The organism is Curtobacterium flaccumfaciens, assembly GCF_051548005.1.
Classification (GTDB): Bacteria; Actinomycetota; Actinomycetes; order Actinomycetales; family Microbacteriaceae; genus Curtobacterium.
This window is the reverse complement of sequence record NZ_JBPUGH010000008.1, coordinates 1-46,466: the sequence shown is the minus strand read 5'-3', so window position 1 is coordinate 46,466 and position 46,466 is coordinate 1. Positions and strand designations below refer to the sequence as shown.

The following is a 46,466-nucleotide window of genomic DNA, read 5'->3' as shown; positions in this document are numbered from 1 at the left end:
CACACGGGAGGCCCGGGGCGGACTCGCCACGGGCCTCCCGTGTGTTCACTGGCCGACCGTCGCGGAACGACGGTCGCCGGGTCGGGTCGGTCAGCTGTTGTACTGCACGAAGACGGACTGCGCACCCTCGCCACCGAACGGGAGCGCGACCCAGGTGAGGCCGATCTGCCCGCGGACGTCGCCCGAGTACGTCGAGAACGTCCGGCCGACCGAGTAGGTGTTGCACCCGGCGTACGGGATGTCCTTCGTTCCGTGGTCCCGGTTGCCGTCCGGGTGGTAGCTCGTCACGGTGGGCGAGATGAAGTTCGGCGCACCACCCGGGAGCGTGCCGACGCAGACCCGGACCGAGTCGAGTCGGGCGGAGGACGACGAGACGGACGACCAGTTCGAGTACACGACGAGGCTGATGCTCGATCCGTCGACCTGCGGATAGCTCACCGACGATGTGTACTGCCCGGCAGCCGTGACCCGCGTCGTCGTCTCGGTCGCAGCCTGGGCAGGCGATGCGACGCCGACCGCGAGGACCGCCGCGGCCCCGGCAGCGACGATCCCGGATGCTCGCCGGGTCCGACGACGACGGCCCTTCGGTGCGACGTCGACGGTGCTGGAGGTGGTGCTGTTGGTGATCGACATGTGGTTCCCCTGTTCCTCTGTTTCGATCGGACACCGTCCACGGGACCAGGTCGGAGGGTCGCCTGCTCGGGATGTTCAGGGGATGCCCGAGAACTCCAGATGGTCGGTGACGCGTCAAGTGGACCCGCTGCAGCGACGGACGGGAGGCCCGTGGCGGATCCGCCCCGGGCCTCCCGTGTGTCAGCCGCGCGCGTCGACGACGCAGGTCGCTACGCGAACGCCTCCACCGGCGGGCAGGCGCAGACCAGGTTGCGGTCGCCGTACGCCTGGTCGATGCGGCGCACCGGCGGCCAGTACTTCCGCGTGCTGATGCCCGGCAGCGGGTACACGGCCTGCTCACGGGTGTAGGCGTGCGTCCACTCCCCCGCGATCACGGACGAGGCGGTGTGCGGCGCGTGCACGAGCGGGTTGTCGTCCGCGCTCCACTCCCCCCGCTCGACGGCGGCGGCCTCGGCTCGGATCGCGAGCATCGCGTCGACGAACCGGTCGAGCTCCGCGAGGTCCTCGCTCTCGGTCGGCTCGACCATGAGCGTCCCGGCGACCGGGAACGACATCGTCGGCGCGTGGAACCCGTAGTCGACGAGGCGCTTCGCCACGTCGTCCACGGTGATGCCCGTGCTGTCCCGGAGCGGCCGGAGGTCGAGGATGCACTCGTGCGCGACGAGCCCGTCCTGCCCCGTGTAGAGGACCGGGTAGGCGTCGCGGAGCCGCGCGGCGACGTAGTTCGCGCCGAGCACGGCGGCCTCGGTCGCGCGGGTGAGCCCCTCGAGTCCCATCATCCGGACGTAGGTCCACGTGATCGGCAGGATGCTCGGGCTGCCGTACGGCGCGCTCGACACCGGTCCACCGGCGTGCGCGAGGCGTCCGTCCGCGTCCGGAGCGGTGGCACCGGATCGACGGTCGGCCTGCTGCGCCATCGGGTGACCGGGCAGGTACGGCGCGAGGTGCGCCTTCGCCGCGACCGGCCCGACGCCCGGGCCGCCACCACCGTGCGGGATGCAGAACGTCTTGTGCAGGTTGAGGTGCGACACGTCGCCGCCGAAGTCACCGAAGCGGGCGTGCCCGAGCAGCGCGTTGAGGTTCGCGCCGTCGACGTACACCTGCCCACCGGCGTCGTGCACGGCTGCGGTGATGTCGGTGATGTCGTGCTCGTAGACGCCGTGCGTCGACGGGTACGTGATCATCAGCGCGGCGAGCTGGTCGCCGTGCTGCGCCGTCTTCGCCCGGAGGTCGTCGAGGTCGACGTTGCCGTCCTCGTCGCACGCCACGACGACGACCCGCATGCCGGCGAGGACCGCAGAGGCAGCGTTCGTGCCGTGCGCGCTCGACGGGATGAGGCAGACCGTGCGCTCGGTGTCGCCGTTCGCCAGGTGGTAGCCGCGGATCGCGAGGAGGCCGGCGAGCTCGCCCTGGCTGCCGGCGTTCGGCTGCAGCGACACCGTGTCGTACCCGGTGACCTCGGCGAGCCACGACTCGAGGTCGCCGATCATGTCCAGGTAGCCGGCGACGTCCTCGGCCGGGGCGAACGGGTGCACGTTCGCGAACTCCGGCCAGGTCACCGCAGCCATCTCGGTCGCTGCGTTGAGCTTCATCGTGCAGCTGCCGAGCGGGATCATGCCGCGGTCGAGCGCGTAGTCCTTGTCGGACAGGTGCTTGAGGTACCGCATCATCCGGGTCTCGCTGCGGTGCGCGCTGAAGACGGGGTGGGTGAGGTACTCGCTGCTGCGCAGCAGACCGGCCGGGAGGCCCGTGGCTGCGTCCCGCACAGTGGTCTCCGTCGCGGGGACGGTCGCGTCCACCGCACCGAACACGGCGGCGAGCGCCGTCACGTCGTCAGGAGTGATCGTCTCGTCGACGGACACCTGGAGGGTGTCGGCGTCGACGAGGTGCAGGAGGTAGTCCCGCTCGTGGGCGGACTCGACGAGGGCTGCGGCACGGCCCGGCGCGCGCAGCGTCAGGGTGTCGAACCACGCGTCGTGCACGACCTCGAGCCCCGCACCGCGCGCGGCGTCGGCCAGCGCGGACGTCGTCCTCGCCACCCGGTCCGCGATGAACCGCAGCCCCTCGGGGCCGTGGTAGACCGCGTACATCGACGCCATCACGGCGAGGAGCACCTGGGCGGTGCAGATGTTGCTCGTCGCCTTCTCGCGGCGGATGTGCTGCTCGCGGGTCTGCAGGCTGAGCCGGTAGGCCATCTGTCCGTCGGCGTCGAAGGAGACCCCGACGAGCCGACCGGGCAGCTGGCGCTCGAGCCCGGCGCGGACGGCGAGGTACCCGGCGTGCGGCCCGCCGAAGCCGAGGGGCACACCGAAGCGCTGGCTCGTCCCCACGGCGACGTCGGCGCCGAGGTCGCCCGGGCTGGCGAGGAGCGTCATCGCGAGGAGGTCCGCGGCGACGACCGCGATGCCCCCGCCCGCGTGGACGCGCTCGATGGTGCGGCTCGGGTCGACGATGCGTCCGGAGGCGCCCGGGTACTGCAGGACGACGCCGAACGCGCCGTCGAGCTGCTCGTCGGTCGGGCCGTCGGCGGCGTCGAACACGCGGAGCGTGATGCCCACGGCGTCGGCGCGGTGGTCGAGGAGCGCACGGGTCTGCGGCAGGAGGTCGGCGTCGACGAGGAACGCGTCGCCCTTGACCTTCGAGGCTCGTCGGGCGAGGAGCATTCCCTCGACCACGGCGGTGCCCTCGTCGAGCATGGACGCGCCGGCGGTGGCCATGCCGGTGAGGTCGGACACCATCGTCTGGAAGTTGATGAGCGCTTCGAGCCGGCCCTGCGAGATCTCGGGCTGGTACGGCGTGTAGGCCGTGTACCAGCTCGGGTTCTCGAGCACGTTCCGCTGGATCACCGCGGGCGTGTGGGTGCCGTGGTAGCCGAGGCCGATCATCGCGCGGCGGACGGTGTTGCGTCCGGCCTTCGCACGGAGCTCCGCCAGCGCTTCGGTCTCGCCGACGGCTGCCGGGATGACCGAGTCGGTGACCGGGGCCGCGTGGATCGACTCCGGGATGGCGGTGCGGACGAGGGCGTCGAGGGACGGCTGGCCGACGGCGTCGAGCATGACCTGCTGGTCGGCGCTCGTCGTGCCGATGTGGCGGTCGGCGAAGGACGTCTGGAGGTTCTGCTGCACGTCGCTCATGCGAGTGAGGCCCGGTACGCGTCGTGGTCCATGAGGTCCTCGGGGAACGAGGTCCCCTCCACCTTGATCTTGACGAGCCAGCCGGCGCCGAACGGGTCCTGGTTGACGGTGTCCGGCGCGTCGACGACGGCGTCGTTGACCTCGACGACCTCGCCCTCGATCGGGGCGAAGAGCTCGCCGACGCTCTTGGTCGACTCGATCTCCCCGATCTGCTCGCCCGCGGTGGTGGCGGTGCCGACGGCGGGGAGTTCGACGAAGACGACGTCACCGAGCTGTTCGGCGGCGTGGTCGGTGATGCCGACGGTGACGGTGTCGCCCTCGACGAGCAGCCACTCGTGGTCGGCGGTGTACTGGAGTGCGGTCTGGTCGGTCACGGGTTCAGCCTCTCGGGGAACGGCGGTAGAAGGGGAACGGGGTCACGGTGCTGGGGATGGCCGTGCCACGGACGTCGATGTGCAGGACTCGCTCGCCCGACGACACCGCTTCGAGCGCAGCCGGGTCGACGAAGGCCATCGCGACCGGGTGGCCCAGGGTCGGGGACAGCGCACCCGAGGTGACGGTGCCGACGACCTCGCCGTCGAGCACCACGTCGTAGCCGGCACGCGGTGCGCGACGGCCCTCGGTGACGAGGCCGACGAGCACGCGGGCGCCCTCGGCCGGCGAGACGCCGGCCGCACCGACGAAGTCGCCCTCGGTCGCGACGACCCGGCCGAGTCCGGCCTGCGCGGGTCGGACGTCGGTGCCGAGCTCGTGCCCGTAGAGGGGCATGCCGGCCTCGAGCCGCAGGGTGTCGCGGGCCGCGAGGCCGGCCGGGACGACCCCACGGTCGGCGCCGGTCTCGAGCAGGGCGTCCCAGATCGACGACGCGACCTCGGTGCCGCTGTAGATCTCGAAGCCGTCCTCGCCGGTGTAGCCGGTCCGGGCGACGAGCACCTCGGCGCCGTCGAACAGCGCGTGCAGCACGCGGTAGTAGCGGAGCTCGTCGAGCGGCGTCTCCGGCTGCAGGCGGTCGGCGACCACGAGGGCGTCGAGCGTGCCGGCGGCGGCCGGACCCTGGATCGCCACGAGGGCCGTCGTGTCGGAGTCGTCGGACACCTCGACGTCGAACCCGTCGGCCCGTGCGGTCAGGGCGTCGACGGCGACGGCACGGTTCGCGGCGTTGGCGACCACCAGGAACACGTGCTCCTCGGTGCGGTACACGACGAGGTCGTCGAGGATCCCGCCGTCCTCGCCGAGGAGCAGCGAGTACTTCGCCCGGCCGACGGTCATCGCACCGAAGGACCCGGCGAGCGCGTGGTCGAGGAACGCGACGGCGTCGGGGCCGGTCACGCCGACCTCGGCCATGTGGGACAGGTCGAAGACCCCGGCGGCGCTGCGGACCGCGTGGTGCTCGGCGAGGTCGGACGAGTAGCGGACCGGCATCCGGTACCCGGCGAAGTCGGTGAAGGTGGCGCCGGCGGCTTCGTGCGCGGCCTCGAGCGGTGATGAACGCATGGCGGAGTTCTCTCGTCCTCGACGACACCCGACGACCGTCGTCGGGTGGGAACTCCCCCTCTGTCATGGGCCTGAGAGTTTCACCGCGGCCCGTGAGGTCCGGCGGCTTTCACCGTGGGCGAGGAGCCGGACCGACCGGGGTCGGGGGCGCCTGCTTTTCAGAGTGGCCTGTCCGTCGCGGTGTTGGACCTGAGAGATTGGCGGGGACGTTGCTCCTTCGGTGCAGGACCCCGGCGAACCCGGGTCCGGCGTCTCCCGCGACGGGTGATCGGCCGTGCTTCAGTTGTCGCCGTCGAGCATACCGCCGCCGTGTTTCCGGCAGGTGTCGTGCTCCCGGTTCGACATCTCGTAGAAGGTCCGTCGTAGGATCCTCGGGTGGCAGGACAGCGATCACGCCCGCGCGGGCAGCTCGAACAGGCGGTGCTCGACGCCCTCTGGTCGGCGTCCGAGGGGCTCACCGCCCGGCAGGTGCTCGACGCGTTCCCCGAGCCCCGTCCCGCACTGACGACGGTGCTCACGGTCCTCGACCGGCTCGGACGCAAGGGGCAGGTCGAGCGCGAGCAGCACGACGACGCCCCGCTGACCTTCCGCGCGACGAACAGCAGGGAGGAGCAGACCGCCTCCCTCATGTCGAACGCGCTGGCCGCCGCCACCGACCGCGAAGCGGCTCTCCTGCAGTTCACCGGCTCGCTCGCCTCGGACGACCTCGACGTCCTCCGCCGCGCCCTCGACGCCCGTTCCCGGGGCTGATCGGCAGCACCCGTGGTCGTCGCCGGAGTCGTCCTGATCGCGCTCGCCCTCGCGGTCGTCGTCCTCGCGCCGCGCATCCTCACCCGCTCCGCGTGGACGATCGACCGACCCCGGACCGCGCTCGTGTCGTGGTCCGTCGCGGTGGTGCTCGGCGTCGCGGGCTTCGTGGCCGGGATCGCCCTCGTGGTCCTCGCGAACCGCCCGCTCACCGACCCGTTCGGCATCGCGGCCTCGCCGTCGCACGGCCTCAACGTCGGGGTCGCGCTCGTCGCGGTGCTCGCGTTCGTCGTCGCGGTCCGCGTGCGCCCCGGGCCGGAGCACGACGCGGTGCGCGAGGCGATGCGCTCCGGCGCCGCTCCGCACCGCGAGATCGCCGGTGTCCCGGTCGCGTTGGTCGAGGCGGACCACGCCCTCGCGTGCGCGGTCCCCGGTCGGGCCGGTGGGGTGCTCGTGAGCACCGGGCTCGCGGACCAGCTGCGGACGGACGAACTGGAGGCCGTGGTCGCCCACGAACGTGCCCACCTGTCCCAGCACCACGCGGTCGCGGTCGCGGTCGCCGAGTCGATCGAACGTGCGGTCCCGTGGGTGCCCGGCGCACGCGCCATGGCGCGCTCGACGCGTGTCCTCGTCGAGTTCGCCGCGGACGACGCCGCCGCCAGGCGGCTCGGCCGCGACGCGGTCCGTCGGGCCGTCCTCGTCGCGGACGGGACGAGCGCGCTCGGGGTGATCCGCGCCTCCAGGCTGGAGGGTTAGGGTGGCGGCACCGTGAAGCCACTGACCGAAGCAGACATCCGCTCGTCGTTCGTCAACGCCACCCCGGAGGAGCTCGAGCAGCTGCCCATCCCGGGGCTGCATGAGATGCTCTGGAACGAGCGCGAGTTCCTCGGCTGGCGGGACCCGCAGGCCGCCCGTCGCGGGTACATCGTGTCGTGGATCGACGACCGGCCGGTCGGCATCGTCGTGCGGTCCGCCGGCGGCTCGCTGCGGCCGGGCATCGCGGCGATGTGCTCGTTCTGCCACTCGCCCCAGCCGGCGACGCAGGTGCGGCTGTTCTCCGCCGCGCGCGCCGGGGAGTCCGGCCGGAACGGCAACACGATCGGGTCCTACATCTGCGAGGACCTCGGCTGCTCGATGCTCATCCGCACCGCGCCCCCGCACCTCAACCCGCCGGCGACGATCGCGATGCGCGGCGAAGCGCTGCTCCGTCGCGTGCGGAGCTTCACCGAGGACGTCGCGAAGACCGCGTAGTCGGCACAGCGCTGGGCTGCACGGACCACGCGGCCACCCCGTTCACTGCTGGATGAACTCGAGGATGTCCCGGTTCAGGATGTCGGCGTGCGTCGTGAGCAGGCCGTGCGGGTACCCCTCGTAGATCTTCAGCGTCGCGTCCTGCAGTAGCTCGGCCTGCTTGACGGAAGCCGCCTGGTACGGCACCACCTGGTCGTCGTCGCCCTGGAGGACGAGCACGGGCACGGTGATCGCCCGCAGGTCCTCGGTCTGATCGGTCTCCGAGAACGCCTTGATCCCCTCGAGGTGGGCGAGCGCGCTGCCGGTCATGCCCTGCCGCCACCAGTTCGCGACGACCGGCTCGGACACCTCGACACCGGGCCGGTTGTAGCCGTAGAACGGGCCGGACGCGACGGCCTGGAAGAACTCGGCGCGGTTCGCGGCGAGGGCCTCGCGGAAGCCGTCGAACACCGAGATGTCCGTGCCCTCGGGGTTGTCCTCGGTCTTGAGCATGAGGGGCGGCACCGCGGCGACGAGCACGGCCTTCGCCACCCGGCCCTGGGGCTGGCCGTACTGCGCGACGTAGCGGGCGACCTGGCCGCCGCCGGTGGAGTGGCCGACGTGGACCGCGTCGTGCAGGTCGAGGTGCTCGACCACGGCCGAGACGTCGCTCGCGTAGTGGTCCATGTCGTGGCCGGTGTCGATCTGCGAGGAGCGTCCGTGCCCGCGGCGGTCGCTCGCGACGACCCGGAAGCCCTTCGACAGGAAGAAGAGCATCTGGGCGTCCCAGTCGTCGGACGACAGCGGCCATCCGTGGTGGAACACGATCGGCTGGGCATCGTGGCTGCCCCAGTCCTTGTAGTAGATCTCGGCGCCGTCGTCGGTGGTGATGAAGGCCATGCGTGTCTCCGCTCTCTGTTCGGTCGGTCGTGCTCTGCGGGTGGTCCGAGGGCTCCCGGTGGTCGGGAGGGTCAGCCGAGCTGCGCGATGGCGTCGGTGATGACCTCGACGACCTCGGCGGGGTGCGAGTGCATCACGAGGTGCGGGGCGTCGAGCTCGACGACGGAGCGGAGTCCCGCGCGCTCGTACCCGAAGCGCTCGACGTCCGGGTTGATGGTGTGGTCGGCTGCGGACACGATGCCCCAGCCCGGCTTCGTGCGCCAGGCCGTCACGGACGCGGGCTCGCCGAACGCCACCGCCGACAGCGGTCGCTGCGACACCGCGAGGACCTCCGCGGTCGCCCGGTCGATGCCGGCGGCGAAGACGTCCGGGAACGCCTCGACGACGACCGACACGTCGGTGCCGGGCTCGCCGCCCTCGACCGGGTACGGCGCGTACACGAGGTTCTGCGCGAGGTCCGAGTCCGGGAAGCCGCCCTGCAGCTGCGCCAGGCTCTCCCCCTCCTCGAGCGCGTACCCGGCGACGTACACGAGGCCGACGACGTTCTCCGCGACCCCGGCGACGGTGATGACGGCCCCGCCGTAGCTGTGACCGACGAGGAGCACCGGGCCGTCGACCTCCTCGACGACGGCACGGATCGTGGCCGCGTCGCCCGACAGGCTCCGGTTCGGGACGGCGGGGACGCGGACGGTGAAGCCGCGGTCGAGCAGCAGCCGGGTCACGGGCGCGAAGCTCGCGGAGTCGGCGAAGGCTCCGTGGACGAGCACGATGGTGGGCGATGTCATGGTGGTGCATCCTCTCGTCGGTGCGGACGCGACCGACGCTAGGGGCGCTGTGCCGGGCTGTCGTGCCCCTGCGAGTACCCGGCTCGGTACCGCGCGAGCCGGCTGCCGTCGGTCGGTGTCGTCGCGCCGTCGCGCGGCGGTCCGACGAGGCCGTCGCTGCGGTCTGCGCTGCGGTCGGCTCGTCGGCCCTCGCCGCTGACGGCGCTTCGCCTGGCTCCGCCACCGGCTCGCAGCTCGGCGAGCGCCCGTTCCCCGAGGCTCCCCGGCGCGCCGTAGCAGACGAGCGTGTACAGCCCGGGGTGCGCCTCGAGCACCTGCCACCGCAGGTCGACCCAGCCGTGGTCGGGGAAGAAGTTCGGAGCGCGACCGGACGTCATGGGGTGCGCCTCGTGCCGACGCCACAGGTCGGCGAAGTCCGCGTCGTCCAGGAGCAGCGCGACGATCTCCTGCCAGCGCGGGTCGGAGGGGTTGCCGTGGTACCGCAGGCGGGAGACGGTCGTCCGCGCCCCCTCGGCCCACGACGGCAGCGCCCGGACCTCGGGCGGCGCCTCGAACTGCATGAGACCGAGGTTGTTGCCGATCTCCATGTACCCGGGAGCGACGGCACGCATCAGGTCGTTGAGGACGAGGACGTCCTGGTTGCGGTCGATGATGTACGCCGCGGTGTGGTCCCAGAGCGTGATCATCTCGACGAGGTCCGGCGGTGGAGCCTCACCGCGGTGGACCTCGTACACGGCCTCCGCGCCGGGGAGCGCCAGCCGCTGCAGGTAGGCCGTACCCGAACGGTCGAGGCGCAGCGCCCGGGCGAGCGACGCGCACACCTGCAGGGACATCTGGTGCCCGCTGCCCTGCTCCAGTCGGCGGTAGTACTCGACGCTGATGCCCGCCAGGCGGGCGACCTCCTCGCGCCGGAGCCCGGTCACGCGGCGGCGGGGATCTCCGGGCAGCCCGACGTCCTCGGGCGAGAGCGCCGCGCGCCGCGCACGGAGGAAGCTCGCCAGGGCACTCTTCTCGTGATGTCCGTGCGGGATCTCCACCCTCGGATTCTCGCGTCTCCGACCACCGTCGCGCCACCCGGGCTCGTGTCGGAGAGGGGGCGAGTGCCCGGGCGTCCGCACGGTCGGAGGTCGCCGGTACGGTGACGGCATGCCGACCCGATTCACCGAAGCGCGATGGGCCGTCGTGTCCGACGACGGGGGCGGCCGCTGGCGCCTGACCGTCACCGACGAGGCCGACGACGAGCTCGGCACGATCGGCCTGGGTGTCGAGGGATCCTGGGATCCCGACGTCGAACCGCACGTGCGGTTCGTGCTCGTGCAGCTCGGCCTCGAGCTCGCCGGGGCCCGACCCTGGCACGACGACGAGCTCGGACACCACCGGGCGCCGGTGCTGCCGCTCGCCTGACGAGCGGTCGCCGCCCCGCACCTACACCGTGGCCGACCCGTCCGTCGCCGCGTCCTCCGTCGCCGCGATGAAGTTCCGCAGGATCTCCCGGCCGTCGTCCACCCGCGTCGCCCACGAGAGTTCGCTGCGGTGCTCGCTGCCCCGGAGCGGCAAGAGCGCCACGGTCGCCGGTGCGGCGAGCGCTGCACTCTCCGGCACGACGGTCACACCGAGTCCGGCGCCGACCAGGTGGAGCACCGTCGCCCACGTCGTGGCCTCCTGTACCACCCTGGGTCGCCGCCCGCCGGCGGTCACCGGTGCGAGGTTCCGCTCCGTCGCGAGCGCACCGGCCTCAGCGGGGAAGAACACGAACGGGTCGTCGACGAGGTCGGGACCCTCGACGCTCGACCGGCCCGCGAACCGGTGTGTCGTCGGGACGGCGGCGACGAACCGTTCGCTCCGGAACGGAACGAGCCGCACGCCCGGCTCGGGGTCGGGATCACGGACCACCGCGAGGTCGAGTTCGCCCCGGAGGATCCGAGCCACGAGGTGGGACGTGTAGCCCTCGGTCAGTTCGACCCGGACGAGCGGGAACCGCTCCCGGAACGCCTGGACCCGCTCGATCGGACCGAGGGGCAGCGCCGACACGACGAACCCGACGTCGAGGCGTCCGGCCTCGCCGCGCCCGATCCGCACCGTCTCGTCGAGGTCTCGCGCGGCCTGCTCGAGCAGCGACCGGGCACGGCCCTGCAGCACACGGCCGGCAGGGGTGAGCGCGACGCTCCGCGAGGTCCGGACGAACAGGTCGACGCCGAGCTCCCGTTCCGTCCGCCGGATCTGCTGCGACAGCGCTGGCTGCGCCATGTGCAGGGCCACTGCCGCGCGTCCGAAGTGCAGTTCGTCGGCGACGGCGAGGAAGGCCCGGAGCTGCCGGAGGTCCACATCCATGCACGCAGCGTATCGATCAACGCGAACGAGTATTGGACGCGACCGGACGCAGTGATGATCATGGATGCATGCCCGACACCACCCCCACCGCCACGGTCACCATCGCCGACCTCGCCACGCCGGCCGACGCCGAGGCGTTCCGCATGCTCAACGAGGCGTGGATCACGCGGTTCTTCGCCCTCGAGGACGAGGACCGCCGGTACCTCGGCGACCCGGTCGGCCACGTGGTCGAGCGCGGCGGCGCGGTGCTGGTCGCGCGGCTGACCCAGGGTGACGAGACCGTCGTCATCGGTTGCGTCGGCCTCGCCCCCACCGCACCGGGCGAGTACGAGCTCGTGAAGATGGCCGTCTCCCCCGACCACCAGGGGCACGGCACCGGCCGCCGCCTCATCGCGGCCGCACTGGAGCGGGCGCGCGAGCTCGGCGCGCGTCGGGTCGTCCTCGAGAGCAACGCGCAGCTGTCGAGCGCCGTCCACCTGTACGAGGCGTTCGGCTTCCGGCACCTCGAACCGCACGAGGTGGCCCCGAGTCCGTACGCGCGCGCCGACGTCCACATGCGACTCGACCTCGCCTGACGCCACGGTCCCCCTCGGGGGACGAACACGCCGTCCACCTGACGACGCCTCACCACCGGCCGATAGCGTCGGCGGAGATGCGCATCCACGAACGGGCCGAGGCCGACCAGGACGCCCTGGTCGAGGTCCTCTGGCGCGCCCACGTCTTCGGGTACCCCGCCGTCTGGCCGGATGATCCTGCCGGGTGGCTGGCGCCGACGGGTCTCCGCGCTGCCTGGGTCGCCGTCGTCGACGACCGGGTCGTCGGGCACGTCGGCATCGCCGTCCCCGCACCGGGCCGCATGCCCGAGGTCACACGGCTCTTCGTGGACCCGGACCACCGCGGTCGGGGCATCGCCGACGCGCTGCTCGACGCCGCGGAGCAGTCGGTGCCGGGCTCGCACCTCCGGCTCGACGTGACCGAGGACGCCCCCGGCGCCTGGCGGCTGTACGAACGGCGCGGGTGGTGTCTGACGGGCCGCGGACCGGCGGACTGGTGCACGCCGTCGGGCGAGGTCCCCACCCTCCGCTTCTACGCGAAGCGCATCGGCTGAGCGGGCCGTCCTGCGCGCACGTCGTTCGGTACGCTCGCGGCATGGCGACGTACGAGGTCCAGGCCGTCCGTGAGCGCGGCGCGTGGCAGGTGTTCATCGACGGGCTGCTCGTCACCGAGGTCACCCGGTGGCCGTCGGTCGGGTTCGTGGCGCGCGAGTTCCTCGCGATGGACCGCGACGACGACCTGAAGATCCGCGTCGTCGGCCGGAACCAGTACATCGACGACGACCCCGGCGAGGCCTGACGCTCGGCGGCCGCCGCCACGGCGCCCCTCAGGCCACGTGCCAGACGAGCCCCTCCTGCGTGCTCGACGGGTACGCCGCCGCGATCCGGAACACCGCCTCGCGCAGGGTCTCCGGCGAACACGCCAGGTTGAGCCGCGCGAACCCCCGCCCCTGCGTCCCGAACCCGAGGCCCGAGTTCAGGGCGACGTACGCGTGCTCCCGCAGCGGCACCGCCGGGTCGTCCCCGAGCCCGATGCCCCGGAAGTCGAGCCACGCCAGGTAGCCGGCGCGCGGGCGTGTGTAGACGACGCCGGGCAGGTGCTCGGCGAGCAGCGAGCCGAGCAGCCGTTCGTTCGCCACGATCCTCGCGACGACGTCGTCGAGCCACCCGGTCGCGAGCGTGAACGCCGCCGTGTTCGCGTGCAGCCCGAGGATGCTCGTCCGGCAGGCGACCTCTTCCCACAGGGTGTCGAGGAGCGCCGCGGTCCGTCCGTCCCCGGCGACGATGACCGAGCACTTGACACCAGCGAGGTTCCACCCCTTGCTCGCGCTCGTCACGCACACGCTGCGGGCGCCGAGCGGCTCGGCGATCATCGCGAACGGGGTGAACTGCACGCCCGGGTGCGTGAGCGGGGCGTGGATCTCGTCGCTGATCACGAGCACGTCGTACCGCGCGGCCAGTTCGGCGAGCGCCACCAGGTCGGCGCGGTCGTGCACGAGGCCCACCGGGTTGTGCGGGTTGCAGAGCAGGAAGACCCCGACGCCGTCCGCGAAGGCCCGCTCGAGGCCGGCGAGGTCGAGCCGGTAGTCGCCCCACTGCTCGAGGAGCGGCACCTCCTCGACCTGACACCGTGCCTCCTCCACCAGCTCGAAGAACGGCGGGTAGACGGGCGGCGTGATCGCGACCCGGCCGCCGTCCGGCAGCGCGAGCCGCAGCGACTCGACGATCCCGACGCTCACGTCGGTCGCGAGGTACACCCGCCCCGGGTCGACGTCCCAACCCCAGCGGTCCTTCGCGAACCCGGCGAACGCCGGCGCGAGCGGCCCGGGGCCGTCGAGGTACCCGAGGTCGGACTGCTGCACCCGTTCGATGAGCGCCTGCCGGATCTCCGGCGCGACCTCGTGGTCCATCTCGGCGACGAACAGCGGCAGCACGTCGGGTGCGTACCGCGTCCACTTGATGCTCGTGCGGACCCCGCGGAGGTCCCCGACCGGGTCCTGCTCGTCGTGCGCCATGCGTCCCAGGATGCACCGGCCTGGAGGCGCGGCGCGACTCCGGACGTCATCCTGCGTCGCGTGGGCGCGCGCCCTGGGCCTCCGCAGCGGTCGCCGCCTAATGTCGGCGACATGAGCACGAGCACCGCCGAGAAGGCGTCCACCCTCAAGCAGCTGCACGAAGCCCCCGAGATCCTCCGCGTCGTGAACGTGTGGGACGCGATCAGCGCGAAGGTGGTGAGCGACCTGCCGGAGACGAGGGCGATCGCGACCGCCGGGCACTCGATCGCCGCGAGCCACGGCTACGACGACGGCGGCATGCCGCTGGACCTCGCCCTCGCCGGCGCCGCGACCGTCGCCGCCGCCACCGACCTGCCCGTCACCGCCGACCTCGACGACGGCTACGAGGACCCGGCCGACACGATCCGCCGCGCGATCGGCGCCGGCATCGTCGGCGCGAACGTCGAGGACCGTCTCCGTCCGTTCGACGAGGCCGTCGCCCGCGTCGCCGCGATCACCAAGGCCGTGGAGGCCGAGGGCATCGACTTCCAGTTGAACGCCCGCACGGACGCCATCGCCCGCGGTGGCGACCGCCCGCTCGACGAGAGCATCGAGGACGCCATCGCCCGCGGCAAGGCGTTCCTCGACGTCGGCGCCCCGCTCGTCTTCGTCCCCGGAGCGATCCAGCGCGACGTCGTCGAGCGGCTCGTGGCCGGGCTCGGCCGCGGCAAGCTCTCGGTGATCGGTCTGCCCGGGGCGCTGCCCGCGGCGGAGTACGAGGCACTCGGCGTCGCCCGCATCTCCTACGGTCCGTTGACGCAGCGCGTCGCGCTGCGCGCGCTGCGCGACCTGGCGACCGCCCTGTACGGCGGCGGCGTCGTGCCGGAGGACACGCCGGCCCTGAACTGAACCGCGTTCCGGACGGGAGGCACGGTGCGGGCCCGCACCGTGCCTCCCGTCCGTCGTGTGGCCGGGTCGCGGCCTGCGCTACCGTCGTGCCGTGACCACCGACGTCGACGCCCTGCTGACCCCGCCGACCGCCGTCGCGGCGCGCGCACTCGAGGTCGTCCGCGCCTGGTCGACGCCTGCGCTCGTCAACCACTGCCTCCGGTCCTGGGCGTGGGCTTCCGTCATCGCCGACTCCGACGGTCTCTCGCCGGACCGCGAGCTGCTCTTCGTCGCGGCGATGCTGCACGACCTCGGGGTGACTCCGTCCTTCGACGCCCATGCGGTCCCGTTCGAGGACGCCGGAGGAGCGGTCGGCTCGGTCTTCGCGCTCGGCGCGGGATGGGACGCCTCGCGGGCCCGACGCGTCGGCGAGGTCATCGAACGGCACATGTGGACCGCGGTCGACCCGGACATCGACGTCGAGGGGCACCTGCTCGAGATCGCGACCTCGCTCGACGTCTCGGGCGTGGGCTTCGAGCTCGTGCCCGACAACGTGCTCCGTGGAGTGACCGCGGCACTCCCCCGCCTCGACTTCTCCGACGCCTTCGACGGGCTCGTCCACGAACAGGCGGAGCGCAAGCCGTCGTCCGCGGCCGCACGCCTCGACGGCTCGGGCAACGTCGCCGTCGGCGGGGCGCGCTGGGACGCGTTCCTGGCCTGACCCTGGACTTCCCGCAGGGCGACACGTATAGTGTCTGGTTGGTGCACTGCAGCGAACCCATCTGACTCGCGCACACCGACCGTCTCGACACCGATCCAACCGGGATCGCATTCCCCCGAGACCACCCTCGTCCACACGGACGAGTCGCACGTCGACACACGACGTGCGCGCCAGCGGGCAACCGCGGACGACCCGGACCACGATGTCCGAGGGCGTCCAGCGGACACCGCGACGGCGCCGAACGACTGAGAAAGACCAGCACCATGAACACGAACACCACTGTCGGCAACGACCGACTCAGCATCATCGGGACCGCCCTCGCGGCGCCCACCACCACCCCTGACAACATCGCCGAGTTCCCCGTCCGCGACGTCTGGACCGGCCGGGAGTACCTCGTCCGGATCGACGCCGACGACCTCGGCGTCTTCGTGACCGCCGGTGCCCGCATCGAGGTGCGCGGTGAGGCCGGCTGGACCATCCCCGGACGGTCCTGGCGTGGCGAAGCCAGCCGGACGCTCCTGCAGGCGCAGGAGGTGACGGCCGGCGAGTTGCTGCTCGCCGCCTGATCCGGGCGTTGGCGCAGACCCGATCCGGGTCCTTGCGCGTCGCTCGATCTCCCACTCCTCGAAGCGCGTCGCCGGTCCGCCGGCGGCGCGCTTCGTCGCGAGGCCTCAGCGACCGGAAGGCGCGTCCGCGCCGACGAACCGAGGGCGACCGTCCGCGTCGAGGGGGCGCGCATCGCCGGCCCGGCCTGCGGCGTCTCGCAGGCGGCGGATGAAGTTCGGGTCTTCCGGCTCGAGCTCGTCGTCCGGAGCGGGGGTCACGACGAACTCCGAGGCCGGTCCGATGAGCATCGACGTCGCGACCAGCGAGCCGTCCAGCCCGACGGACGGGACCGCGATCGTGTCCGTCCGGGCGTTCGCGCCGAGGACGGCCGCGTAGTCGAGCACCGCGTCGGCGATGAGGTCCCCGGTCATGATGTCGACGTTCTCGTAGCTGATGTACTTCACCGTTCCCCTCCCTGCGCCTCACGGTACGGACCCCGGGACCACCGCCCGCGGAGGTCCGCGCTTCGAGGCCAGGACGTACCCCGACCTCACGGGGTGCGGGTCTACTGTCCGTTTCACGACCGCGGCACCGACGCGGCGGAGCAGGGAGCCGACATGCCGAACCGTCTGGAGTGGGTCAGGGACGCCGAAGACCACTGGAAGGTGTCGTTCGGCGCTGACCAGCTGTGCGAGGTCACCCGGGCACGGCAGTACGTCGTCTCCTCACCGGACCGTTCGATCCGCGGTGCACACTCGTCGCTCGAGGGTGCTCGTGCGCAGGTGCAGGCGTGGGTGCGGTGGAGCGGGCGCTAGGCAGGTCGGCGCGCTCGACGCGTCACCCCTGACCGGACGACCTGCGGCGAACAGCGCTCAAGAGTTGCGCTGCTGCACCGAGGACGCCCGGAGCAAGCGCGACGAGTGCTGTGGCGCCGTGGCCGTTCATGATCAGGACGCAACCCGCGACGAGCGCTCCCACGGTGAGCACTTGCGCACCGACCACCCCGACGACGACTGCCGCCGACTCCGCGCGACTCGTGCGCTTGAGCGCGTCTGAAGCAACTGTCTCCGATCGCACATGACAGGCGATCAACTCGCGAGCCGCACCCGGCACCAACCGCTCGTAGCCAGCGAGGACCTGCGGCGAGGCTACCGGCCCGCTGAAGTGTTCCGCGAGCTCGAAGCCGAAGACGCCGTCAGCGGCGAAGCTGGCGTTCGACTCGACCGCTGCTGGCGAAGGGCTTCCTGCATCCTCCGGAGGCGCGTGGTGTCCCCTGTCAGACCCACGAATGCGCCGTGCGTCAGCGCATGTACAACCCGTGTGTTCATGTCCCATCCTCGCCTCTCAGTCGCAGCGTCCGACGATCCTGCATCGGATTGGACCGCACAGCCAAGAAGTTCGAATGTCACGTGCGTAGAAGTCAGTACTCGCCCTTGACGACGAAGTACGAGCCGCGGATCGTGCCCGCGAGCTTCGACCGCTGGCGCACGAACTTGAACTTCTCCGCGAGTTCCTCCGGCACCTCCATGCCGTCCGACAGCTTGAACCCGACTGCGCGCTTGCCGCCCGGCTCGAGCGTGTAGAGGACGTTGATCGACAGACCAGACTCGTAGAAGACGTAGGTCCACCGCACACCCTCGACCTCGAACTCCGTCGCCTCGAGCGGAGTCGACGCGATCTCGATGTCCCGCTCCCGCAGCACCCGGGCGACGTACTCGACGAGGTCCGGCACATCGGCCGCGCGCTCGGTCGTGAACTCGAGGTCGTACTTGTTCCGGAAGTACCTGGCCTCGTTCGCCCGGAGGCCGGCGAGCGCGTCCGCCACGGGCGACGACTCCAACCCGACGGTGGACACGTTGACGAAGTCGACGACGTACGACATGGCGGCTCCTGGCTGCTCGGTGATCAGCGTCAACCTAGCGCTGCTGCGCCAGCGACCGCCATCCTCGTGCCGCGCCGGGACGTCCGTCAGACCAGCTTCTCGAACACCATCGTCGCCTGGATGCGGTCTCCCCCGCCGAAGCCGGTGCTCCCCGACGACGACGTGGTGATCGTGTGCAGACGGTACCCGAGCGCTGCCTGCGCGTTGATCGACCGCTCGAGTTCGGTGAGGTTGCCCGACCCCGTGCCGAAGAACTTCTCCTTGAGGACGACCTGCAGCACGACGTAGCTCATGCCGGTCGGAGCCGGGCGTGCCTGCCCACCCGCGGACGCCTCGGCCTGGATGCGTCCGATCACGCCCCCGATCCCCGGAGCGGGCGCCGCCGGGGGCTGCACCTGCTCCGTCCACGCGGAGCCGTCCCACCACCGCATGGTCCCGGAACCGTCGTCGTACCAACCCGCCTGTGCGTTCGTCATGCGCCCATCATGGCCGAGCCCGGCAACGACGACCATCGTCCAGAACGGGGGGCCGGGCGCTCCATACTGGAGGGGTGACGACACTGCGAGGCACCCTGCGTTCCACCGAGATCCGCGAGGCCGAGGGCAGCGGCGACACCATCGGCGAGGCACGCGAAGCAGCGATCGCGGCGCTCGACCTCGACGGGTTCCAGCTGCTCCAGGTCAACACCGTGACGAGCAAGGCGACGGGCGAGTCCACCGTCAAGGCGGTCGCCCGCTCGACCGAAACCCGGCCGCACGAGGCCACCGGCGCGAACTACGACGCCGCGTTGGCCGCGTACCGGAGCACCGTGCCCGAGGGTTGGCAGGCGCAGAACATGCACGAGGTCGCCGAGTGACGACCGCGCGACTCAGTTGTTGAAGCGGAACTCGGTGCATGTCGAATCATTCATGCCCAGATCGGCGTGTTTTCGCGGATCGCGGCCCGTCATGTAGCGTCGTGACACAGCGGTGATGACACACAACGATCGGGGGCGACGCTGTGGCGAAGGGAATATCGGTCCGGGGCACGCGAGCGACGATCTACGAACCGACCGAGAGGTACAGAAGCTGGCGGATCGCGTACATCGATCGTGCCACCAACGCGCGCAAGACCACAAGCGGCGGAAGCAGCCGAGAAGAGGCCGAAGTCAAGGCCCGGCAGCTCAGCGGTGAGTATGTAGAGGGATGGGCGATCGGTGACAACCCGCCGACGCTGCGCGAAGCAACCGATCTGTGGATCGCAACGAATCGACCGCACTGGTCGAGCCGGACCGTCGACGCGTACCACTACTTCGGCAAGAAGCTCACCGACCTCTACGGCGACCGCTTCATCACCCACATCTCACCCCGGGACATGGCCAAGCTCGATGTGTCCGCACACTCGCGCGGCCAACAGGAGAAGATGCGCTCCGTCGTTCGAGGCATCTTCGCCCACAGCAGCGGATGGATCACGAAGGAGCGAGCCGACCTGCTCGCACGGGGCATCACGCTCTCGGGTAGTTCCGGCAGCAAGCGCAATCCCCGCGTAGAGAAGGGAGACATCCCAAGCTCGCGAATGGTTGCCGCGCTCGTGACCACGGCCTATCACACGCTGCAGGTCGGGCCGCTTGACGATCCCGAGCGAACAACGGTGGAGGGCCTGACCGGTAAGAAGGTGCGTCACACCACCGCCGCCGAAGGCAGGCAACGAACCGGGACGGCGAGGCTCGCGACCGGGATGGGCACACCCGATCCGAACGATCCACGCTTCCTCGACGGGCTACCGCTCGATACAACCAACACCCACCGGCGCGGGATGCCGAAGCACTACAACCACCGGGAAGCACGGCGCACTGCGGAGACGGAGGAGCTTGCAGGCCGCTACCGACAGATCGGATTGGCAACCGCCCTGGGCGCAGGTGGTGGGTTGCGCATCGGAGAGATACTGGCGCTCCGAGTACGCCACTTCTTCACCCCGGACCAGGTGCTGCACTTCTTCGGCACGAACTGGGATCGGACTCGCTCGAACTACTGGGGCAAGCTCGAAGTGAGCGAGCAGGCAAGCCAGGCGAGCCGGGGTGCGATCTGGGTCACCGGCACCAAGGGTGCCCGGAAGAGCAGGACCGTCCGGCTCCCCGCGTTCCTTCCCAACTGGCACGACCACGCTCCGGGCACAACCCGGGAGCAGATCAACCGGATCATCCCCCGCTTCGGAGAAGACCCAAGCCTCAATCTCTGGCAAGCTACCGACCTCGAGTCCATCGAGCTGTGGCGACACGGCTTCACACCGCTGGCCTACCTGCTCTGGGATCGGCTCTGGGAGGAGCTGTGGAACCACCACGCGATTCGCCGACTCTCGACGCCGCGCCGGATTGAAGAGTTCCGCGACCTACTGCTCTTCCCGACGCGCAATAGAGCACGAGCCGGTGCGGTCAACGGAGCAGTTCAGACGGACCCGACCTGGACAAGCAGCACCCGGATCGTGGAGGGCACCGGGAACTACCAGAGCCAGACCAACTTCGCCAAGATGACCAACCCGCTCTATGACTTCGTGGAGCAGGAGTTCAAGGAGTCACCGAAGCATCGAACCAACCGCCAGGGACGAACCGGCTGGACCCATCACGGACTACGGCACTGGGCTGTTTCGACCCGGATACGAGCTGGCGTGCCCTACCCGGTCATCGCGATGGAGATGGGGCACAAGGACAGCGCGTTCACGCTCGCTCGCTACGGCCATGTGATCGACCCCGAGGGGATCAGCGATCAGCCGTTCGAATACTGAGACGGTAGCTGCCCGCCTCTGCCCCTGAGCGTTGAGACGGTGAGCATGTGCGACGGACGACGGAAAGCGTCTCAGATCGCAGGCTACGGTCGCTAAGGGCATAGCGAAGGGCCGGGGCGACCTTCTCGAAACCCCGGCCCTCCACATCTGCTATCGGACGAACAAGCTCAACACCCCCTGAATCACATACATCACCATCACGAGAGCCGCGATGAGCACTACAGGCTTGTAGTGCCACGGGAGACGCCTCCAGGCCGAGCGGGCCGCGTTCTTTGCGTGCTGCTTCATTTGGTCGTTGAACTTAGACATTTGCTGCCTCCTTGGCTGCTTGCCACTCATCGAGCGAGACATACGGTGCCTTCGCTCCGGGCAGACCGAGCACGCGGATGATCGTCGGCCGGGATACATCCCACTGAGCGGCCAGTGTCTGCGGACTGGGCTTGGGCTTGGTCGTCTCGTAGGAGCTGCGGATCGCATTGACAGCAGCGAGGGTGAGCTTCGGCTTCTGACCGAGGCGCAATCCCTTGCCGACCTTGTAGTCGCGACCTTCCTTCATCCGAGCGATGATCTGCGCACGGTCCAGCTGAACGACTCCGGCGTAGATCGTCAGCATGAACTCGGAGCCCGGATCGTTGGGACGGTAGGCCAGGAAGCCGTCCAGTGGCTCGAAGCTCGCACCCATCCTCCCCAGATCGAGAACGCTGCCGATCATGGTGATCGTGTCCCGGGAAAGCCGATCGATCTTCGTCACGACGACCGCGACATCCTCCCCCTGCTCCCGCAGCTCCCGCACTCGCTCGAAGAGCGCGAGGTACCTCGGGCTGGAACCGTTGGTCTCACCCGAGACTGACTGGTCCTCGTAGATGTTCTCGGGAGCGCAGCCAGCAGCGAGAAGAGCGTCCATCTGGTTGTCGGTGCTCTGCTTGTTGGTCGAGACCCGGGCATAGCCCAGCTTGATGGTCATGGGTTGTCTCCTTGGTTCGAGTCGAGCCATGTCTGCCAGGCGTCGAACTGCTGAGGGGTGAGGGTGATGCGGGGAACGAGTGCGCGGTAGCGGAAGCCGTCGTCGGGACTAATCCAGCTCAGCCGGTATTGATCGGGTTCGGTGGTCAGTTCAAAGTGCAAGCGGTGAGCTGGCACACCTCGACCGGCGCGCTCCCAGATCATGTCTTGAGCGATGAGCACAGCATCGGGCAGAGTCATGGTGGCCATCAGCCGCAGCTGAAGATGCGAGCGGGGGGCATTTCGGGCGTGATGTCGTTCATTCCGGTGTCTCCTTGGCTTGGTTCTTCTGAACACGGTTCAAGAACCGCCAAACGAATATCAGAACAGTGGCTAACCGGGCTGTTCCTCAATGAACACTGGTGAACACCGACCCAGAAGCCCGCTCCTGCCCGACCTACAGCCCGAAGCTGCCGATGTGTCACACCGCCATGTCGGTCGCCTGAGTTAAGCTCAAGGCATGAGCGAAGAAGCGTGGCGGCCCGTCATCCCAACAGGCAAGGAAGACGCGTTAGTCGAGGAGTTCCCGGGCTATCTCCGCGAGGCGGTCTTCGGCTGGCTCCAGACAGTTCTCGGAGCCGAGAAGCGGTGGGTACAGGCCCAACGCTTCATCGACTTTCAAAACGACGCCCATGTGGACATCGGTTTCAAATCGGGCGGCTTGATCGAGTGGGGCACCGTGCTACAGCGGCTCAGGCACCTCGACGACGCAACCTTCACCAACTTCCTCGATCATCGACTGAGTGTCGGCTACTACCCGAGCGGCGACATACACCCCCTCGAGCGCATTCTGAGCAATGGAGGGTCAGCCTGGACTGTCATTCGATGGAACCGTTCGAAGGCGCGGCTTACTGCTCGCGTGCCAGCCGGCGTGCGATCCGCAGTCGGAGGCGTGCTCAGCGCGACAGATACGGCATCCCGCAAGCTGCAGGAGGCATGGGTGGACGCCTACGGCGCTCGACCGCGCGCCTCTGCGGCCTACAGCCATGCCGTCGTTGCTGTTGAAACCGCGGCGCTCTCGGTGATCTCGACCGGTCACCCCGAGCCCACACTGGGCAATGTGATCTCGGTGCTGGAGTCGAGCAACCCGAAGTGGCGGCTGATCCTCCGCGACAACGACAAGGCCCCAAGCGCGAAGAGCCTTGCCATGATGCTGCGCACGCTCTGGCGTGGCCACGAGAGCCGCCACGGACGACCGGACTACGAAGACGCCACCCTCGAAGAGGCAAGGGCGGCTGTGATCCTTGCAGCCACTCTCGTTCAGTGGTTCACCTCAGGAGTCGTCGTGCCCGCCCAGGGATGAGCAGGTGTGCGACACAACAGCTCAGCAGAAGAAGGGCGGAGGCGGAGCTGCAGGTTCCCCTTGGTGGGTAGATGACATGGGTCTCCCCTTGATTGACAGCTCGTAGCGTCTGAGATGTGTGAGTCCGAACCGTCGCCCCTAGGTTCCAGATCCCGCGTAGCAGGGCGACTAACCTCTGTCTGATTTGATGAACTGAGAGGGGTGAGAAAGCTTAGACTCGGCGGGGTATCAGCCCCATGCTCTCAGAGCGCCAGATGCTTCGGCGAGTGGCTTACTGCCCCGCACTTCCCTCTGCTCCTCACACTGACGCGAGCAGTAAGACGGGGGCCACCCAGCTCCGGGTCTTTCTACATCAGCGGGGCGCGTGGTCATCTCGAAGAGTTCACCAAGACAGAGCTACTACAGACGCTAGTAAAGCCCGCTGGACAGATCGAATCACGGCATGAGATACCCCCTTGAGATGGTCGCCTGCTACAGCAACACTGCGAGGCATATCGCAGACAAAAGACAAGCCCCGGAAACGGGGGTCCATCTCCGGGGCTTTTGCGCCTAGGCGGGTAAGTAGCAGTCAACCGCCTTGGTGGGTTATATCAACTCACTCGACGACGATCGCGCTCGACCCGGTGAAGGCACGGCTGACCTTCCCCCAGTAGCCGGTGTCATCGATTCGGATCCTGAGACTGTCGGGAGGCGAGATGATCCGGCCCTTACCCTTGACCGTGACCGTGTAGTGATGCCCGCGCTCGATGCCCGTAGCCTTGTAGGTTGAAGCCATAGGCTTGGCCACCGTTAGCTTGGCGCCGGTTGCGTCATCGACCACCCCCACCTCTGCGTCCTTGATGGCTGTCGAACAGCTCGCATCCATCACGCGAAACTCAAGTGAGGGCGTGTAAGCGTAGGTCGGCTTCCAGTAGTCGTCAAAGATCGAAGTGTTCTGACCGACCTCGACCCACTCTTGCCGCTGGTCCCCGAAGGTCCGGCTCTTGAAGCACTCCTTGTAGGTGATCGGTTCGGGCGTAGGCTCAGCCGACGGCTCATCCGTGCCTGCTCGGCAGCCGCCGACCTGGCTTGCAAACTTGCCGCCGTCGGTCTCAGCTCCTATGCAGGCGGTTGCCATCGAGCCGCCATCAGCCGATGCAGTGCTAAGCGGCGCGACCAGTAGAGCCAAAGCGACTCCTACGATTCCGACGATGCCGGCCTTCTTGCTGTTGATGCTTGTCATCTCGTCCAACTCCCTTTATTTGTAGACGCAAGACATATCAGCCGCATCGCAGTAGGAGGAATCCTCCCAAAACGGAGGACCGGGCCGCGATCTGGATTGAATCGCGGCCCGAGCCAGGGAGTTGATGTGGGACGAATCACATCAGCGAGCCATATCGCCGCAAACCGATTCGAGGTCGAGGGGCCTGAGCCTCCGAGCCGCGGTGTCACACCATCACGCGCGCCAACGGCTGAGCCGTGGTGTCGCATCACCGCCTGAGGATGGCTGAGCTGTGGTGTCACATCACCTTGCCGGCCTAGTGACTGAGCTGTGGTGTCGCGCCACGGTGCGGGCTGAGCGGCTGAGGCTGAGCGGCGGCCAGCGGAACTGGGGAGGCGGCGGCGGAACTGGGTGGTGGTGGAGAGGAGGAGCTACCAACAGTTGAGGAGACTGAGGCTTGCCGATGGCTGCTGACACTTTGTTGGACTCCTGCTCGAAGCCACGACCTGACGCTGTCGCGGGACTAATCCAATAGTGGTGAGAAGCAGAGGGTTTACTCCTCTAGGAAAGAGGGTAAACATTCATCGCGTCGAAGGCAGCCTAGAGCCGCCAGCTACTCGCGATTGTGTCGGTGCAGCGAGAAACCCCGATCGCTGCACCACGCTAGGCACCAACTCGCTCTCCCACGCCTGCCCCTACCCGTTTCGATATGGCTCCGCGCGCCGGTACCAACTCCGGCACCAGTCAGCCCACAAGACGGAGGTAGTACAGATGGGACAGACAATCACAGACAGCGGAGTGATGAACTTCCTGGAGGATGAGGAGTTCGAGGACACACCTTCAACACCTGAGCTTCCAACGGAGCAACCGCTCACCCATCCGGAACCAGCTCTCAATCAGAAGCTTCATCAGCTGGACCCATCGACAGAGACGGTCAAGATCAGCCCGGTCAAGAGGCCGAGCGGCACTCGGATCACCGAGGGCAACGCGCAGATGGTTCGCTTCCTCTCCAAGTTCCCCGGTGCTACCTCCGAAGCGCTCAGCATAATCGCGGCGCGAAAGGACCAAGCCGCAGCCGGTCAGCTCATCCTTCCAACGGTCAAGGGAACAGAAAAGAGGCTGCGCAAGATGGAAAGCCTCGGTGCCATTGAGCGCCTACGAGACGCCACATCCCAGACCGTGCAGTACAGCGCTACGCAGCTCGGGATCGACGCACTTTGGTCCTTCGGCTACAACGCGGAACACGCTGCCACGCTCCACAAGAAGGCCAAGACTCGCGCTGCTCACTACCGCTACATCGCCCATGTAGCCGCTCAGTTCGCTTCGCCTCAGGGGTTCTTCCGCGACTCACTCGGCATCGAGCCGGTGGCGCTGGAACAGCTCATCAGCGAGAACGAGATGCGTGGAGCGTACGAGCCGATCAACCTCGCGCTGAAGCAGGCAGGCAAGCAGGGGCAGAACGCCGACTACGGACGGTGGCGCAAGACCGAACTCGAAGCCGCACTCAGCGAGGCCGGAAACAAGCGGCTCGACTGGTCAGACATTGTCGAGGCACACCCAGCACTGCTCACGATGGGCCAGCCCAAGCGAACCGGTGCTATCACCAAGCCAGTGCATCAGGGCGACCTCGCGGTGATCCTCGACGGCGGTAGAACAGGCACGAAAGCTCGCAACCTCCTCGTCGAGGTCGAGCTGTCTAAGAAGAGCTGGGATGAGTACAGCAGCATTCTTGCCACGCTGAAGATGGAACTCGAACACGGCTTCATCTACTGCCGTGCCGTCTACTTCACTGTCGGTACCCAGGTCGAAACGCTGCTCCGCAAGATCGACAAGAAGTTGGGCTACGGCCTCTTCGAGTCCGGCAAGCTCAGCGTACTTCCCATCCTCAATAGGACCGGCGATCCAGTCCGCTTCGACAACCGCATCACGCTAGGAGGCTTCTGATGCTCGACAACCTCGATCCCGTCCTCACATGGTTCCAGGACAACTTCATCCTTGTCGGCTTCGTGGTGATCGCGGTGTTGGCTGCCGTCTACTTCACGGTGCGGCTCGTCGTCGTCGGCGCGGCCCGTTGGAGATACAACCGCTACAAGCATCACGGCGGCACGAGGCGAATCCTCAAGCCGTGGACCTGGTTCTCAATCCAGCACCGGGCACTGTTCAAGGCACGCATTGGTCTGCTATCCAGCTTCGTGCTTCGTGAGTTCTACGCCCCGTTCAACCTGTTCCTGGATGAGCGAGAGAAGGGACGCGTCTACTTCCGTGCGGCATGGCTCAGCGCACTGATGGACGCGGCTCGCGTGTCGGTCGCTCAGAACCGTTCGGCGATTCGCGGGAAGCACTTCCGAGTGCGGGCACAGGTCGCGAAGGCGTCGAAGCACATGCAGGTCCGCCCACTTCCCGACTCCTATCCTGTCGCGGGCGACCGCTCCCAGCACTACCAGGTGGTGCTCGATCTGAACCGGCAGAAGCGGTCGAAGGTCATCGACCTTGCCGAGAACATCCTCTCGGCGGTCGAAGGCGAGAGCATCGAAACCTACGAGCGAGGGCGCACCAACAACTCCGAGGCGTTCATTGTCCACATGGAGAAGCCAGAGAACATCCTCACGGCGCAGATCATCAAGGGCGAGGCGTTCTTCAAGGAGAACCCGGCCAAGGAGTGGAGCTCGTTCCCGATGGCGATGGACGAGTCGGGTTGCATCTGGAGCATGCCCATGACTCATGTGCTGATCTGGGGCATGACAGGCTCCGGCAAAAGCAGCCCGCTTCAGTCGACCATCATTCAGGCAGTTCCCTTCGTGGAGCGTGGCGAGGCTCTACTCTTCGGCAGCGACCTGAAGGAGACGGAGCTGCTGTCCTGGGACTACTCGACGCTGTTCAAGGACATCGCGTTCACTGCCGACGACTCCATTGCCATCATCAATATGCTCTATGAGAAGTTGGTCGAGCGGAACCGGATGAAGCGGGCGTGGTTGAGCTTCGGCGGCGATGGAAAGAAGGCCGACCTACAGCGACGGCTCCCGGCAACCAAGAGGACGCCCATGATGATCTTCGTCATCGATGAGCTGCTATCCCTGCTCTTGGAGCTTTTCCAGATGGGGCCAGAAGGCAAGGCAGCGATGGCGACGCTCGCAAAGATCATGGCGCTCGGCCGTGCCGTCGGGGTCTTCGTGGTCACTGCGACTCAGAATGTCAAGCAGGAGTTCCTTGGTCCAATGCGCGACAACTTCGTGGTGACAGTGGTGCTTCGGAACGCAGCAACTCCTGGCATGAACGACATGATGCTCGGAGAAGGATCCATCGAGCGGGGCTTCGACCCGAGGAAGATCGAGGAGAGCACCGAGGACAACGACTACAAAACCTCCGGCATCGGCTATGTCAAGGGCGAGACCGGCGATCCAAAGCTCGTTCGCTTCGCCTTCTCCGACGACGAGTACATCTCCTCGCTGGTTCGCCAGCACCCGGACCAGCGGAAGATGGCGACCCTGGAGTCCGGCGAGCTTGAGCAGATGCTCACAGCCGAGGCCGATACCGACGACGACATCAACGAGAAGCTGGCTGCCCTGTCGACGGTGGAGCGCAACGAGTTCCTGGAATCGCTGAAGGTGTTCGGGGAGAGATTCGAGGACAGCGAGGAAGACGACGGCGAGTTCGTCATCGAGGAGGTGTGATGCTCGAAAGGTGGTGACGCACAACCTCAGGGCGGCGGCTCGGCTTCGGTCGGGTCGTCGCCCTTCTTCGTGTTCGTCAGCCGGTCAACCTTGGGCAGGAATGGCGCCCTCGTGCGTCGTCATTCGAAAGCACACCCTCTCGCACAAGGTTGCCCGTAGAACGGAGAAACACAGCCCAGAGGGTCGATCCCATCGGGGCTGTAGCCTGCGCGCTCAGAAGGCAGTTTCAGCCCATCGAGCACCGGCAGGAAAAGCGGTATCCGAGTGGTGGACGCGCCGAAGGAGTTGACAGACCTAGGAAGCCATTCATGATCGATGCCAACACCACTTCCGCTCCGCTCGAAAGGCACGACCATGGCGAACACCACTCCGACCCAGGCCCCCGCTTCCAAGGCCGATGAGTTCGACCGCAAGGAGCTGACCCGGACGATCAACCGGCTGAAGCACGAGGTCGGCGGCCTCGTGGACGACGCCAACCGGTCGCGTCCGTTCTACGCCAAGAGCAAGGAGGAGGCGGCGGCGAAGCGCGACAGCGCGATCAAGGTGCTCAACGAGCTCGCCGACCGCATCGACGCCCTGAAGAAGGAGAGCTAACCGCTCCCCCGCTTCATTAAACCGCAACGCCCTCGGGAACCCGATCCCGAGGGCGTTGCTTGCGTCTGGCCGCGGTGTTACTAGTTCCCGCGCTTGGCCGCTCGTTCCTTGCGTTCAGCGTCAACGGCTTCCAGCTCCTCGTAGACATGCTCGGGAAGCTCGTTCTTGTGATTCTTCAGCAACATGGCGAGATTGGTCTTGCTCTTGCGAAGCCAGTAGTCCACAAGCGTGTACTCGCTGGCCGTCGCCGCGTCGCTGAGCTTCTTGTGCTCACCCAGAGCCACTTCGTCCTCGGTGATCTCCTTCAAGATCTCCAGGACCGCGCTGTCAACGACCTTCCGTGCGGCGTCAACTTCCTTCTGCTTCGCGTTCAGCTTCCGGTTGGCTAGCTCGTAAACCGCGACCGGGTCCAACTTCTCGAGCCTCATCAGGAGCGCGGCCTGCATCACCGGTGTGGCGAGCAGCGTGCTGATGAACTCGTCCGGCTTCGACTCCCCGCCGTGTTCCTTGTGCAGCTCGTCCGCTGTCATCAGTGAGCTTGAACCGTCTTCGATCCAGGTGACCTTGAAAGTGGCAGCCACAGCCGCTCCGTTCTTCGATGGTGAATGAAGGTTCAGCCTATCGACGGAGAAGCGCGACGACGAGGAACGCTCATGGCCGTGTCCCACTGCGCAGAGCTGCCCGCCTCGGACGCGAACAGCGTCGAGCCGCACAATCACATGGCCTCGTCAGGAGACGGGCTTAGATCGCAGGCTAGCGACGGGCAGGCGTCGAACGGACGATCGAGAAGCGCGAATCGATGACACAGGCGTGACACAGGGCGCGATTTGACAGCCCGAATCTGTGTCAGGAAACGGCCTCAGATCCGCACCAGATCAACGATCTAGTTAGCGAATCGAAACTCCACCACGTCGCCGTCCTGCATGACGTAGTCCTTGCCCTCGATCCGTGCCTTGCCGTGCGCACGGGCCTCGGCGATCGAGCCGGCCGCCATGAGGTCCTCGAACGAGATGACCTCGGCCTTGATGAAGCCCTTCTCGAAGTCGGTGTGGATGACCCCGGCAGCCTGGGGCGCCTTCCACCCCTTGCCGATCGTCCACGCCCGCGACTCCTTCGGCCCGGCCGTCAGGTAGGTCTGCAGCCCGAGGGTGTCGAACCCGATGCGCGCGAGCTGGTCGAGACCCGACTCGGTCTGGCCGGTCGACTCGAGGAGCTCCGCGGCGTCCTCCGGGTCGAGGTCGATGAGCTCCGACTCGATCTTCGCGTCGAGGAACACGGCCTGCGCGGGAGCGACGAGCGCGGACAGTTCGGCCTTGCGGGACTCGTCGGTGAGGATCGACTCGTCGACGTTGAACACGAAGATGAAGGGCTTCGCGGAGAGCAGCCCGAGTTCGGCGATCGGCGCCAGGTCGATCGAGGTCGCGGACAGCAGCGTGCCCTGCTCGAGCGCTGCCTTCGCCTCGCGAGCGGTCTCGAGCACGATCGGCTCGGCCTGCTTCAGCTTCACGGTCTTCTCGTACCGCGGCAGCGCCTTCTCGATGGTCTCGAGGTCGGCGAGGATGAGCTCGGTGTTGATCACCTCGAGGTCGTCCTTCGGCGAGACCTTGTTCGCCACGTGCACGACGTCGTCGTCGGCGAAGCCACGGACGACCTGCGCGATGGCGTCGGCCTCACGGATGTTCGCGAGGAACTTGTTGCCGAGGCCCTCGCCCTCGCTCGCACCCTTGACGATGCCGGCGATGTCGACGAACGACACGGGCGCGGGGACGGTCTTCTCTGAACCGAAGAGTTCGGCGAGCTGGTCGAGGCGCGGGTCGGGCAGGTTCACCACGCCGACGTTCGGTTCGATCGTCGCGAACGGGTAGTTCGCGGCGAGGACCTGGTTCTTGGTCAGGGCGTTGAACAGGGTCGACTTGCCGACGTTCGGGAGACCGACGATTCCGATGGTGAGAGCCACGGGATGACAGCCTACCGGCGGCTGCCCGCCGGAGCCGACCCGGGCCTCCAGTCCGGATCGCCAGGTGGCCGTGGGGACCACGGGACCCGGCCTGGAGGCGCGCCACGCGCCCGGCGGTCACGCCGCCGCCCAGAGGTGGCCGGCTCACCACCGCGTCGGCCCGGCTTCCCTGCCGCTCAGGTCCGGGGGCCGCGTGCGACGAGCAGCGCGACGAGGGCGACGACGGCCGCGGCGAGCATGACCACGGCGAGCGGAGCGGCTGTCGTCGACCCGCCGATGCTGACGAGCGGCGACACGAGGGCCGCGAGCCCGAACTGCAGCGCTCCGAGGACGGCCGACGCGCTCCCGGCGGCGGCGGGCACGGCACCGAGCGCCAGCGCGGTCGCGTTGCCGAGCACCAGGCCGAGCGAGCCGACCGCGGTGAAGAGCGGGACGGCGAGCAAGATCGCCGGTGCCGCGACGGCCACGAGGATCCCGAACACGACGGTCGACGCGAGCACGAGCACGATCCCGAGGCCGAGGACGCCTGCGACCGACCGCGTCGCGGTGAGCTTCGCGGACAGGATGCTGACTCCCATGAGCGCGAGGGCGTTGCACCCGAACGCGAGGCCGTAGCCGACCGTGCCGAACCCGATCATGTCCTGGTAGAGGAACGGCGACGCGGAGATGTACGCCATCATCACGGCGAACGCGAAGCCGAACACGGCGGTGTTCGCGAGGAAGGCGCGGGACCGCAGTGCACGGAGGCCGGAGCCGGTCCCCTGCCGTTCCGCTCGGAGCGCGTCGCGGCGTTCTCGCACGTGGGTCTCACGGACGACGGCGAGCACGGCGATCAGCATGACGACCGACAGCCCGAGGACGATCGTCAGCAGTCCGCGCCAGCCGATCGGACCGGTGAGGAGACCGCCGAGCAGCGGGGCCACGACGGGCGCCACGCCGCCGACGATCATCATGAGCGAGAACGCGCGGGCTGCGGCCGTGCCGGTGGCGAGGTCGGAGATCACGGCGCGGCTGATCACCATGCCGGCCGCTCCGCCGAGGCCCTGCAGCAGGCGGGCGACGATGAGGATGCCGATGTTCGGCGCGAACACCGCGGCGACGCTCGCGAGCACGCACAGCGCGGCGCCGGCGACGAGCGGTGGGACGCGGCCGAAGCGGTCCGAGAGGGGGCCGAAGACGAGCTGGCCGGCGGTGACCCCGACGAGGAACGCGGTGAGGGTGAGCTGCACGGCGGTGGCGCTCGCCCCGAGGTCGGTGGTCATGCGCGGGAACGCGGGCAGGTAGAGGTCGGTGGCGAAGGGGGCGACGGCGCTGAGCAGGCCGAGGACGAGCAGCAGCGCGGCGGTGATGCCCTGCCGCGTGGTCGAGGGTGACGCGGTGTGCGCGCGGACGGTTCCGGTGTCGGTGGTCATTGTTATGAAAGCATAACTGATGGTCGAGGATCGGTACAGTACGACCATGCGCTCCCCGGTGTCCGACGCCCAGCTCGCCGAGCTCGCGGACGTCGTGCTGCGGATCTCGCGCGAGATCGACCCGCACGGCGGCGACCCGCTCGACATCGTGCCGCTCACCGGCACCGAGGCCCTCGTCATGCGCTGGGTCGACCGGAACCCGGGCACCTCGCCGAGCGCCACCGCCGACGCCACCGGTCTGCGACGCAGCAACCTCAGCGCAGCGCTCCGTTCCCTCGTCGCCAAGGGGATGGTCGAGCGCCGACCACACCCGTCCGATGCCCGGACGGTGCAGCTGCTCCCGACGGAACTCGCCGCGGCGAGCATCGGACGACTGCACGCGCACTGGGTGGCGAAGCTCAGGGCGGCACTCGGCGGGGACGAGGACGGGACCGCGGAGGCCCTGGCCCTGCTGGAGCGGGTGGACGAGGGGCTGCGGCGGGGCTGAGGGGCCTGCGCGTTCCTTGCTGCGCACTCCGGCCCACGCGTTCCGGGCTGCGCGTTCCGGGCTGCGCGTTCCGGGCTGTGCGTTCCGGGCTGCGCGCGTTCCGGGCGCAACGCCGGGGCCGCACGCAGTCGATGTCGGAGCCCCGTGCGACGATCGGATGCGTGCCGTTGAACTTCACCGCGATCGACTTCGAGACCGCGAACAGCTCCCCCGCGAGCGCGTGCTCCGTCGGGCTCGTGAAGATCCGCGCCGGCCGAGTCGTCGAGCGCGCCTCGTGGTTCATCCAGCCACCGGTCGGGCACGACACCTTCCTCGAGTGGAACACCCGCATCCACGGCATCGTCGCGTCGGACGTCGTCGGTGCCAAGGGCTGGGCGGAGCAGTACGCCGACATCGTGGCGTTCGCCGACGGTGACGTGCTGGTCGCGCACAACGCACGCTTCGACATGGGCGTCATCGCCGGCGGGTGCGCCGCCACCGGGACCCCGCTGGCCGAGCACCACGCGCTGTGCTCACTGCAGGTCGCACGGAAGACCTACACGCTCGACTCCTACCGACTGCCGATGGCTGCACGGGCCGCGGGGCACGTCGGCTTCGCGCACCACGACGCCGCCGCCGACGCCGAGGCCTGCGCGGCGATCGTCGTGCACGCCGCCGAAGTCCACCGCACGGACACCGTCGAGGCCCTGGGTGCCGCGACCCGCGTGCACCTGTCCCCGGTGCGCCCGCGTGAGGAGAAGCCCCGGGCGGCCACACCGCAGCCGAAGCTCTCCCGTCGGCCGATGGTGTTCTCGGACTGAGCAGTACGGTCGGGAGCCCGACGGGTCAGGAGTTCGACGGATCGGCGTCCCCGGAGCCGACGGGGCCCGGTGGTATTGTCACGACAATCCCTGGCGGCAGCGGTGCCGCGCACGATCTCCCCGAAGGACCGCGATGACCAACGAAGGCCAGCTGCCGTCCGACCTGTTCATGGACCTGGACCGGTCGGGTCCCATGCCCCTCTACTTCCAGGTCGCGTCCCGCATCGAGGAGGCCATCCGCTCCGGCGCGATGCCTCCGGGCGCCCGGCTCGAGAACGAGATCGCGCTCGGTGAACGCCTCGGACTGTCCCGGCCGACGATCCGACGCGCCATCCAGGACCTCGTCGACAAGGGTCTGCTCGTGCGCCGTCGCGGCATCGGCACGCAGGTCGTGCACGGCCCGGTCACGCGCAAGGTCGAGCTGACGAGCCTCTACGACGACCTCGCGCAGGGATCCCAGGCGCCGACGACGAAGCTCCTCGTCCGCGACGACGTCCCCGCGACGGACGCGGTGGCCGAAGCGCTCGGGGTGGAGCCCGGCACGGTCGTCCCGCACATCCGCCGGGTCCGGTTCGCGGAGGACGTGCCGATGGCGATCCTCGAGAACTTCCTCCCGCCGGAGTTCGGCGACATCACCGACGAGGACCTCGCGGCGCACGGCCTCTACCAACTGCTCCGCGGACGCGGGGTGACGATGCGGGTCGCGAAGCAGCGGATCGGCGCCCGGGCGGTCACCGACGACGAGGCGTCGCTGCTCGAGATCGAGGACGGCGACCCCGTGCTGACGATGAGCCGGACCGCGTACGACGCATCCGGGCGAGCGGTCGAGTACGGGGTGCACTGCTACCGGCCGGACCGTTACTCGTTCGAGGTCACGCTCGTCGACAAGTAGGCGCGGCTCCGGACTCGCGACCGGGCACATCACGCCGCGCGCGCCTTGCCGAGCGGGCGGAAGGTGTCGCTCGGGATCGGCGAGCGTGACTGGAGATGCCCGCTCGTTGTGTCACCCGGGAGCCCCGTCAGGCCGACGGGACGTCGAGCTCGCCGGTGACGTACTGCGCGCGACCGAAGCCGAACGACCAGTCCTCCGGCCCGTTCTCGACGTAGCCGATGAAGACGTCCTCGCTCGCGACGCCGACCTCGGCGAGACGGTCGTGCACGGCGGCGTAGAGCGCCTGCTTCGCCTCGGAAGTGCGCCCCCGCTGCGTGAACACTTGGATCATCACGACGCCCTCGGAGCGGTCGAACCCGAGCCCGGCGTCCTCGGCGATGATCTGCTGCGCCGGGTGCTCGGTGATGACCTGGAAGCGGTCGCGCTCCGGGATGCCGTACTCGTCGACGATGGCGCCGTGGACCGCGTCGGCGATGGCTCGGACGGCCTCGGGGGTGCGCCCGGTGGTGAGGTCGATACGGACGAGCGGCATGATTTCTCCAACGGTAAGGGCTTTGTTAGGACAATCTAACAATTGTGCCTCGTCGTGACAAGCAGGAACGGACAGGAGGCGCGGTGCCAGCCTGCACCGCGCCTCCAGCCCGCCTGTCGGTGCGACTACAGCACGGGGGTCGCCGCGGGGTACGTCAGCGGCCCGTCGACGCGGGCGACCTCGTGCCAGGCACCGTCGCGGAGCGACGCCTCGGCCGCTTCGACGATGCTCGCGGCCGCCAGTCCGTCGGCGACCGACGGAGCGAGCTGCTCCCCGCGCTGCACGCTCGCCACGAACTGTGCGGCCTCGATCGTCTTGAGGTCGTCGTAGCCCATGGCCGTGCCCGCTCCCGGCTGGAAGCGCGCGAACTCGCCGTCACCGGGCGAGACGAAGTGGGTGGCGTACCCGGGCACCTCTTGGCCGTCGAGGAAGACCTGGAGCTCGTTGAGGCGCTGGAAGTCCCAACGCACCGAGCCCTTCGTCCCGTAGACCTCGAGCGCGTACTCGGCGTGCGGGCCGCGCATCACACGACTCGAGTCCATCGTGCCGACCGCGCCGTCCTCGAAGCGGAACAGCAGCGCGGCGTAGTCCTCGTTCTCCACGGGACCGTGCTCACCGGTGGCGGCAGCCGTGCGGTCGACGATCCCCTGGCCGGGCCGGGGCCGTGTCTCGATGAACGTCTCCGCGAGGGCGGTCACGCTCGCGATCCGACCCACCACGTACTGCGCGAGGTCGAGCCCGTGCGAGAGCAGGTCGCCGAGGACCCCGGACCCCGCCCGTTCGCGTTCGAAGCGCCAGGTCAGCGGGGCATCCGGGTCGGAGGAGTAGTCGGCGAGGAGCGACCCGCGGACGTTCGTGATCGTCCCGAGCCGCCCGCTCCGGACGAGCTCGCGTGCACGTTGGATCGCCGGAGCGTGCCGGTAGTTGAAGCCGACGCTCGTGATGACCCCGGCCGACCGGACCGCGTCGTGGATCTGCCGGGAGTCGCTGGCGGAGCGCCCCATCGGCTTCTCGATCCAGAACGGCTTGCCGGCCTCCGCCGCGGCGACCGCGACCTCACGGTGCAGGAAGTTCGGCGCGCAGATCGACACGACGTCGACCTCGGGATCGGCGAGCACCTCGTGGAAGTCCGCGACGGCACGCTCGTAGCCGAGCCGGGCGGTGGCCTGGTCGCGAGCGGCCTCGATCGGGTCGGCGGCGACGACGAGCCGGGGCTGCACGCCGAGCTCCGGGAAGTGGTCCGGCAGCGCACGGTAGGCACGCGAGTGCAACCGACCCATCCAGCCGACGGAGACGAGCCCGACCCCGAGCGTGTCCGTGGCGGCGTTCACGCGGCGGGGACGATGATGTCGCGGACCAGGGCGTCGAGCTTCGCGTCGGCGTCGAGGAACTGCCGGAGCGTCGTCACCGTGGCACCGAAACGGTCGAACTCGTCGATCGTCATGCCGTCGACGTCGTAGCCGCGGGCGAACTCGGGCGTCGCCGCACGGAGCGCCGCGATGACCTCGGCCGGCACCTCGTCGTCGATCGCGTCCGGACGCCACGGGAACGCGTTGTCGTTGATGTCCTTCGACCACTGGAACGGCGGCGAGACCACGAGGTCTCCGCCCTGGAACTCGGACCACTGCAGCGGGTTCCGGAACGCCGCGACGAGCACACGTGAGCGGAAGCCACGCTCCTGGAACACCCGGTAGGCGTTCTTCACCGCTGCGACCCCGGCCCACTCGAGGATGCCCGGGTCGACCATGACGTGGTCGCGCTTGACGACCGTCTTCAGCCAGTCGTCGAAGCGGCCGGCCATGAGCGTGACGACGTGGCCGAACTCCTGCTCCGGCAGCCCGTCGGCGGCCCGGCGGTCGAGGGCGCGCTCGATCGCCTCCCCCACTGCGACGACCTGCGGCACCGTGAACGACACCGTCGCGTTGATCGAGACACCGCGGTACGCCGCTTCCTCGATCGCGGCGATGCCGACCTTCGTGGCGGGGATCTTCACGATGATGTTCGGCGCGAGCCCGGAGAACCGCACGGCCTGCTCGACCAGCGCGTCCCGGTCACGGTGCAACCGCGGATCGGTCTGCATGCTGAGTCGACCGTTGCGCCCGCCGGACGCCTCGAACGCGGGCAGCAGCTGCTCGGCCGCGGCGATCGAGAGCTCCTCGACCGCCTTCCAGCCGATCCAGGACTCCCCCGCGGTCGGGTGCTCCGCGGCGATCTCGCGGATGCGGGGCACCCATCGCTCCGGGTCCTGCTGGATGCACGTGAACGCGATCACCGGGTTGCAGGTCGCGCCGACCGCGCCGTACTCGTGGATCGCGGTGGAGAGCTCGCGCGGGTCCGCCGAGTCGTTCCACAGCGCCGTGGCGGTCTGCGAGGCGGCCTGCAGCGTGACGGGTCGCACATCGGTGCCACTGGACGTCGGGGTCTCGAGGGCAGTCGTCATCGGTTCAGTCCTTTCGTGATGGCGTCGAGCTGGTACCGCGACACCTCGTCGGCGTTCTCGTCCTCGGCGAAGACGCTCGAGACCGCGACCGTGTCCGCCCGAGCGGAGAAGCCGACGCGGTCGAGCGCCGCCCAGAACGCGTCGAAGTCGACGTCGGCCTGCCCGACCGGCAGGTGCTGGTGCACGCGCGCCGTGTTGCCGGGCGGGTTCGAGATGTACCGGAGACCGTGCGACCGGCGGTGGTCGTACGCGTCCGCGACGTGCACGAGCTGCAGCGAGTCGCCCGCGGCGTCGATGATCTCGTCCATGTTGCCGCCGTAGTGGAACGTGTGGCACGCGACGTAGACGAACCCGATGCGCTTCGAGTTGAGCCCGCGGATCACCCGGAGCGCCTCGAGCCCGTCCTCGACGAAGTCGTCGGGGTGCGGGTCGATGAGCACGCGGATGTCCGACGCCTCGATGATCGGCAGGAGCTCCTCCATGGCCCAGTAGAACTGGTCCTCGGACTCCTCGGCGCGCTCCGGGCGTCCGGAGAACTCCGTGTTGATGGTGTCCACACCGAGGCGCTTCGTGATCTCGATGACGCGCTTCCACTTCTTGACCGCGGCCTCGCGGGTCTCCCGGTCGGGACCCGACCAGCGGAGCACCGGCAGCACGCTGGCGACCTGGACGCCGGCGTCACGGCTCGCGGCCGCGAACGCGTCGACGAGGTCGTCGTCGGCCTTCGGGTGTGTGTAGAAGGGGATGAAGTCCTTGTGCGGCGTCAGCTGCAGGTACTCGTAGCCGAGGTCGGCGACCTTCCGCGGGAACTCGAGCAGCGACAGGTCGTGGTGGAACGGCGTCGGGTCGAGGGCGATCTTCGGCATGCGTCAGGCCCCGGCGAGCGCCCCGGCGGTGGCACCGGTTGCGGTCTCGTAGAAGGCGGGCTTCGCGGTGGCGTAGGTCACCTGCTCCAGCGCGCCGCTCTGCTGGGCACGGACCGCGACCTCGGCGACGACGGACGCCGTGTAGCCGTCCCACGCGCTCGGCCCGTCGATCCCGCCGGCGCGTGCGGCGTCGACCCAGCGCTGGACCTCTTCGTCGTAGGCAGCGCCGAACCGCTCGACGAAGGACGGCGTGACACCCTGGCCCGAGACACCGGCGGACACGACGTTCATCGCCGTCTCCCGTCCGATGTACGCGACGCCCGACTCGAACACGGCGTCGGTCGTCACCTGGTACCCGAACTGCGCGTTGACGTTGATCTCGACGATCGCCATCGTGCCCGACGCGGTGGTGAACAGCACGAACTGCGGCTCGGGCAGGTCCGCCGGGGCGAGCGAGTTCTTCCGCGGCTTCTTCACCTCGACCGACACGATCGGCTCGCCGGTGAGGAACGGGATGATGTCGATCTCGTGGATCACGGAGTCGTGGATGAGCATCGACTCGCTGAAGTTCGGCGGCGTCGTCGGGTTGCGGTGCGCGTGGTGCAGGGCGAGCAGGGCACCGTTCGCGCCGGACTCGCGGAGGGCCTTGAGCTCCTGGTAGCCCTTGTCGAACCGACGCATGAACCCGACCTGGATCCGCGGGCGGTCGGACGTCGCCTGCTCGAGCTCGACGATGCGGAGCGAGTCCTCGGCACTCGTGGTGAGGGGCTTCTCGCAGAGCACGGCGAGACCGCGCTCGATCGCCGGGAGGAGGACCGGTTCGTGGAGGAAGCCCGGCGTCGCGACGATGACGGCGTCGATCGGTGTGGCGTCGAGGGCGTCCTCGAACGATGCGGCGGTGATCGCGCCGGGAGCCTTCTCGGCGGCGGCCGTGGCGCGCGCCGTGTCCGGGTCGACGATGGCGACGACGTCCGCGCCGGCGATGGTGGACGTGATGCGACGGACGTGGTCGCTGCCCATCGCGCCGGCACCGACGACGGCGACGCGGAGGTTCTCGGTGGTGCTCATGGGGTTCTCCTGGTTGGACGACTGGTGGTGGACGGCGCTGCTACGAGACGCGTGCGGCCGAGGTGGAGCCGAAGATGTGCTGGAAGGTTCGCTCTGCGATCGGGCCGGGGGCGTCGACGGAGCAGCCGTACATGTCCTGCTCGACGATGCCGAAGACGTCCGGGTTGATCTTCGCGACGGCCTCGATGATCGGAGCGAGTTCGGGGGTGCCGTGCGGCGGCTCGGTCATGATCCCCTGCGCGACCGCGGTGGCGAACGGCACGTCGTTCTTCAGCACGTCGAAGAGCAGCTCGGTGTCGACCTGCTTGAGGTGCAGGTAGCCGATGCGCTCCGGGTGCTCGGCGATCATCCGGAGGTTGTCGCCGCCGTAGTAGGCGAAGTGCCCGGTGTCGAGGCAGAGGTTCGTGTACCGCGGGTCGGTGACCTCGAGGAAGCGGACGGTCTCTCGGTACGTGCCGACGTGGCTGTCCGCGTGGGTGTGGAACTGCTGGTGGACGCCGAACTCCTCGAGGAGCGCCTTGCCGAGCTGGTCGTGCCCCTTGCCGAGTCGTTCCCACTGCTCGTCGGTCAGTGTGCGGGACTCGAGGACCTCCTCCGTGGCGTCCGAACGCCAGAGGTCCGGGATCGTGACGAGGTGCTCGGCGCCGAGCTTCGACGCGAGTCCCGCGACCGCGACCGCCTGGTCCCAGGCCCGCTGGAACTGGTCGTCGCCCTTGTGGAAGCCGGTGAAGACCGTGCCCGCCGAGAGCTTGAGCCCGCGGGACTCGAGCTCGTCGGACAGCTGCGACGGATCGGTCGGCAGGTACCCGTAGGGGCCGAGCTCGATCCACCGGTACCCGGCGGCGGCGGCTTCGTCGAGGAAGCGCTGCCACGGCACCTGCTTCGGGTCGTCCGGGAACCAGACGCCCCAGGAGTCGGGAGCGGTGCCGATGCGGATCGCGTCGGTGGCGGTGGCGGTGTCGGTCATGACGTCGTCGTCCTTCTTGGGGTGGAGGTGGTTCAGCCGAGCAGGGGCCGCTGGACCGCGACCTGCTGCTCGTACTCGGCGCGGGCCTGCTGGGTGCTCGGGAGGGTCGAGGTCTGAGCGACCGGGACGTCCCACCAGCCGTCGCCCTCGGGGGCGTAGACGAGCGGGTCGGAGTGCACGTGCACGAGCGTGGTGTGGTCGTTCGCCTTGGCCTGCCGCACCGCTGCCGTGAGGTCGGCGATCGCGTCCGGCCCCGGCTGGACCTCGATCACGTCGACGCCGTAGGAGCGGGCGTTCGCGGCGAGGTCGACGGGGAGCACCTCGTCGTTCTCGAACGAACCGGTCTCGTCGAGGTAACGGTACTTCGTGCCGTACCGCTCGGACCCGACGGTCTCGGACAGGTGCCCGATCGACGCGTAGCCGTTGTTCTGGATGAGGACGACGACGATCTTGATGCCCTCGGCGACGGCCGTCACGAGCTCGGTGTGGAGCATGAGGTACGAGCCGTCGCCGACCATGACGATCGCGTCGCGGTCCGGGGCTCCGCGACGGACGCCGATGCCGCCGGCGATCTCGTAGCCCATGCACGAGAACGCGTACTCGACGTGGTAGCCGAGGTCGTCCCGCACCCGCCAGAGCTTGTGGAGGTCGCCCGGCAGGGACCCGGCCGCCTGGATCACGACGTCACGCGGGTCGGTCGCGGCCTGCACCGCGCCGATGATCTCCGACTGCCCGGGGACCGCGAGTCCGGACGGCGCGAAGGCTGCGTCGACCACGGCGTCCCACTCCTGCTTCCGCTGGGCGATCTCGGCCGCGTAGCCGGCGTCGACGGCGTGGGACGAGTCGGTCGTGAGCGCCGCGGTCAAGGCGACCAGGGCCTCCCGGGCGTCCGCGATCAGCGGCAGCTGCGTGCCGTGCTTGTAGGCGTCGAACGCAGCGACGTTGACGTTGACGAACGTCACGTCGGGGTTCTGGAACGCGGTCCGCGACGCCGTCGTGAAGTCGCTGTACCGCGTGCCGATGCCGATGACGACGTCGGCCTGCGCGGCGATGGCGTTCGCGGCCGCGGTGCCCGTCGCACCGACCCCGCCGAGGTACTGCGGGTGGTCCCAGACGAGCGAGCCGCCGCCGGCCTGGGAGGTCCCGACGGGGATGCCCGTCGCCTCGACGAAGGCGGCGAGCTGCTCCGACGCGTCGGAGTACAGCACGCCGCCGCCGGCGACGATGACCGGACGCTTCGCCGAACGGATCGCCGACACCGCACGAGCCAGGGGGCCGTGCTCGGGCAGCGGACGGCGGATGTGCCACTCGCGCGGCTGCAGGAACGACACCGGGACGTCGAGCGCCTCGGCCTGCACGTCCTCCGGCAGCGCGATCGTGACGGCACCGGTCTCGGCCGGATCGGTGAGGACGCGCATCGCGGCGAGGGCGATCGAGAACAGCTGCTCGGGCCGTTCGACCCGGTCGAAGAAGCGCGACAGCGGCCGGAACGCGTCGGTGACCTGCAGCGAGGTGTCGTGCGGCATCTCGATCTGCTGCAGCACCGGATCGGTCGTCCGGGTGGCGAAGGTGTCCGACGGCAGCAGCAGCGCCGGGAGACGGTTCGTCGTCGCGAGTGCTGCCGCCGTGAGCATGTTCGCGGCACCGGGGCCCACCGAGGCCGTCGAGGCGAAGGTCGCGCGACGGCGGTGCATGCGCGCGTACCCGACGGCCTCGTGCACCATCGCCTGCTCGTTGCGCGCCTGGTGGTACGGCAGCAGACCGGGCTGCTCGACGTGGAGCTGCTTGATCGCCTGTCCGAGCCCGGCGACGTTGCCGTGGCCGAAGATGCCGAAGATCCCCGGGATGGTGCGCTCACGGACGTCGCCGTCGACGGTCCACTGGTTCGCCAGGAACTCGACGAGCGCCTGGCCGACGGTCATCCGACGCGTCTCGCCTGGCTGGCGCTGCGTGGTCATCGGACGTTCTCCTTCTCGTAGGGCAGGCGCGGGTCGAGCTGCTCGCTCGCCCATGCCTGACGGACCCAGCCGTGGGCCGGGTCGTCGGTGATGTTCCAGACGCGTTCCGGGTCCGGCCCGGCCATCACGTTGAGGTAGTACATGTCGTAGCCGGGCGCGGCGACCGCGGGCCCGTGCCACCCGTGCGGGACGAGGGCGATGTCGCCCGTGCGGACCTGCCGGAACTCGTCGATCTCGCGGTCGTCGGACGCGTACGTGCGGTGCAGCGCGAACGGGTCGGCCTCGGCCGGGACCGCGATCCCGCGTGCGACGACGTCGCGCGCGACCGCGGACTCGTAGTAGTAGATCTCCTCGAGGTTCGACTCCGCCCCGGGGACGTTCGTGTCGTGCTTGTGCGGCGGGTACGACGACCAGTTGCCGGCCGGCGTGATCACCTCGCACACGATGAACTTCGCCGCGTCGAGCGCCGCCGGGGTGCCGAAGTTGTGCACCTGTCGGCTCGACTGCCCGGCGCCGCGGAGCTCCACCGGGACGTCCTGCCGGGCGACGTACGTGCTCGGCTTGACGGTGTCGGTTGGAGCTTCCGCCACGGCGAACCGACCGTCACCGGTGATCGTCGCGGCGGTCCCGGACCCGAGGTAGAGGACGTCCGTCGGTCCCTCGAAGACACCGGAACGGCCGTCGAGGACCTGCGTGGTGCCGTCGTACGACACGGTGAAGCTGCCGGCGAGCGGCACGACCAGGCGTTCCACGGCATCGGCCGGGAGGCGCAGCTCGCCCCCGTCACGGAGGGTGCCGGTCCGCAGGCCGGTGTGCGTCCACCCCGCGATCCGTCCGTCCACCACGTCCGTCCAGCCCGCCTCGGGGCGGGTTCCGGCGGGGATGAACCAGTTGTCGTTCGTCATCGGGTGCGTCAGCCGTTCGACGGGAAGCCGAGGTTGATGCCGCCGTGGGACGGGTCCAACCAGCGCGAGGTGATGGCCTTCTGCCGGGTGAAGAAGGACACGCCGTCCGCGCCGTACGCCTTGTGGTCGCCAAACAGCGAGTTCTTCCACCCGCCGAACGAGTAGTAGGCCACCGGGACCGGGATCGGGACGTTGATGCCGATCATGCCGACCTGCACGTCACGCTGGAACCGGCGAGCGGCACCGCCGTCGTTCGTGAAGATCGCCGTGCCGTTGCCGAACGCCCCGGAGTTGATGAGCTCGAGGCCCTCCTCGTAGGACTGCACGCGGACGACGGAGAGGACCGGGCCGAAGATCTCCTCGGTGTAGACGCGGCTCGTCGTCGGGACCCGGTCGATGAGCGTCGGGCCGAGCCAGAAGCCGTTCTCGTCGCCGTCGGGTCGGACGGTGCGGCCGTCCACCACGACCACCGCACCGTCCTGCTCTGCGACCTCGATGTACGAGGCGACCTTGTCGCGGTGCTGCTTCGTCACCAGCGGACCCATGTCGCACCCGCGACGCCCGTCACCGATGCGCAGCGTCGCAGCACGCTCCGTGATCTTCTCGATGAGCTCGTCCGCGACCGGCTCGACCGCGACGACGACCGAGATCGCCATGCACCGCTCACCCGCGGAACCGAAGCCGGCGTTGATGGCGTTGTCCGCGACGAGGTCCAGGTCGGCGTCCGGCAGCACCAGCATGTGGTTCTTCGCACCGCCGAGGGCCTGCACACGCTTGCCGTGCTTCGTGCCCGTCTCGTACACGTACTGCGCGATCGGCGTCGACCCGACGAACGAGATCGACTCGACGTCCGGGCTCGTCAGCAGCCCGTCGACGCTCAGCTTGTCGCCGTTCAGCACGTTGAACACGCCGTCCGGCAGGCCCGCTTCCGTGAACTTCGAGGCCAACCAGATCGCAGCGGACGGGTCCTTCTCGCTCGGCTTGAGCACCACGGTGTTGCCGGCCGCGATCGCGATCGGCAGGAACCACAGCGGCACCATCGCCGGGAAGTTGAACGGCGAGATGATCCCCACGACACCGAGCGGCTGCCGGATCGAGTACACGTCGATGCCGGTCGAGACCTGGTCGGAGAACTCGCCCTTCATCAGCGACGGGATGTTCGTCGCGAGCTCCACGACCTCCTGCCCGCGGGCGATCTCACCGAGCGCGTCGTCGAGGACCTTGCCGTGCTCGCTCGTGATGATCTCGGCGAGCTCGGCCTTGTCGCGGTTGAGGATCTCCCGGAACGCGAACAGGATCTGCTGCCGCTTCGACAGCGACAGGTTGCTCCACGCCGGGAACGCCGCCTTGGCACTCGCGATGGCCGCCTGGATCTCGTCCTCGCTCGCGAGGGCGACCTGCTTCGTGGCGACGCCCAACGCCGGGTCGAACACGGGAGCGGTGTTGCCGGACGCGGAGGCGACGTGCGCGCCGTCGATCCAGTGCCCGACCGTCGTGGTGGTCTGCTCCGTGGTGGTCATGCGTTGCTTCCTTCCGGGATGGACGAGTCCATGGTGGTGGCGTCGGCGAGCCGCGTGTCGCGGTCGCGAGGATCTGTGGACGACCCGACCCGGGCCTCCAGGCTGTGGACGGATGCCGCGCCGGCGCCCGCCGACGCGTCCGCGTGGACGAGCCCCGCGGCCACGTCGACGGCGGCGGCGACGTCGCCGTCCGGCGGGTAGAGGAGGGTGCGTCCGACGACGAGCCCGCGGACGCCCGGGAGGGCGAGTGCGTCGGCCCACTTCGCGTACGTCTCGAGCGGACGCGCTGCCGGGTCGCCGCCGAGCAGCAGCGTCGGGAGCGTCGTCGCGGCCATGACGCGCTCCATGTCGTCGACGACGGGGATCTTCAGCCAGCTGTAGGCGCTGGACTCCCCCAGCCCTGCGGCGATCGCCATCGACGTGATGACGGCCTCCGCGCTGAGGTCGTTCACGACCTTGCCGTCGCGCCACGACGACATGAACGGCTCGAGCATGATCGGCAGTCGGAGGGCGGCCGCCTCGCTCACCGCACGTGCGGTGGCCTCGAGGGTCGGGGCGGTGCCGGCGTCCTCCAACGCGACGCGGACGAGGAGCTTGGCGAAGTCGAGCCCGTCGTCCTTGATGGCGCGTGCCGAGTAGGCCGTGTAGCGGTCGTCCATCTCGAAGGTCGCGCCTCGCAGGCCGCCGCGGTTCATCGAACCGACGACGACCTTGTCGTCGAGGGCACCGAGGAGTGCGAGGTCCTCGATGATGTCGGGCGTGCCGAGCACGCCGTCGACGCCGGGCCGGCCGAGGGCCGTCACCAGCCGTTCGAGCAGGTCGTACCGGTCGGCCATCGCGGACGCGTCGTCGCGGACGGCGAGGGCACCGCGGGCGGGGTGGTCGGCGGCGACGATGAACAGCTTGCCGTCCTCCGCGAGCAGGTCGCGCTTCCGACGGCCGTGCAGCGTCTGCCGCACGAGGTCGGGCTGGGCGGCGCGGACGTCCCGCAGGCGCCGGAAGTCGTCGGTGGTGAGCTCAGGCATCGGCCGTCTCCTCGGTGTGCGATGCGGTGGTGTGCGTGGCGCTCTCGGCCGGGTTCGACGCGATGAACCGTTCGATCTCGTCGCTCGTCGGCATCGCCGTGGAGCACTCGAAGCGGGTGGCGACGATCGCGCCGGCGGCGTTCGCGAAGGCGAGGATGCGCTCGAGGCCCCAGCCCTGCAGCAACCCGTGCGTCAGGGCGCCGCCGAACCCGTCGCCCGAGCCGAGGCCGTTCACGACGTCGATGGTGTGCGGGCGGAACTCGACGAACTCGTCCCGGGTCTTCGCCAGGACGCCCTTCGGCCCCTGCTTGACGATCGCGATCTCGACACCGCGCTCGAGCAGGGCGTCCGCCGCCCGCACCGGGTCCGTCTCGCCGACGGCGACCTCGCACTCCTCGCGGTTGCCGACGGCGACGGTGGCGTGCTCGAGGGCGACGGCGACCTCACGCGTGGCGGCGGCGGGGTTGGACCAGAACATCGAGCGGTAGTCGAGGTCCAGCACGGTGTGCGCCTTCGTGTCGCTCGTCGACGCGCTCCGGGCTTCGAGCGCCGCGTGGTGGGCGCTCCGGCTCGGCTCCTCGCTGAGCCCCGTCACGGTCGTCCAGAACACCCGGGCTCGTTCGATCTCGTGCAGCGGGAGGGACTTCGTCGTGATCATCAGGTCCGGTGCCTTCGGCGCCCGGTAGAAGTACAGCGGGAAGTCGTCGGGCGGGAAGATCTCACAGAACGCGACGGGGGTGTTCAGCCCGTCCACGGTCTCGACGAAGTCGTTCGCGACGCCGAACTCGGGCAGCGTGCGGGCGATGTAGCGGCCGAACGGGTCGTTGCCCGTGCGCGTGATGACGGCGGTGTCCGCACCGTGGCGGGCGGCCGCGATGGCGACGTTCGTGGCGCTGCCACCGACGGACTTCGAGAAGGAGGTGACGTCCTCGAGGGGGCCGGTCTGCTGCGGGTAGACGTCGACGCTGACGCGTCCCATCGTGATCACGTCGTAGGCGTGCGGTGCTTCGTTCGTCATGCGACGGGATGGACCTTCCGTGCGGCTTCATCGGCGGACGATCACGACTGTACACCTCGTTTGCCCTAATGTCATTACATAGTTGCGCGAGCCTGTCGGTGCGCATCACCGGCCTGGAGGCGCGGTGTCGGTGGGTCCTGCCAGGGTCGCGTCATGCAGATCCTCGCGCTGGTCATCGGTCTCGTCCTCGGCCTCGCCGTCGGTGCCGTCGTCGCCTGGGCGCTCGCCCGCTCGCGCGCGGGCGGCGAC

Annotated in this window: 49 protein-coding genes and 1 riboswitch; of the genes, 20 read left to right on the top strand and 29 right to left on the bottom strand. The window is 69.1% G+C overall.

The features are described 5' to 3' along the window. Positions 1-90: 90 nt before the first annotated feature. The 4 genes from ACSW7Y_RS02465 to gcvT form a co-directional block, all read right to left on the bottom strand. Positions 91-633: a hypothetical protein gene (locus ACSW7Y_RS02465; RefSeq protein WP_438124765.1), complete on the bottom strand. Its 543-nt coding sequence runs from the start codon at positions 631-633 to the stop codon at positions 91-93. A gap of 209 nt (positions 634-842) precedes the next feature. Then, positions 843-3,767, bottom strand: a complete 2,925-nt coding sequence (gene gcvP, locus ACSW7Y_RS02460) for an aminomethyl-transferring glycine dehydrogenase (RefSeq protein WP_438124764.1) — start codon at positions 3,765-3,767, stop codon at positions 843-845. After that, positions 3,764-4,141, bottom strand: a complete 378-nt coding sequence (gcvH, locus tag ACSW7Y_RS02455) for a glycine cleavage system protein GcvH (RefSeq protein ID WP_438124763.1) — start codon at positions 4,139-4,141, stop codon at positions 3,764-3,766. The genes gcvP and gcvH overlap by 4 nt, the downstream gene beginning before the upstream one ends. Before the next feature lie 4 nt (positions 4,142-4,145). Continuing rightward, the gene (gene gcvT, locus ACSW7Y_RS02450) at positions 4,146-5,261 is read right to left on the bottom strand and encodes a glycine cleavage system aminomethyltransferase GcvT (protein WP_438124762.1); all 1,116 of its coding nucleotides are present in this window, start codon (positions 5,259-5,261) and stop codon (positions 4,146-4,148) included. 168 nt (positions 5,262-5,429) lie between these two features. Then, a riboswitch (glycine riboswitch) is annotated at positions 5,430-5,529 on the bottom strand. Positions 5,530-5,636: 107 nt separating this feature from the next. Here gcvT and ACSW7Y_RS02445 point away from each other — a divergent pair. The 3 genes from ACSW7Y_RS02445 to ACSW7Y_RS02435 are packed head-to-tail and all read left to right on the top strand — an operon-like array spanning position 5,637 to position 7,259. After that, positions 5,637-6,011, top strand: coding sequence for a BlaI/MecI/CopY family transcriptional regulator (locus ACSW7Y_RS02445; protein ID WP_438124761.1), 375 nt, complete (start codon positions 5,637-5,639; stop codon positions 6,009-6,011). A 12-nt stretch (positions 6,012-6,023) separates the two neighbouring features. Next, positions 6,024-6,764, top strand: a complete 741-nt coding sequence (locus tag ACSW7Y_RS02440; protein WP_438124760.1) for a M56 family metallopeptidase — start codon at positions 6,024-6,026, stop codon at positions 6,762-6,764. A 12-nt stretch (positions 6,765-6,776) separates the two neighbouring features. Further along, entirely contained in the window at positions 6,777-7,259 is a 483-nt protein-coding gene (locus ACSW7Y_RS02435; protein WP_438124759.1) for an FBP domain-containing protein, read from the top strand. 42 nt (positions 7,260-7,301) lie between these two features. On the opposite strand, the gene ACSW7Y_RS02430 is transcribed toward ACSW7Y_RS02435, so the two are convergent. The 3 genes from ACSW7Y_RS02430 to ACSW7Y_RS02420 form a co-directional block, all read right to left on the bottom strand. Further along, a complete protein-coding gene (locus ACSW7Y_RS02430; RefSeq protein WP_438124758.1) occupies positions 7,302-8,138 on the bottom strand; it encodes an alpha/beta fold hydrolase in 837 nt (278 codons plus the stop codon). Between the two features lie 71 nt (positions 8,139-8,209). Further along, on the bottom strand, positions 8,210-8,923 hold the full coding sequence (locus ACSW7Y_RS02425; RefSeq protein ID WP_438124757.1) for an alpha/beta fold hydrolase: 714 nt from the start codon (positions 8,921-8,923) through the stop codon (positions 8,210-8,212). Between the two features lie 38 nt (positions 8,924-8,961). Then, a complete protein-coding gene (locus ACSW7Y_RS02420; protein WP_438124756.1) occupies positions 8,962-9,960 on the bottom strand; it encodes a helix-turn-helix transcriptional regulator in 999 nt (332 codons plus the stop codon). A 109-nt stretch (positions 9,961-10,069) separates the two neighbouring features. On the opposite strand from ACSW7Y_RS02420, the gene ACSW7Y_RS02415 reads away from it, so the two are divergent. Then, the gene (locus ACSW7Y_RS02415; protein ID WP_438124755.1) at positions 10,070-10,327 is read left to right on the top strand and encodes a hypothetical protein; all 258 of its coding nucleotides are present in this window, start codon (positions 10,070-10,072) and stop codon (positions 10,325-10,327) included. A gap of 21 nt (positions 10,328-10,348) precedes the next feature. On the opposite strand, the gene ACSW7Y_RS02410 is transcribed toward ACSW7Y_RS02415, so the two are convergent. Continuing rightward, positions 10,349-11,254 (bottom strand): LysR substrate-binding domain-containing protein, encoded by a 906-nt coding sequence (locus ACSW7Y_RS02410; protein ID WP_438124754.1) that lies wholly within the window; start codon positions 11,252-11,254, stop codon positions 10,349-10,351. Positions 11,255-11,322: 68 nt separating this feature from the next. Here ACSW7Y_RS02410 and ACSW7Y_RS02405 point away from each other — a divergent pair, with 68 nt between their 5' ends. The 3 genes from ACSW7Y_RS02405 to ACSW7Y_RS02395 all read left to right on the top strand — a co-directional run bounded on the left by ACSW7Y_RS02405 (position 11,323) and on the right by ACSW7Y_RS02395 (position 12,607). Next, entirely contained in the window at positions 11,323-11,829 is a 507-nt protein-coding gene (locus tag ACSW7Y_RS02405; protein WP_438124753.1) for a GNAT family N-acetyltransferase, read from the top strand. A 77-nt stretch (positions 11,830-11,906) separates the two neighbouring features. Further along, on the top strand, positions 11,907-12,362 hold the full coding sequence (locus ACSW7Y_RS02400) for a GNAT family N-acetyltransferase (RefSeq protein WP_438124752.1): 456 nt from the start codon (positions 11,907-11,909) through the stop codon (positions 12,360-12,362). Between the two features lie 41 nt (positions 12,363-12,403). Further along, positions 12,404-12,607, top strand: coding sequence for a hypothetical protein (locus ACSW7Y_RS02395; RefSeq protein WP_438124751.1), 204 nt, complete (start codon positions 12,404-12,406; stop codon positions 12,605-12,607). Between the two features lie 28 nt (positions 12,608-12,635). Here ACSW7Y_RS02395 and ACSW7Y_RS02390 read toward each other — a convergent pair whose 3' ends face one another. After that, a complete protein-coding gene (locus tag ACSW7Y_RS02390; protein ID WP_438124750.1) occupies positions 12,636-13,823 on the bottom strand; it encodes a MalY/PatB family protein in 1,188 nt (395 codons plus the stop codon). 111 nt (positions 13,824-13,934) lie between these two features. Between ACSW7Y_RS02390 and ACSW7Y_RS02385 the strand changes: the two genes are divergently transcribed. The 3 genes from ACSW7Y_RS02385 (at position 13,935) to ACSW7Y_RS02375 (ending at position 15,977) form a co-directional block, all read left to right on the top strand. Continuing rightward, entirely contained in the window at positions 13,935-14,711 is a 777-nt protein-coding gene (locus ACSW7Y_RS02385; RefSeq protein WP_438124749.1) for an isocitrate lyase/PEP mutase family protein, read from the top strand. Positions 14,712-14,802: 91 nt separating this feature from the next. Beyond that, the gene (locus ACSW7Y_RS02380; RefSeq protein ID WP_438124748.1) at positions 14,803-15,411 is read left to right on the top strand and encodes an HD domain-containing protein; all 609 of its coding nucleotides are present in this window, start codon (positions 14,803-14,805) and stop codon (positions 15,409-15,411) included. A gap of 263 nt (positions 15,412-15,674) precedes the next feature. After that, the gene (locus ACSW7Y_RS02375) at positions 15,675-15,977 is read left to right on the top strand and encodes a hypothetical protein (protein WP_438124747.1); all 303 of its coding nucleotides are present in this window, start codon (positions 15,675-15,677) and stop codon (positions 15,975-15,977) included. 105 nt (positions 15,978-16,082) lie between these two features. Here the strand turns inward: ACSW7Y_RS02375 and ACSW7Y_RS02370 are convergent, their stop codons facing one another. Then, entirely contained in the window at positions 16,083-16,421 is a 339-nt protein-coding gene (locus ACSW7Y_RS02370; RefSeq protein WP_438124746.1) for a hypothetical protein, read from the bottom strand. A gap of 153 nt (positions 16,422-16,574) precedes the next feature. Here ACSW7Y_RS02370 and ACSW7Y_RS02365 point away from each other — a divergent pair, with 153 nt between their 5' ends. After that, positions 16,575-16,772 (top strand): hypothetical protein, encoded by a 198-nt coding sequence (locus tag ACSW7Y_RS02365; RefSeq protein WP_022904913.1) that lies wholly within the window; start codon positions 16,575-16,577, stop codon positions 16,770-16,772. A 605-nt stretch (positions 16,773-17,377) separates the two neighbouring features. Here ACSW7Y_RS02365 and ACSW7Y_RS02360 read toward each other — a convergent pair. Both ACSW7Y_RS02360 and ACSW7Y_RS02355 read right to left on the bottom strand, forming a co-directional pair. Further along, positions 17,378-17,839 carry a phage tail protein gene (locus ACSW7Y_RS02360; protein ID WP_438124766.1) on the bottom strand — a complete coding sequence of 154 codons (462 nt, stop codon included), beginning with the start codon at positions 17,837-17,839 and terminating at the stop codon, positions 17,378-17,380. Positions 17,840-17,925: 86 nt separating this feature from the next. Then, positions 17,926-18,315 carry a DUF2510 domain-containing protein gene (locus ACSW7Y_RS02355; RefSeq protein ID WP_083513445.1) on the bottom strand — a complete coding sequence of 130 codons (390 nt, stop codon included), beginning with the start codon at positions 18,313-18,315 and terminating at the stop codon, positions 17,926-17,928. Positions 18,316-18,389: 74 nt separating this feature from the next. On the opposite strand from ACSW7Y_RS02355, the gene ACSW7Y_RS02350 reads away from it, so the two are divergent. Both ACSW7Y_RS02350 and ACSW7Y_RS02345 read left to right on the top strand, forming a co-directional pair. Beyond that, entirely contained in the window at positions 18,390-18,695 is a 306-nt protein-coding gene (locus ACSW7Y_RS02350; protein WP_438124745.1) for a hypothetical protein, read from the top strand. A 143-nt stretch (positions 18,696-18,838) separates the two neighbouring features. Continuing rightward, positions 18,839-20,599: a hypothetical protein gene (locus ACSW7Y_RS02345; RefSeq protein WP_438124744.1), complete on the top strand. Its 1,761-nt coding sequence runs from the start codon at positions 18,839-18,841 to the stop codon at positions 20,597-20,599. Between the two features lie 301 nt (positions 20,600-20,900). On the opposite strand, the gene ACSW7Y_RS02340 is transcribed toward ACSW7Y_RS02345, so the two are convergent. Further along, entirely contained in the window at positions 20,901-21,563 is a 663-nt protein-coding gene (locus ACSW7Y_RS02340; RefSeq protein WP_438124743.1) for a recombinase family protein, read from the bottom strand. Beyond that, on the bottom strand, positions 21,560-21,811 hold the full coding sequence (locus tag ACSW7Y_RS02335) for a hypothetical protein (protein ID WP_438124742.1): 252 nt from the start codon (positions 21,809-21,811) through the stop codon (positions 21,560-21,562). Before ACSW7Y_RS02335 ends, ACSW7Y_RS02340 begins: the two co-directional genes overlap by 4 nt. 250 nt (positions 21,812-22,061) lie before the next feature. Between ACSW7Y_RS02335 and ACSW7Y_RS02330 the strand changes: the two genes are divergently transcribed. Beyond that, entirely contained in the window at positions 22,062-22,904 is an 843-nt protein-coding gene (locus tag ACSW7Y_RS02330; protein WP_438124741.1) for a hypothetical protein, read from the top strand. 595 nt (positions 22,905-23,499) lie between these two features. Here ACSW7Y_RS02330 and ACSW7Y_RS02325 read toward each other — a convergent pair. Beyond that, the gene (locus ACSW7Y_RS02325) at positions 23,500-24,126 is read right to left on the bottom strand and encodes a hypothetical protein (protein ID WP_438124740.1); all 627 of its coding nucleotides are present in this window, start codon (positions 24,124-24,126) and stop codon (positions 23,500-23,502) included. A gap of 750 nt (positions 24,127-24,876) precedes the next feature. Between ACSW7Y_RS02325 and ACSW7Y_RS02320 the strand changes: the two genes are divergently transcribed. From ACSW7Y_RS02320 to ACSW7Y_RS02310, 3 genes are all read left to right on the top strand, one after another. Continuing rightward, positions 24,877-26,049 carry a hypothetical protein gene (locus tag ACSW7Y_RS02320; protein ID WP_438124739.1) on the top strand — a complete coding sequence of 391 codons (1,173 nt, stop codon included), beginning with the start codon at positions 24,877-24,879 and terminating at the stop codon, positions 26,047-26,049. Further along, positions 26,049-27,776 carry an FtsK/SpoIIIE domain-containing protein gene (locus ACSW7Y_RS02315; RefSeq protein WP_438124738.1) on the top strand — a complete coding sequence of 576 codons (1,728 nt, stop codon included), beginning with the start codon at positions 26,049-26,051 and terminating at the stop codon, positions 27,774-27,776. Before ACSW7Y_RS02320 ends, ACSW7Y_RS02315 begins: the two co-directional genes overlap by 1 nt. Positions 27,777-28,130: 354 nt before the next feature. Next, positions 28,131-28,370, top strand: a complete 240-nt coding sequence (locus ACSW7Y_RS02310; RefSeq protein ID WP_438124737.1) for a hypothetical protein — start codon at positions 28,131-28,133, stop codon at positions 28,368-28,370. Between the two features lie 80 nt (positions 28,371-28,450). Here ACSW7Y_RS02310 and ACSW7Y_RS02305 read toward each other — a convergent pair whose 3' ends face one another. From ACSW7Y_RS02305 to ACSW7Y_RS02295, 3 genes are all read right to left on the bottom strand, one after another. Continuing rightward, positions 28,451-28,951 (bottom strand): hypothetical protein, encoded by a 501-nt coding sequence (locus tag ACSW7Y_RS02305; protein WP_438124736.1) that lies wholly within the window; start codon positions 28,949-28,951, stop codon positions 28,451-28,453. 302 nt (positions 28,952-29,253) lie between these two features. Then, on the bottom strand, positions 29,254-30,327 hold the full coding sequence (gene ychF, locus ACSW7Y_RS02300; protein WP_438124735.1) for a redox-regulated ATPase YchF: 1,074 nt from the start codon (positions 30,325-30,327) through the stop codon (positions 29,254-29,256). A gap of 176 nt (positions 30,328-30,503) precedes the next feature. Further along, positions 30,504-31,739, bottom strand: coding sequence for a multidrug effflux MFS transporter (locus ACSW7Y_RS02295; protein WP_438124734.1), 1,236 nt, complete (start codon positions 31,737-31,739; stop codon positions 30,504-30,506). Positions 31,740-31,785: 46 nt separating this feature from the next. Between ACSW7Y_RS02295 and ACSW7Y_RS02290 the strand changes: the two genes are divergently transcribed. The 3 genes from ACSW7Y_RS02290 (at position 31,786) to ACSW7Y_RS02280 (ending at position 33,918) form a co-directional block, all read left to right on the top strand. Further along, positions 31,786-32,226, top strand: coding sequence for a MarR family winged helix-turn-helix transcriptional regulator (locus ACSW7Y_RS02290; RefSeq protein ID WP_438124733.1), 441 nt, complete (start codon positions 31,786-31,788; stop codon positions 32,224-32,226). A 161-nt stretch (positions 32,227-32,387) separates the two neighbouring features. After that, complete coding sequence (locus ACSW7Y_RS02285; protein ID WP_438124732.1) at positions 32,388-33,026, top strand: exonuclease domain-containing protein; 639 nt, start codon at positions 32,388-32,390, stop codon at positions 33,024-33,026. A 133-nt stretch (positions 33,027-33,159) separates the two neighbouring features. Continuing rightward, positions 33,160-33,918 (top strand): GntR family transcriptional regulator, encoded by a 759-nt coding sequence (locus ACSW7Y_RS02280; RefSeq protein WP_438124731.1) that lies wholly within the window; start codon positions 33,160-33,162, stop codon positions 33,916-33,918. 127 nt (positions 33,919-34,045) lie between these two features. Here ACSW7Y_RS02280 and ACSW7Y_RS02275 read toward each other — a convergent pair whose 3' ends face one another. The 11 genes from ACSW7Y_RS02275 to iolC all read right to left on the bottom strand — a co-directional run bounded on the left by ACSW7Y_RS02275 (position 34,046) and on the right by iolC (position 46,217). After that, complete coding sequence (locus ACSW7Y_RS02275; protein WP_438124730.1) at positions 34,046-34,450, bottom strand: tautomerase family protein; 405 nt, start codon at positions 34,448-34,450, stop codon at positions 34,046-34,048. A 125-nt stretch (positions 34,451-34,575) separates the two neighbouring features. Then, complete coding sequence (locus ACSW7Y_RS02270; RefSeq protein ID WP_438124729.1) at positions 34,576-35,781, bottom strand: Gfo/Idh/MocA family protein; 1,206 nt, start codon at positions 35,779-35,781, stop codon at positions 34,576-34,578. Next, entirely contained in the window at positions 35,778-36,890 is a 1,113-nt protein-coding gene (locus tag ACSW7Y_RS02265) for a transaldolase family protein (RefSeq protein ID WP_438124728.1), read from the bottom strand. Before ACSW7Y_RS02265 ends, ACSW7Y_RS02270 begins: the two co-directional genes overlap by 4 nt. Further along, on the bottom strand, positions 36,887-37,756 hold the full coding sequence (locus ACSW7Y_RS02260) for a sugar phosphate isomerase/epimerase family protein (RefSeq protein WP_438124727.1): 870 nt from the start codon (positions 37,754-37,756) through the stop codon (positions 36,887-36,889). Before ACSW7Y_RS02260 ends, ACSW7Y_RS02265 begins: the two co-directional genes overlap by 4 nt. Positions 37,757-37,759: 3 nt before the next feature. Then, a complete protein-coding gene (locus ACSW7Y_RS02255; protein WP_438124726.1) occupies positions 37,760-38,824 on the bottom strand; it encodes a Gfo/Idh/MocA family protein in 1,065 nt (354 codons plus the stop codon). Positions 38,825-38,864: 40 nt separating this feature from the next. Then, positions 38,865-39,791 carry a sugar phosphate isomerase/epimerase family protein gene (locus ACSW7Y_RS02250; RefSeq protein WP_438124725.1) on the bottom strand — a complete coding sequence of 309 codons (927 nt, stop codon included), beginning with the start codon at positions 39,789-39,791 and terminating at the stop codon, positions 38,865-38,867. 32 nt (positions 39,792-39,823) lie between these two features. Then, a complete protein-coding gene (gene iolD, locus ACSW7Y_RS02245; protein ID WP_438124724.1) occupies positions 39,824-41,749 on the bottom strand; it encodes a 3D-(3,5/4)-trihydroxycyclohexane-1,2-dione acylhydrolase (decyclizing) in 1,926 nt (641 codons plus the stop codon). Further along, a complete protein-coding gene (gene iolB / locus ACSW7Y_RS02240) occupies positions 41,746-42,654 on the bottom strand; it encodes a 5-deoxy-glucuronate isomerase (RefSeq protein ID WP_438124723.1) in 909 nt (302 codons plus the stop codon). The genes iolD and iolB overlap by 4 nt, the downstream gene beginning before the upstream one ends. A gap of 8 nt (positions 42,655-42,662) precedes the next feature. Continuing rightward, the gene (locus ACSW7Y_RS02235; RefSeq protein WP_438124722.1) at positions 42,663-44,174 is read right to left on the bottom strand and encodes a CoA-acylating methylmalonate-semialdehyde dehydrogenase; all 1,512 of its coding nucleotides are present in this window, start codon (positions 44,172-44,174) and stop codon (positions 42,663-42,665) included. Continuing rightward, positions 44,171-45,199: a class I fructose-bisphosphate aldolase gene (locus ACSW7Y_RS02230; RefSeq protein WP_438124721.1), complete on the bottom strand. Its 1,029-nt coding sequence runs from the start codon at positions 45,197-45,199 to the stop codon at positions 44,171-44,173. The genes ACSW7Y_RS02235 and ACSW7Y_RS02230 overlap by 4 nt, the downstream gene beginning before the upstream one ends. Next, positions 45,192-46,217 (bottom strand): 5-dehydro-2-deoxygluconokinase, encoded by a 1,026-nt coding sequence (gene iolC, locus ACSW7Y_RS02225; protein ID WP_438124720.1) that lies wholly within the window; start codon positions 46,215-46,217, stop codon positions 45,192-45,194. The genes ACSW7Y_RS02230 and iolC overlap by 8 nt, the downstream gene beginning before the upstream one ends. Positions 46,218-46,466 lie beyond the last annotated feature (249 nt).

What these genes read in the sequence shown, in the direction of transcription:
- ACSW7Y_RS02395 (WP_438124751.1), top strand. Translation starts at nt 12,404, where the DNA reads ATGGCGACGTACGAGGTCCAGGCCGTCCGTGAGCGCGGCGCGTGGCAG.
- ACSW7Y_RS02355 (WP_083513445.1), bottom strand. Translation starts at nt 18,315, where the DNA reads ATGACGAACGCACAGGCGGGTTGGTACGACGACGGTTCCGGGACCATG.
- iolD (WP_438124724.1), bottom strand. Translation starts at nt 41,749, where the DNA reads ATGACCACGCAGCGCCAGCCAGGCGAGACGCGTCGGATGACCGTCGGC.
- iolC (WP_438124720.1), bottom strand. Translation starts at nt 46,217, where the DNA reads ATGACGAACGAAGCACCGCACGCCTACGACGTGATCACGATGGGACGC.
- ACSW7Y_RS02230 (WP_438124721.1), bottom strand. Translation starts at nt 45,199, where the DNA reads ATGCCTGAGCTCACCACCGACGACTTCCGGCGCCTGCGGGACGTCCGC.
- ACSW7Y_RS02275 (WP_438124730.1), bottom strand. Translation starts at nt 34,450, where the DNA reads ATGCCGCTCGTCCGTATCGACCTCACCACCGGGCGCACCCCCGAGGCC.
- ACSW7Y_RS02315 (WP_438124738.1), top strand. Translation starts at nt 26,049, where the DNA reads ATGCTCGACAACCTCGATCCCGTCCTCACATGGTTCCAGGACAACTTC.
- ACSW7Y_RS02405 (WP_438124753.1), top strand. Translation starts at nt 11,323, where the DNA reads ATGCCCGACACCACCCCCACCGCCACGGTCACCATCGCCGACCTCGCC.
- ACSW7Y_RS02385 (WP_438124749.1), top strand. Translation starts at nt 13,935, where the DNA reads ATGAGCACGAGCACCGCCGAGAAGGCGTCCACCCTCAAGCAGCTGCAC.
- ACSW7Y_RS02425 (WP_438124757.1), bottom strand. Translation starts at nt 8,923, where the DNA reads ATGACATCGCCCACCATCGTGCTCGTCCACGGAGCCTTCGCCGACTCC.
- ACSW7Y_RS02265 (WP_438124728.1), bottom strand. Translation starts at nt 36,890, where the DNA reads ATGACGACTGCCCTCGAGACCCCGACGTCCAGTGGCACCGATGTGCGA.
- ACSW7Y_RS02290 (WP_438124733.1), top strand. Translation starts at nt 31,786, where the DNA reads ATGCGCTCCCCGGTGTCCGACGCCCAGCTCGCCGAGCTCGCGGACGTC.
- iolB (WP_438124723.1), bottom strand. Translation starts at nt 42,654, where the DNA reads ATGACGAACGACAACTGGTTCATCCCCGCCGGAACCCGCCCCGAGGCG.
- ACSW7Y_RS02250 (WP_438124725.1), bottom strand. Translation starts at nt 39,791, where the DNA reads ATGACCGACACCGCCACCGCCACCGACGCGATCCGCATCGGCACCGCT.
- ACSW7Y_RS02280 (WP_438124731.1), top strand. Translation starts at nt 33,160, where the DNA reads ATGACCAACGAAGGCCAGCTGCCGTCCGACCTGTTCATGGACCTGGAC.
- ACSW7Y_RS02255 (WP_438124726.1), bottom strand. Translation starts at nt 38,824, where the DNA reads ATGAGCACCACCGAGAACCTCCGCGTCGCCGTCGTCGGTGCCGGCGCG.
- ACSW7Y_RS02390 (WP_438124750.1), bottom strand. Translation starts at nt 13,823, where the DNA reads ATGGCGCACGACGAGCAGGACCCGGTCGGGGACCTCCGCGGGGTCCGC.
- gcvP (WP_438124764.1), bottom strand. Translation starts at nt 3,767, where the DNA reads ATGAGCGACGTGCAGCAGAACCTCCAGACGTCCTTCGCCGACCGCCAC.
- ACSW7Y_RS02360 (WP_438124766.1), bottom strand. Translation starts at nt 17,839, where the DNA reads ATGTCGTACGTCGTCGACTTCGTCAACGTGTCCACCGTCGGGTTGGAG.
- ACSW7Y_RS02365 (WP_022904913.1), top strand. Translation starts at nt 16,575, where the DNA reads ATGCCGAACCGTCTGGAGTGGGTCAGGGACGCCGAAGACCACTGGAAG.
- ACSW7Y_RS02400 (WP_438124752.1), top strand. Translation starts at nt 11,907, where the DNA reads ATGCGCATCCACGAACGGGCCGAGGCCGACCAGGACGCCCTGGTCGAG.
- ACSW7Y_RS02340 (WP_438124743.1), bottom strand. Translation starts at nt 21,563, where the DNA reads ATGACCATCAAGCTGGGCTATGCCCGGGTCTCGACCAACAAGCAGAGC.
- ACSW7Y_RS02325 (WP_438124740.1), bottom strand. Translation starts at nt 24,126, where the DNA reads ATGACAAGCATCAACAGCAAGAAGGCCGGCATCGTCGGAATCGTAGGA.
- ACSW7Y_RS02430 (WP_438124758.1), bottom strand. Translation starts at nt 8,138, where the DNA reads ATGGCCTTCATCACCACCGACGACGGCGCCGAGATCTACTACAAGGAC.
- ACSW7Y_RS02235 (WP_438124722.1), bottom strand. Translation starts at nt 44,174, where the DNA reads ATGACCACCACGGAGCAGACCACCACGACGGTCGGGCACTGGATCGAC.
- ACSW7Y_RS02310 (WP_438124737.1), top strand. Translation starts at nt 28,131, where the DNA reads ATGGCGAACACCACTCCGACCCAGGCCCCCGCTTCCAAGGCCGATGAG.
- ACSW7Y_RS02330 (WP_438124741.1), top strand. Translation starts at nt 22,062, where the DNA reads ATGAGCGAAGAAGCGTGGCGGCCCGTCATCCCAACAGGCAAGGAAGAC.
- gcvT (WP_438124762.1), bottom strand. Translation starts at nt 5,261, where the DNA reads ATGCGTTCATCACCGCTCGAGGCCGCGCACGAAGCCGCCGGCGCCACC.
- ACSW7Y_RS02375 (WP_438124747.1), top strand. Translation starts at nt 15,675, where the DNA reads ATGAACACGAACACCACTGTCGGCAACGACCGACTCAGCATCATCGGG.
- ACSW7Y_RS02465 (WP_438124765.1), bottom strand. Translation starts at nt 633, where the DNA reads ATGTCGATCACCAACAGCACCACCTCCAGCACCGTCGACGTCGCACCG.
- ACSW7Y_RS02320 (WP_438124739.1), top strand. Translation starts at nt 24,877, where the DNA reads ATGGGACAGACAATCACAGACAGCGGAGTGATGAACTTCCTGGAGGAT.
- ACSW7Y_RS02335 (WP_438124742.1), bottom strand. Translation starts at nt 21,811, where the DNA reads ATGGCCACCATGACTCTGCCCGATGCTGTGCTCATCGCTCAAGACATG.
- ACSW7Y_RS02415 (WP_438124755.1), top strand. Translation starts at nt 10,070, where the DNA reads ATGCCGACCCGATTCACCGAAGCGCGATGGGCCGTCGTGTCCGACGAC.
- ACSW7Y_RS02410 (WP_438124754.1), bottom strand. Translation starts at nt 11,254, where the DNA reads ATGGATGTGGACCTCCGGCAGCTCCGGGCCTTCCTCGCCGTCGCCGAC.
- ACSW7Y_RS02295 (WP_438124734.1), bottom strand. Translation starts at nt 31,739, where the DNA reads ATGACCACCGACACCGGAACCGTCCGCGCGCACACCGCGTCACCCTCG.
- ACSW7Y_RS02260 (WP_438124727.1), bottom strand. Translation starts at nt 37,756, where the DNA reads ATGCCGAAGATCGCCCTCGACCCGACGCCGTTCCACCACGACCTGTCG.